A 55,196-nucleotide genomic window follows, 5' to 3' on the forward strand; every position below is an offset into this window, starting at 1 on the left:
GCGGGCGCGGGCGCCGCATCCACCGCCGCAAGGCTGCGCGCCGCGCAGGCGGCGGGCGACACCACCGCGCCGGACACGCCGCCCCCCTCCTCTTCCGAAACATCCCCCCGCCGCTCCCTCGCCGCGCGCGCGGCGCAGGGCTGGCGCGACGCCTCCGCCCGCCGCCGCGCCCGGCTCGATGCGCGCAAGCTGCGCCCTGCCGCCACGGTGCGGGCCACCCGCTGGGTCTGGCGCACGCTCTTCGGCCTCGCCTTCCTCGTGCTTCTGGGCCTCGTCACCGCGGGCGGCATCCTCGTCTGGGCGGTGCGCGACCTGCCATTGGCCGACATGCTGCCGCCGCTCGAAGAGCCGACGCTGACCGTGCAGGACGAGGCGGGCGACACGCTCTTCACCCGCGGCGCCTACCGCGCGGGCTACGTGCCGCTATCGGAGATGCCCGGGCATCTGCCGCAGGCGGTCGCGGCGATCGAGGATCGCCGCTTCTGGGATCATCCGGGCGTCGATCTCGAAGGCATCGGCCGCGCCATGTGGCGCAACATATCGGCGGGCGGCGTGGTCGAGGGCGGCTCGACCATCACCCAGCAGCTGGTCAAGGTGCTCTATCTCGACCCCGAGCGCACCTACAAGCGCAAGCTGCAGGAGATGGTCCTTGCGCTGGGGCTGGAGCGCCAGCTCGGCAAGGAGCGGATCATGGAGCTCTACCTCAACTCCACCTATCTCGGCGCCGGCGCCTGGGGCATGCCCGCCGCGGCGCAGCTTTACTTCGACACGCCCGTGCAGGAGCTGAGCCTCGCGCAATCGGCGGTGCTCGCCGCCTCGATCCGCGCGCCGTCGGTCATCAACCCGGTGGCGAACCTGGAGCGCGCGCGCGAACGCGGCCTCGTGGTGCTGTCGGTGATGCGCGATCTGGGCCGCATCGACGAGGCCGCATACGAGGCCGCAGCGGCCGAGATGGCCAGCCTCGCGCCTTCGCCGCCCCCCGCCCGCGCGGGCAGCTATTTCGCCGATTGGGTGCTGGAGGAGGCGCAGGAACTGTCGGGCGCCGTCGACGGCCCGCTCACCGTCACCGCCACGCTCGACATGGCGCTTCAGGCCCGGGCCGAGACGATCCTGCAAAACGCCATCGCGCAGCGCGGGGCAGAGCTTGGCGCGAGCCAGGGCGCTATCGTCGCCATGACCCCGGACGGGCGCATCCGCGCCATGGTCGGCGGCGTCGATTACGAAGCCAGCCAGTTCAACCGCGCCACCGACGCGCTGCGCCAGCCCGGCTCGACCTTCAAGCTGCCGGTGTTCCTTGCAGCATTGGTGATGGGCGCGGACCCCGACACCCGCCTGCCCGACGAGCCGATCGACATCGACGGCTATTCCCCTGAGAACTTCAGCGGCCGCTACGCCGGCGTGGTCAGCCTGCGCGAGGCCTTCACCCGCTCGCTCAACGCCGCCACCGTGCGGCTGGCGCAGGAGGTGGGCATCGACCAGGTGATCGAGGTGGCGCGCCAGCTCGGCATCGAGGGCGATCTGACGCGCACCCCGAGCCTCGCGCTCGGTACCTCCGAGGTGTCGCTCATCGACATGACCGAGGCCTATGCCGCGATCCTCGCGGGCCGCGCGCCGATCAACGCCACCGGCATCGCCAGCCTCAAGCTCGGCGATACCGGCGTCGCGCTCTCGGTCTCGGGCGCCGATCCCAACGCGGTCGAGCTCAACCGCACCCGCGACCCGATGCTGTCGATGCTGCGCGCGGTGGTGACCGAGGGCACCGGCAGGCGCGCCGCGATCGACGGCTTTGCCGCGGGCAAGACCGGCACCAGCCAGAACAGCCGCGACGCCTGGTTCATCGGCTTCACCGACCGGCTGGTGATCGGCGTCTGGATCGGCAATGACGACAACTCCCCGATGAAGGACGTCACCGGCGGCAGCCTTCCGGCCGAGATCTGGCGCAAGGTGGCGCTCGCCGCGGGCGGCGCGGGGGCCGCGCAGGCGCCTTCGGCCGAAAGCCAGACCCCGGTGCGGGTGCGCCGCGGCACCGAAGTTACCACCAGCACCGCCAACCGGCTGCGCCCGGCCTCGGCGCAGGCCGAGCCCGCCTGCGACGTGCGCGCCTGCTCGCGCGCCTACCGCTCCTTCCGCGCCTCGGACTGCACCTTCCAGCCCTATTCCGGCCCGCGCAAGCTCTGCACCCGCTAGGCGGCTTGCCCGCCCGCCCCCGGCTGCTACAAGCCGGGGGGACCGAGCTGAAGGATGCCCGCATGAAACTCGCCACGTTCAACATCAACGGCGTCAAGGCGCGGATCGGCGCGCTGTCGGACTGGCTGCAGGAAAAACAGCCCGACGTGGCGATGCTGCAGGAGATCAAGTCGGTCGACGAGGCCTTTCCGCGCCAGCATTTCGAGGACATGGGCTACAGCGTCGAGACCCACGGGCAAAAGGGCTTCAACGGCGTCGCCTTCCTGTCGCGCCTGCCGCTCGAGGACGTCAGCCGCGGCCTGCCCGGCGACGACACCGACGAGCAGGCCCGCTACATCGAGGCCACGGTGATGGGCGAGACGCGGCCCGTGCGCATGGGCTGCCTCTACCTGCCCAACGGCAACCCGGCGCCGGGGCCGAAATACGACTACAAGCTCGCCTGGATGGAGCGGCTGCACGCGCGGGCCAAGGCGCTTCTGGCGCTCGAGGAGCCCGCGCTTCTGGCGGGCGACTGGAACGTCATCCCGCAGGCCGAGGACGCCGCCCGGCCCGAGGCGTGGCGCGACGACGCGCTGTTTCGCCCCGAGACCCGCGCCGCCTTCCGCCGGATCGAGACCCTCGGCTTCACCGAGGCCTTCCGCGCGCGGATGCGCGGCCCGGGGCATTATTCCTTCTGGGATTACCAGGCCAACTCATGGGAGCGCGACAACGGCATCCGCATCGACCACCTGCTGCTCTCGCCGCAGGCCGCGGACCTGATGCGCGACGCCTGGATCGACCGCGAGCTGCGCGGCCGCGAAAAGCCCTCGGATCACGTGCCGGTCTGGGTCGAACTCGACGCCTGAGCGACCGGCGACGGCGAGATGACGGGGCGCGCGGCGGGGGCCGCGCGCCCTTTTTGCATGCCCCTCCGATTTATTCATTCGACAACAGTCCCTTGGCGCACAGCATGCCCGCCGGGAGCGCACATAACGCGCTATTTCGTTCCCGAAGTGGCGCGCCTATCTCCCTCTCATCGAAACGACGACCCATAGGACAGCCCGTCACGGGCGCCGCCCGACCCCGTCACCCGGCATTCGCTGGCCCCTTTCTGGCCGGGTTTGCCGCCGGATGTGGCAAGAGGCCGGGCCGCGCAAGGCGGAGCAGCGAGGGGCGTCCCAAATCGATTGCACGAGACGGCCCACCGGCCGCCGAAATCAAGATCCGCGCCCCCACCTCCCCGGGGGCATTTCGAAAGGAAAGACCATGAAGTCCCTCATTCTCGCAGCTCTCGTTGCCGCCACCGCCGCTCCCGCCTTCGCCGCCGCCAACAACTTCGGCACCCAGCGCAGCGTCGAGGCCGCCAGCTTCGTCGAGATCGACACCCTGCGCTCGCAGGATGGCGGCCGCGTCGAGATCCTCGACGGCTCCAGCCTGTCCGATGCGGTTTCGCTCGGCGGCACCGATGTGCGCCCCGGCCTCGTCAGCGACGTGCGCGTGCAGCTGGCCCACAAGCCGTTCCGCAGCAACGTGCTCGCCGTGCTCTACGACGACAATGGCAACGTCACCGCGACCCGCCAGCTGCGCGTGCTCGACTGATCCCGATGCGCGGCGCCCCCCGGGGGGCGCCGCACCGTCCGGCTCAGCTTTCATGCCCGTCGCCAGCCATGGCGGCGGGCATGTCGCGTGTCACGTCATGCGCATGAAGCCAGGCCATGCGCGCGGTAAAGCGCGCAGGCGCAAACCGGCCGATCGCGCCGAGCCCGGCATGGGCGATGCGCCGGGCCGGGCCGGAAAGGTGATAATTGCGCGCATTGGCCTGCGCCGCCGCGATGGCCCGCCGCACCCGCGGCGCGCGCGCCTGCGTGTAGCGCCCCAGCGCCACGCCAAGATCGGGCGCTCCGGCCAGCGCCCGCGCCAGCACCCAGCCATCCTCGATCGCCAGATTGGCCCCTTGCGCGAGAAAGGGCAGCGTCGGATGCGCGGCATCGCCCAGAAGCACCAGCCGCCCGTCATGCCAGTGCCCGGGCACCGGATGGCGGAACAGGCCCCAGAGCCGCACCTCACCGACCCGGTCGAGCAGGCCGCGCAGCGCCGGTGCCGCATCCTCGAACACCGCGCGCAGCCGCGCCGGATCGTCGGCATGGTCCCAGCCCTCGGGCGCCCATTCGGGCTGTTCGCGCACCGCCACGAGATTGAGCCGCCCGCCCGGCAGCGGATAGGTCACGACATGCCGACCCGGCAGCATCCAGATCCGCGCCTCGGGCTCTGCCCCGGGATCGTCGAGCATCGCGCGCCAGGCGACCTGCCCGGTGAAGCCCGCCCCCTCATCGGCGACCAGCGGACGCAGCGCCGAACGCAGCCCGTCCGCCGCGACGATCAGATCGGCGATGATGCTTTCTCCATCCTCGAAATCGAGCCGCCCCGCGGCCGGATCGGCGCCGGTCACCCGCCGCCCGGTGACGATGCGCGCGCCCTGCGCCTGCGCCGCCTCGGCCAGAAGCGCCACCAGCGCGGCGCGATGCATGAACCTGTAGGGATGTGCGCCGCCATCGAGCGCGAAGCGGGCGATGGCGCGGCCCGAGCGCCCGTCGGTGGGACAGACGGCGCGGGCGCGGATCGCCGCCGCGTCGAGCGCGGGGCCGAGGCCCAGCTTCTCCAGCACGGCGGCGCCGTTGGGCGTGATCTGAAGCCCCGCGCCGATCTCGCGCAGCGCGGGTGCCCGCTCGTAGAGGGTGACGTCATGACCGCCGCGCGCAAGGCAGAGCGCGGCGGTCAGCCCGCCGATCCCGGCGCCCGCGACCGCGATCCGCCGGGTCGGTGCCGTCACGGGATCAGTCGTCGCGGTGGACGCGCTCGCGGCGCTCGTGGCGCTCCTGCGCCTCGAGGCTCATCGTGGCGATGGGCCGCGCATCGAGCCGGCGCAGCGAGATCGGCTCGCCGGTGATCTCGCAATAGCCGTATTCGCCCTCCTCGATCCGCCGCAGCGCGGCATCGATCTTGGAGACGAGCTTGCGCTGGCGATCGCGCGTGCGCAGTTCGAGCGCGCGGTCGGTTTCCTCACTGGCGCGGTCGGCGACGTCGGGAATGTTGCGCGTGGCGTCCTTCATGCCCTCGATGGTGTCGCGGCTGTCGGACAGCAGCTCGGTCTTCCACGCCAGCAGCTTGCGGCGGAAATATTCGAGCTGCCGGTCGTTCATGAACGGCTCGTTCTCGGCGGGCCGGTAGTCGTCGGTAAGGAATGACTCGGCTTTCATGTGTGCTCCCGTTGAAGGGCCAGCGCCGGGTCCCCAATTCCACCCCGCGACCGGCGTACCCTTGTATGCCGCTCTCCTACTCCCTGCGTCACCTCCTGTCACCCTGTTTTCTGCACCGTCGTGTCGCTGCGGCAACTGGCGCCGACGGCTTGAAAATCAGGCCTTTCGCCGCGCGGCCGCCCCGATGGCACCGCGCGCCCCTACCCTTGGCCGCACACGCGGCGGTAGTCGGGCCAACCTAGCACGTTTCGCGCGACAATTGAACGTGACGGTGCGTTGCCCGGCCGTGCACAGTGTGGCGCCGCCCGCTGCGGCGCCGCGCCGCAAGCCGCCCGGCTGGACAAGCGCGCGGCCCGCGCGCTAGGGGGAACCGCGCGGCCGGATCGGGCCGCCCCATCTTCGGAGAGCCGCGATGATCCTCCCCCTCACCGGTCTTCTGATCGGCGCGCTCTTGGGCGCCTGGCGCGCCAAGCGGCATGGCGGCGGTACGGCCGACATGGCGCAATGGGGCGCGGCGCATGCGCTCGCGCTCGGAATCCTGGGCCTGTTTCTGCTGTTGCTGCTCAGCCGGCTCGGCGGTTGAGGGCGAGCGGGCTCACCGCGCCCGCTCCCCCTCCCGGTGATCCGCATCCCGCCCATGCGCGGCCAGCTGGTCGAGCAGCTGGCGCAGCCTGTCCGGCGTCTCCCGTTCGACCGGGAAAGCCTTGCGCAGCGCGGAGTCTCGTGTCTGTCGGTCGAACTGATCGAAATTCATGGTTGCCTCATTCAGTTGGACAACCCCCCTGATGACTAGACAATACCAATAACCCGGATTCGGTTCCTGCCCGGTTAATCACACTTGACGCAACCTGTGGCGTGACAGCCGCATGTGACCCCCCAGAGACGGTGGTTGCTCCGCCTCATTCGGGACACCATATTGCCACAATGCTGAAATTCTCCCCGCTGATTCTGGCGCTGCTCTACGGCTTCGCGGTCTACCAGGTCTCGGCCTGGCGCACGCGCCGCGCGCTCGATGCGCAATCGACCGAGCTGGCCGAGCCGCGGCTGCGCGCGGTCTGCGACAAGCTCGCCCAGGCGCTGGATCTGCCGCGGATCAAGGTCCATGTCTACGAGATCGCCCCGGTCAACGGGCTCGCCGCCCCCGACGGGCGGATCTTCTTGACGCGCGGTTTCCTGCAGAAGTTCGCCGCGGGCGAGGTCACGCCGCAGGAGATCGCCAGCGTCGTGGCGCATGAGCTGGGCCATGTCGCGCTGGGCCATTCGCGCCGCCGGATGGTGGATTTCTCGGCCCAGAACGCGCTCAGGACGGCGCTTGCCGCCGTGCTGTCGCGGATCATCCCCGGCTTCGGCGGGCTGATCGCGGGCGGGCTCGCGCGGCTGGTGGCGGCAAGGCTCAGCCGGGTCGATGAATACGAGGCCGACGCCTATGCCTCGGCGCTGATGATCAAGGCGGGCTTCGGCACCGGCCCGCAGAAATCGCTGCTGTCGAAGCTCGACCGGATGGCGGGCGCGGGCGGCGCCACCCCCGCCTGGCTGATGAGCCACCCCAAGACCGAAGCGCGGCTCAAGGCGATCTCGGATAACGAGGCGAAGTGGCTGGGCGCCTAGCCCGCCGCCGACCCCGCCGCCTCCACCGCCTTGCCGAAGCGGTTCAGCCTCGCCTTCTTCATCAGCTTGCGCGCGGTCCAGTCCTCGCCCGAAAGCCGCGACGCCTCGGCCAGCACCGATGCTGTGACCTCGCCCACCGGGCCGGGGCTCGCCTCGAACAAGCCGAGCAGGAAATTGTCGGGATCGGCCCGGCTCAGCCCCTCTTCGGCAAGGATGCCGCGCGGAAAATCCTTGGCGTTCATCGTCACGATCACGTCGCAATGCCCCGCCACCGCGCTGGCCAGCACATGGATGTCGTTCGGATCGGGCAGCCAGAGCCGCCGCTCCAGCTCGGGGTGCGCCGCGATCTCGGCGCGCGGAAACCGCGACGCCAGAAGCGCGATCTCGCCCCGCGCGATCGCCTCGCCCCCGGCCCCCAGCCGTGCCGCCGCCCGCGCCCATTCCTCCGAGATCCGCGCGCTCCAGCGCGGCTCGAACAGCCCCTTCGAAGCGCAGCCCAGAAGCAGCTCGCGCATCACCGTGGGATAAAGGACGCAAGCGTCGAGCAGGACCCTCACAGCCGGAACACGAGCGCCTTGAGATAGCCGCCCTCCGCGAGCTGCGGCAGCACCGGGTGATCGGCCCCGGCAAAGCCGGTGTAGCAGATCGCGCCGCGGCGCCCCGCCTTGCCGATGCCGCGCGCCGAGGCCGCGCGGAACTTGGCGAGATCGGCGGCATGCGAGCAGGAGCACAGCACCAGATAGCCCCCCTCCTCGACAAGCGGCGCCGCCAGCCGCGCGATCCGCTCATAGGCCCGAAGCCCCGGCTCCAGCGCCGGTTTCGACGGCGCGAAGGCGGGCGGATCGCAGACCACCACCTCGAAGCGGCGGCCCTCCTTGTCGAGCGCCGCGAGCGTGTCGAAGGCGTCGCCCTGCCGGGTCTCGAAGCGGTCGGCCACGCCGGAGGCCTCCGCGCCGCGGCGCGCCAGATCCAGCGCCGGGGCCGAGCCGTCGACGGCAAGTGCCGAGGCCGCGCCCCGCGCCAGCGCCGCAAGGCCGAAGCCGCCGACATGGGAGAACACGTCGAGCACGCGCGCGTCCCGCGACAGCCCGGCGGCGAAGGCGTGGTTCGGGCGCTGGTCGTAGAACAGCCCCGTCTTCTGCCCGCCCATCAGGTCGGCCATGTAGACGGCCCCGTTCATCGGCACCTCGACCGGCCCCTCGGGCGCGTCGCCGCGCAGCATCCGCAGCTCCTCGCCAAGCCCCTCCAGCCCGCGCGCGCGGCCCGAGCCGTTGAGCACGACCCGCCGGATGCCGGTGGCGGCAAGAAGCGCGTCGGCGATGGTCTCGGCCCCCGCATCGGCCCATGCGGCGTTGGGCTGCAGCACCGCGATATCGCCGAAGCGGTCGATCACCACGCCGGGCAGCCCGTCGGCCTCGGCATGCACCAGCCGGTAGAAGGGCGCGTCGAACAGCGCCTCGCGGTGGCGCAGCGCCACGCTGAGCCTCGTGGCGATCCAGTCGCCGTCGATCACCGCCTCCGGGTCGCGGTCGAGCACGCGGGCGGCGATCTTCGAGTCCGGGTTGACGGTGACCACCGCCATCGGACGTCGCTCGGCATCCTCAAGCACGGCGAGGCTGCCGGGCGCCAGTTTCCTGGTGCGGCGGTCGAGGACCATCTCGTTGGCGAAGACCCAAGGGAAGCCGTGGCGAACCGCGCGGGCATCGGCCTTGGGCATCAGCCGGACAGTGGGATAGGGCGGGAGGTGCGGGAAGGGTGTCATGCGCCCTCCTACCCCGCCCCGCGCGCCACGAAAAGCCATGTCGCGTGAAACCGCGCCACCTGCCCCCGTGTTTCCCCGCCAAGCGCCGCATTTGCCGCCCCGCCGCCCGGCGCAAAGGTTGTTAGCGCTAACGAAGCGTGCTAACGCCGGGCCGACCCCGATTTACGACAGGAGCTGCCAGATGGCCCTCAACCGCACGCTCGAAGCCGTCACCGACCGGATCCGCGCCCGCAGCGAAGGGCCGCGCCGGACCTATCTCGACCGGATGAGCGCCGCCGCCGCCGAAGGGCCGCGCCGCGCCCATCTGACCTGCGGCAACCAGGCCCATGCCTATGCCGCGACCGGCGAGGACAAGGACGCGCTCGCCACCGGCCGCGCGCCGAACATCGGCATCATCACCGCCTACAACGACATGCTCTCGGCGCATCAGCCCTTCGAGACCTATCCCGCGCTGATCCGCGAGGCCGCGCGCGCGGCGGGGGCCACGGCGCAGGTCGCGGGCGGGGTGCCGGCAATGTGCGACGGCGTGACCCAAGGCCAGACCGGCATGGAGCTGTCGCTGTTTTCGCGCGACGTGATCGCCATGGCCGCCGCCGTCGGCCTGTCGCACAACGTGTTCGACAGCTCGGTCTATCTGGGCGTCTGCGACAAGATCGTGCCCGGCCTCGTCATGGCCGCCGCGACGTTCGGCTATATCCCGGCGGTGTTCCTGCCCGCCGGTCCGATGACCTCCGGCCTGCCCAATGACGAAAAGGCCCGCGTGCGCCAGCAATTCGCGGCAGGCGAAGTGGGCCGCGACGCGCTGATGGCGGCCGAGATGGCCTCCTATCACGGGCCGGGCACCTGCACCTTCTACGGCACCGCCAACTCCAACCAGATGCTGATGGAGTTCATGGGGCTGCATCTGCCCGGCGCGAGCTTCGTCAACCCGAACACCCCGCTGCGCGACGCGCTGACGGTGGCGGGCACCGAGCGGGCGGCGCAGATCACCGCGCTGGGCAACGAGTTCACGCCCGCCTCCGACGTGCTCGACGAGCGCGCCTTCGTCAACGGCATGGTCGGGCTGATGGCGACGGGCGGCTCGACCAACCTCGTGCTGCACCTGCCCGCCATGGCCAAGGCGGCGGGCATCATCCTCGATCTGGAGGATTTCGCGGAGCTGTCGGCGATCACCCCGCTGATGGCCAAGGTCTATCCCAACGGCCTTGCCGACGTGAACCATTTCCACGCCGCGGGCGGCCTCGGCTACATGATCGGAGAGCTGCTGAACGCGGGGCTCCTGCACCCCGACACCCGCACCGTTGCGGGCGAGGGGCTGGAGCTCTACACCCACGAGCCCAAGCTTTCCGAGGGCCGTGTCGCTTATGCCAAGGGCTCCGGCGAGACGCTCAACGACAAGATCCTGCGCCCCGCCACCGACCCGTTCCAGAAGACCGGCGGCCTGCGCCAGCTTTCGGGCAATATCGGCCGGGCGGTGATTAAGATCTCGGCCGTGGCACCCGAGCGCCACGTGATCGAGGCCAAGGCGCGGGTCTTTCACGATCAGGAAGCGGTCAAGACCGCCTTCCGCAACGGCGAGTTCACCGAGGACACGATCGTCATCGTCCGCTACCAGGGGCCAAAGTCGAACGGCATGCCAGAGCTGCACAACCTCACCCCGACGCTGGCGGTGCTGCAGGATCGCGGGCTCAAGGTGGCGCTGGTCACCGACGGGCGCATGTCGGGGGCGAGCGGCAAGGTGCCGGCGGCGATCCATGTCACCCCCGAGGCCGCCGATGGCGGGGCCATCGCGCTGGTGCGCGACGGTGATCTCATGCGGCTCGACGCGACCGCGGGCACGCTTGAGGTGCTTGCCAGCCTCGAGGGTCGCGAGCCCGCCCCCGCCGATCTGGCGGGCAATGGCAACGGCGTCGGGCGCGAGCTGTTCGAGGTGTTCCGCCAGAATGTCGGCGGTGGCGCCTATGGCGCGACCGTGGTGGTCTGATCACTCGGTGGTGGCGTGGAACTGCCCCGTCAGGACATGCGGCTGATCGGTGTAGGGCGCGGTGAGGATCGTGCCCGACACCTCGCCCGCCAGCACCCGCCCGCCTCTTCCGCGCAGCGGGCTCTCGATGGTGATGTCGAGCCGGCGGCTTTCCCCCGCCAGCGGCAGCTCCGCGCCGAAGCCCGCCGCCACCTCGCCGCTGCGCCGCGCGCCGTCGCGGGTCAGCGCCAGCCTGCCCTGCCCGGGCACGAGTGGCAGGCTGTCAATGGCGACCGCCTCGCCGAGAAACGCGCCCGAGATGTCGTGCAGCCGCCCCTCCACGGGCAGCACCGTGCTGGCATTGGCGAAATCGAGATCGAGCGTCAGCCCGCCCTCGATCCGCCCGCTGGGCGTGATGTCGGCCTCGCGGATATCGGCGGCAAAGCCGCCCTCGTAGCGGGCGCTGCCACCGCGCGGCAGGTCGAACGCCGCCGGGCGGTCGAGAAGCCGGCCAAAGGCCGCGCGATCGAAATGCGGCGGCGGCAGGTCCGCCACCTGCCCGCCGCCGCCGCATCCGGCAAGGACCGCCGCGCAGGCAAGACCCATGAAACCCTCGCGCGGCATTGCCTTCCTCCTCCAGCCCGCCCAGATTTGCGCGAAATCGTTAATCTCCCGTTAACGGCGAGCCTCCAAACCCCCTTTCACCCCCAAGACGACAGGACCCTGCGATGACCCCCGAACATGCCTCAGAACTGACCGCCAAGGTCTGCGCCCTCGCCCCGGTGATCCCGGTGCTGGTGGTCGAGGATGCCGCCCATGCCGCCGATCTGGCGCGCGCGCTGGTCGAGGGCGGCCTGCCCGCGCTCGAGGTGACGCTGCGCACGCCTTCGGCGCTCGAGGTGATCCGCGAAATGGCGCGCGTCGAGGGCGGCGTGGTCGGCGCGGGCACGCTTCTGACGCCCGATGATGTCGAGGCCGCCAAGGAGGCGGGGGCCACATTCGGCGTCTGCCCCGGTGCCACGAAGCGCATCCTCGACGCCTGCGAGGCCAACGACCTGCCGCTCCTGCCCGCCGCCGCCACCGCCTCCGAGGTGCTGCGGCTCTATGAGCGCGGCTACACGGTGCAGAAGTTCTTCCCGGCCGAGGTCAATGGCGGCGTGCCCGCGCTGAAGGCGATCGGCGCGCCGATCCCGCAGGTGAAGTTCTGCCCCACCGGCGGCGTCAGCCTCAAGAACGCGCCCGATTATCTCGCGCTCTCCAACACGCTCTGCGTCGGCGGAAGCTGGGTCGCGCCCAGGGAGATGGTGGCTTCGGGCGACTGGGCCGGGATCGCCCGCCTCGCCGCCGAGGCCGCGGCGCTGCCGCGCTGAGACGGCGGCGCGTGGCGGCCTAGACTGCTGCGCGCCCCGCCCGCCCGCCGCGCCGCCGCGCCGCGGCGCCATTGCCCAGCCCCTCGACCAGCACCGCCGTCATCGGATGCCCCTCGGGCGCGGTCGCATGACGCTCGAGCAGCCGCCGGATCGCCGTGGCGGGCTCCAGCCCTTCGGGCAGCGACAGCGCCCAGTCGAGAAAGATCGACCGGCATTCGCCCGGCGTGATCCCCTCGATCCTGTAGGCCTCGCGCACCAGCCCCTTGGGGTCAATCTCGTCGCTCATCCGTTCTCTCCCGGCCGGGCGCCCTGCAAGGCGCGATCGATCACCTCCTCTGCCCGCGCGGCCGCCGCGTCAAGGGCGCGGCGCAGATCGTCCAGCGTCTCGCAGCCGCTCTCGCGCAGCATCACCCGCGCGCCGCCCTCGGCCGGGTCCTCGGGCAGAGGCCCGCCGCCGGTCAGCAGCCGCGCCACGCATTGCACGCCGCGAAACAGCGCCGCCGCGTGATCGAGCGCCCGCGCGCCCGCGTCATCGACGAGCCCCGCCGCGCGCCCCGCCTCGATCTGCGCGGTGATCTCGCGCCCGGCCGAGCCCGCGCGCAGCGCGAGGCTCTGGGCGAAAAGCTCCACATCCTGAAGCCGCCCCGCCCCGTCGCGCAGGTTCCAGCCATGGGAGGCGGGCCGCGCCTCGGCCAGCCGCGCCCGCATCGCTGCCAGATCGGCGAGCACCGTCTCGCCGTCCGCCTTCTGCGCGATGAGGTCGCGGCGGAAATCCTCGATCTCCTCGCCAAGCCCCGGCTCGCCCGCCACCGCGCGCGCGCGGGTCAGCGCCAGGTGCTCCCAGGTCCAGGCCTCGTCCTGCTGATAGGCGCGAAAGGCCGGCAATGCCGTGGCCACCGGCCCCTGCCGCCCCGAGGGGCGCAGCCGCATGTCGACCTCGTAGAGCCGTCCGTCGGGCATCGGCGCGGTCAGCGCGGTGATGAGCCCTTGGGTGAAGCGCGCATACCATGCCCGCGTGGCAAGCGGGCGCGGGCCGTCCGAGGCCTCCACCCCCGCCGCGTCGTAGATCACGATCAGGTCGAGATCCGAGGAGGAGGCCAGCCGCCCCGCCCCGAGCGAACCCATCGCCAGCACCGACAGCCCGCGCCCCGGGGGCGGGCCATGGCGGCGGGCGATCTCGTCGATCACCACCGGCACGAGGGCGGCGACCACCGCCTCGGCCAGCTCGGCATATTCGCGGCCGGCGATGCCTGCGTCGATCAGCCCGCGCAGGTGATGCACCCCGATGCGGAAATGCAGCTCCTTGGCCCAGACCCGCGCCGCGCCGAGCCGCGCCTCGTGATCGGGCTGGCGCGCCAGAAGCCCGGCCAGCTCCGAGCGCAGCGCATCGACGCCGGGCCAGTCGGCGAAAAAGCCGCCGCCGATCACCGCGTCGAGCACGCCCGAATTGCGCGACAGGTATTGCGCCAGCCCCGGCGCGGTGGCGCAGATGTCGACGATGAGCCGGGTGAGCTGCGGGTTGGCCTCGAACAGCGAGAAAAGCTGCACCCCCGCCGGAAGCCCGGCGAGAAAGGCGTCGAACTGCGCCAGCGCCTCCTCGGGGCGCGCGGCCTCCGACAGCGCCTTGAGGATCTCCGGGCGCAACCGGTCGAATATCTCGACCGCGCGGTCCGAGCGCAGCGCCGGATAGCCGGGCCAGCGCGCGGTCACGTCCTCGCCGAACTCGGGCGCCTCGGCGGGCGCATGGCCGGGGGCAAAGAAATCCTCGGTCAGCGCATGCACCTCTTCGAGCCGCGCGGTCAGCTCGGATTTCAGCTCCGCCAGATCGCGCCCCATGAAGGCGGCCAGCCGCTCGAAGCCCTCTTCCGAGGAAGGCAGCTTGTGGGTCTGCTGATCGCCGATCATCTGCACCCGGTGTTCGACCTCGCGATGCGCGCGGTAATGCCGGGTCAGCGCCTCGGCGGTGTCGCGATCGATCCAGCCCGCCTGCGCCAGCCGGTCGAGCCCCTGAACCGTGCCGCGCACGCGCAAGGAGGGATCGCGCCCGCCCGAGATGAGCTGCCGGGTCTGGGTAAAGAACTCGATCTCGCGGATGCCGCCACGGCCGAGCTTCATGTCGTGGCCCGGCAGGCTGAGCGCGCCGCCAAGCCCCTTGTGATCGCGGATCTTGAGCCGCATGTCATGCGCGTCGCGGATCGCGTGGAAATCGAGATGCCTGCGCCAGACGAAGGGGCGCAGCGTCTCGTTGAAGCGGGCCCCGGCGGCGAGATCGCCCGCGCAGGGCCGCGCCTTGATCCAGGCCGCGCGCTCCCATGTGCGGCCGACGCTCTCGTAATACTGCTCGGCCGCGCCCATCGACAGGCAGACCGGCGTGACGGCGGCGTCGGGCCTGAGCCGCAGATCGGTGCGAAACACGTAGCCCTCGCCGGTGATGTCGCCGATCAGCGCGGCGAGCTTGCGCGTCACCCGCACCAGCACGCTGCGCGCCTCATGCTGGTCGAGCCCCTCGTAGCGGGTCTCGTCGTAAAGGCAGATGAGATCGATATCCGACGAATAGTTCAGCTCATGCGCGCCCATCTTGCCCATGGCAAAAAGCACCATGCCCGCGCCGCTCTCGATATCGGCCTCGGTCATGCCGGGCAGCTTGCCGCGCGCGATCTGCGGCGCGATCAGCGTCTCCAGCCCGGCCTGAAGTGCCGCATCGGCCAGCCGGGTGAGGCTGCCCGTCACCTCCTCCAAGGGCCAGGCCCCGCCCAGATCGGCCAGCGCCGCGATCAGCGCCACGCGCCGCTTGGCCTGCCGCAGCCTTGGGCCCAGCGCCGCGAGATCGTGGCCCCCGAGATCCGAAAGCTCGGCGGCGACCGCGCCCTCGGGATCGGCGCAGGCGGCCTCCAGCCAGCCATGCTCGCGGCCGATCAGGCCGGCGAGATAGGGGCTGCACCCGGCGGTGCCGCCGATCAGCTCGGCGGTGGCGGGCTCGGCCCAGCCGCAAAGCTGGCGGGCCTCTGCGGCCTTGTCGGGATCGAGGGGGCGCGGGGCGCGGCGCAGGCGCGAGGCGAGATCGGTCATGACCGGACCGTGGCGCGCCGCGCGTGGGGCGTCAATCGCTCCGCGATGCCGGCGGAACGGGAAAGGGAGAGAAAAATGTTAAAGACATTCACATCACCCCTTGCAGCCCGCCCCGCCGCTTCCCATCTGCTGTAATGTGAAACGCATTCACATCCCACCGGCCCGAAAGACGGGCCCCGCCTGCGAAGGAGTGCCTCGATGACCACGACCGACATGCCCCTGTCCCCCCGCGCCGGCCGGTCCGGGTTCAAGGACTGGCTCACCCGCAGCGAAGCCTGGCTCGACGCCCGCGGCAAACCCGCCTGGATCGCCGCCATGGTGCTGGGCTTCATCGCCTTCTGGCCGATCGGCCTCGCCCTTCTCGCCTACATGATCTGGAGCAAGCGCATGTTCACCAAATCCTGCCGCAACCGGTCCGCCCGCGTCTCGCCCTTCACGACGATGCGTTCCTCGGGCAACAGCGCCTTCGACGCCTACAAGAGCGAGACGCTGCGCCGGCTTGAAGAGGAGCAGCGCGCCTTCGAGAGCTTCCTCGAGCGGCTGCGCGAAGCCAAGGACAAGGCCGAGTTCGACCAGTTCATGGACGACCGCGCCGCCAAGGCCCGCGACGCCAAGAGCGCCGAGACCGAGGATGACAACGGCAAGGACGCCGCCTGATCCGTGATGCCGAACGCGGCCCCCTTTCACCGGGGGGCCGCGCCGCTTGCCCCGACCCCGCCTTGCATGAGAGGATCGCGACATGACCGTGACACCGACCTTCGCCGCCCGGCTGCGCGGCCTGCCCGACCCCGAGACCAGCCCCGACTGCTACGAGGGCGTCGCGCTCAAGCGCGGGATCGCCTGGCTCGTCGACGTCACCGTGATCGCGGTGATCTGCGCGCTTCTGGTGCCGCTGACCGCCTTCGTGGGGCTGTTCTTCTTTCCGATGATGATGATGGTGGTGGGCTTCTTCTACCGCGTCGCCACCATCGCCTCCGGCTCGGCCACATGGGGGATGCGGCTCATGGCGATCGAGCTGCGCGACGGCGAGGATCGCCCGCTCGATACCGGCCAGGCCCTCGCGCATACCGGCGCCTATGCCGTGTCGATGATGATCTTTCCGCTGCAGCTCGTCTCCATGGCGATGATGCTGCTGACCCCGCATGGCCAGGGTCTCGGCGACAGCATCCTCGCCACCACGGCGCTGCGCCGCCGCCGCTGAGCCGGCGGGCTTCGGGCCGGGCCTCGGGCAACCACGACCCCCGGCGGGCGGGCGATCTGCCCCCGGGGGACTTGGCAGCTGCCCGGTCCGGCGCTAGCTTTGCTCGGGACAAGGAGCCCGAGCCCTTTTTATGCGCCATACCCTGCCCCTCGCGCCGCAGTTCTACGTGACGGCCCCGCAGCCCTGTCCCTATCTGGCGGACAGGATGGAGCGGAAGCTGTTCACCGCCCTGCAGGGCGACCAGGCCGAAAGGCTCAACGACGCGCTCTCCAAGCAGGGCTTCCGCCGCAGCCAGAACGTGCTCTACCGCCCCTCCTGCGCCGAATGCACCGCCTGCCTCTCGGCCCGGATCGACGTGGCCCGCTTCGCCCCCTCGCGCAGCCAGAACCGGGTCCTGAAGCGCAACCGCGACCTCGCGCGCCGCGCCACGTCGCCCTGGGCCACCGAGGAGCAATACGCGCTGTTTCGCGATTATCTCGACAGCCGCCACGCCACCGGCGGCATGGCCGACATGGACATGTTCGAATTCGCCGCCATGGTCGAGGAGACGCCGGTGCGCTCGCGGCTGGTCGAATACACCGATCCCTCCGGCATCAACGACGCGCGCCACGGGCTGCGCGCGGTCTGCCTGACCGACATCCTCGATGACGGGCTGTCGATGGTCTATTCCTTCTTCGACCCGGCCGAGGAGCGCCGCTCGCTCGGCACCCATGTCATCCTCGACCATGTGCGCATCGCGCAGGAGATGGGGCTGCCTTACGTCTACTTGGGCTACTGGGTGCCCGGCAGCCCGAAGATGGATTACAAGGCGCGCTTTTCCGCGATCGAGCTCTATCGCGGCGGGCGCTGGCAGCCGATGGGCGACCGCGACGATTACTCGGCCGAGACGCACCCGCTCTCGGTCGCGCCGATCTCCGAGCAGGTGGCGCGCATCACCCTGCCCGACACCCGCGCCGTCACCAGCTAGGCCCGCTCGCCGTCGATCCTGAACCAGCGATAGCCATATTTCGGCAGCGCGATCTCCTCGCCCGGCGCGAGCGGCGCATGGGTGGCCTCGTCCGGCCCGCCCAAGAGCGCCACGAGATGATTGGCCCCGGCGATCTCGGGCGCGCAGGCGACCGGTTCGGCCGAAAGATTGTGCAGCGTCAGCACCCGCGCGCCCCGCCATGAGGAGACCAGCCCCAGCACCGAGGGCGGCAGCCCCTCGATCACCTCGCAATCGCCCCAGCCGATCTCGGGGCAGGCCCTTCGGCAGCGCACCAGCTGCTGCACGCGGGTGAGCAGGCTGTTCGGGCGGCCCCTTTGTGCGGCGACCGAGGTTTCGCGAAAGCCGAAAGGCCCCTCTTCCACCGGCGGACGCACCGGCTCGCAATCGGCGCGCGAGAACCCGCCGCGATGCTCGTCGGCCCATTGCATCGGCGTGCGCACCGCCGAACGCTCGGGCAATGACAGGTCCTCGCCCTGCCCGATCTCGTCGCCATACCACATCACCGGCGTCCCCGGCAGCGCGAAGAGAAGCGACTGCGCCAGCGCCACCCGGTCGGTATCGCCCAGCATCGGCGCGAGGCGGCGGCGCAGGCCCCGCTCGTAAAGCTGCATGTCCTCCTTCGGGCCAAAGGCCGCGAAGACCTCCTCGCGCTCGTTCTCGGGCAGCTTGTCGAGCGACAGCTCGTCGTGGTTGCGCAGGAAAGTCGCCCATTGCGCCTGGTGGGTCGCATCCCGGGGGCGCGAGCCCAGCGCCTCGACGATCGGCGCGGCCTGCTCCCGCGCCAGCGCGAGAAAGATCTTCTGGTTCAGCGGAAAGTCGAGAATGAGATGCATCCGCTCATCCGCGCCGAAATCGCGCCCGCCGAAGTAATCGGGCGCCTTCTCGCGCTCGATATTGGCCTCGGCCAGCATGATCGCCCCCGCCCGCCGCCATGACAGGAAATCGCGCATTTCCGACAAAAGCAGCAGCGGATCGCGGTCGGGCTCCTCGTCGAGCCCCTTGTACTCGATCAGGAAGGGCACCGCGTCGATCCGAAAGCCCCAGACGCCGAGTTCGAGCCAGTAGCCCATGATCTTGAGGATCTCCTCGCGCACCTCGGGGTTGGCGATGTTGAAATCGGCCTGATGGGCGTAGAAGCGGTGCATGTACCACGCGCCCGCCATCTCGTCCCATGTCCAGACCGCCTCCTGCACGCCGGGGAATATGACGCCCTTGGTGATGTCCTCGGGCTTTTCCTTCGACCAGACGAACCAGTCGCGCCAGGGGCTTTCGGGGTCCGAGCGGGCGCTCTGGAACCACGGGTGATCGGTCGAGCAGTGATTGACCACGAGATCGACGATCACCTTGAGCCCGCGATCGGCGGCGGCGCGGGCGAAGGAGACGAAATCGCCCGCATTGCCCAGGCGCGGGTCGATGCCGTAGAAATCGGTGATGTCATAGCCGTTGTCGCGGTTGGGCGTGGGGTAGAACGGGTTGAGCCAGACTGCCGTCGCCCCCAGCCCCTCGATATGGTCGAGCCGGTGGGTCAGCCCCTTGAAATCGCCCACCCCGTCGCCCGAGGCGTCCATGAAGGTCTCGACATCGAGACAGTAGATCACGGCGTTCTTGTACCACAAATCGAGCATGGGCGGTCTCCTTTGCCCCGCTCAGCTAGGCCGCAAAGCCGCGCGGACGAGCCGGCGCCGTGGCGCGCGGGCCGCAATATGCGGATCGGCAGGTTCCCGCGGGAACGGCCCCGGTGTTTTCACGTTGATGTGTCGAAAGACAAAAGCGGAGGCTCGCCATGGCGCATGCGAAGACCCCAGACGCCCATCCGGGCGACATCAACAAGCCGGGCTGGTTCGCCACCCTCAAGCGGGTCTATTCCGAGATCGGCGACGACCATGTCAGCCTGATCGCCGCCGGATGCGCCTTCTACGGCCTGCTTGCCATCTTTCCCGGCATCGTCGCGGCCATGGCCATCGCCGGGCTGTTCTTCGACCCCTCGACCGTGGTGAACCAGCTGCAGTCGCTTTCGGCCTTCCTGCCGCAGCAGGCTGCCGAGATCGTGCTCGGTCAGGCGCAGGAGGTCGCGGGCTCCGAACAGGGCGGGCTCGGCCTCGCCGCGGTCTTCGGCATCCTCGTGGCGATCTACTCGGCCTCCAAGGGCGTGCAGTCGCTGATGGAGGGGCTCAACGTCGCCTTCGAGGCCGAGGAGACGCGCGGCCTCATCGCCTTCAACGTCCAGAAGCTCCTGCTGACGCTGGGCATGATCCTGGGCTTCTTGCTCATCATCGCCGTTGCGGCGCTGCTGCCGGTCGTGCTCGGCATCCTGCCCCTGGGCCAGACGACCGAGCTGATCATCAACATCGTGCGCTGGCCCATCCTTCTGGTCTTCGTGGCGCTGGGCCTTGCCATCCTCTACCGCTACGGCCCCGACCGGGGCGACAAGAAATGGCGCTGGATCACGCCGGGTGCGGGGCTGGCCTGCCTGTTGTGGCTTGTGGGCTCGGTGGCTTTCGCCTTCTATGTGCGCAACTTCGGCGGCTACAACGAGACCTTCGGCGCGCTGGGCGGGGTGATCGTGCTTCTGATGTGGCTGTGGCTCTCGGCCTTCATCGTGCTGATGGGCGCGGAGTTCGACAGCGAGATGGAGCGGCAGGCCAAGCACGACCCGCAGCCCGAAGACGCCAAGGACGACCCGCTGATGGACGATGCCAAATCCGAAGCCGGCAAGCCCGTCGCGCAGTGATCCTTCGCGGATCGGCCCCGCGCGGGGCCGATCCTGATAACTTTGTTACCCTATATCGCGACCGCGCGACATTTTCTCCGCCGTTTGCGGTTGACGCTCCCGCCCGCCCGTGCATATCTGCGCGGGCGGAACGAAAGGACCGGGGAAGATGGATCTCCTTGTGGTAATCGGTGAGGATGGGCGCGTGGGCCGGTGACGGCAGGGACCATGACGGTCGACCATGCGCCCCCGGATCACCGGGGGCTTTTTTGTACGCAAGGCGCGGCAGACAGACAGGACACGGGCACGATGACAGGGCAGACGGAGCAAACGGGCGGGCAGATGACCGGTGCGAAGATGGTCGTCCAGGCACTGAGGGATCAGGGCGTCGACACGGTGTTCGGCTATCCCGGCGGCGCGGTGCTGCCGATCTATGACGAGCTGTTCCAGCAAAACGACATCCGCCACGTGCTGGTGCGCCACGAACAGGGCGCGATCCACGCCGCCGAGGGCTATGCCCGCTCGACCGGCAAGCCCGGCGTCGCCATCGTCACCTCCGGCCCCGGCGCGACCAACGCCGTCACCGGCCTGACCGATGCGCTGCTGGATTCGATCCCGATCGTCGTGCTGTCGGGCCAGGTGCCGACCTTCATGATCGGCTCCGACGCGTTTCAGGAGGCCGACACCGTCGGCATCACCCGCCCCTGCACCAAGCATAACTGGCTGGTCAAGGAGACCGACAGGCTCGGCTCCACCCTGCACGAGGCCTTTCACGTCGCGACCCAAGGCCGCCCCGGCCCGGTGCTCGTCGACATCCCGAAAGACGTGCAGTTCGCCACCGGCAGCTATGGCGGCAAGGAAACCCGCTCGACCCGCTACGCCCCCCCCGTGAAGGGCGACGCGGCGGCGATCGAGGCGCTGGCCCGCGCGATGGAGACGGCCAGGCGCCCGATCTTCTACACCGGCGGCGGCGTCATCAATTCCGGCCCCGAGGCCAGCAAGCTGCTGCGCGATCTGGTCGAGGCCACGGGCTTTCCGATCACCTCGACCCTGATGGGCCTCGGCGCCTATCCCGCGAGCGGCGAGCAATGGCTCGGCATGCTCGGCATGCACGGGCTCTATGAAGCCAACATGGCGATGCATGGCTGCGACCTGATGATCTGCATCGGCGCGCGCTTCGACGACCGGATCACCGGCCGGATCGACGCCTTCTCGCCCAACTCGACCCGCGCGCATATCGACATCGACCCTTCCTCGCTCAACAAGGTGATCCGCACCGACATCCCGATCATCGGCGACGTGGCAGAGGTGCTCAAGGAGCTGCTCGGGGCCTGGTCGGCGCGCGGCCGCAAGACCGACCGCGAGGGGCTGGCGCAGTGGCAGGCGCAGATCAACGAATGGCGCGCCAAGGATTGCCTCGCCTTCCGCAACTCCGACAAGGTGATCAAGCCGCAATACGCGCTGCAAAGGCTCGAGGCGCTGACCAAGGACCGCGACCGCTACATCACCACCGAGGTGGGCCAGCACCAGATGTGGGCGGCGCAATACTTGGGCTTCGAAGCGCCCAACCGCTGGATGACCTCGGGCGGCCTCGGCACCATGGGCTACGGCTTTCCGGCGTCGGTCGGCGTGCAGATGGCGCATCCCGACAGCCTCGTGATCAATGTCGCGGGCGAGGCGTCGTGGCTGATGAACATGCAGGAGATGGGGACGGCGGTGCAGTACCGCCTGCCCGTGAAGCAGTTCATCCTCAACAACGAGCGTCTCGGCATGGTGCGCCAGTGGCAGGAGCTCCTGCATGGCGAGCGTTATTCACAGAGCTGGTCCGAGGCGCTGCCCGATTTCGTCAAGCTCGCGGAGGCCTTCGGCGCCAAGGGGATCATCTGTAAGGACCCGGCCGATCTCGACGACGCGATCATGGAGATGCTCGACCATGACGGACCCGTCATCTTCGATTGCCTCGTCGAGAAGCACGAGAACTGCTTTCCGATGATCCCGAGCGGAAAGGCCCATAACGAGATGCTGATGGGCGAGGTTTCGACCGCCCATGCCATCGAGGCCGGCGGCGCGGTGCTGGTGTGAACAGATCTCTTCGAAGAGATCTGCAAGACATTTCGAAATGTCTCGGGCCCCGCCGCCAGGGCAGGCCCGAGGAAAGGACGACCCCATGCTGAACATCAAGGCCGGCTCGACCAGCCACTCCGCCTACAACCTCCGCTCCGTCTATTCCGACGTGGAGGAGCGCCACACCCTCGCCGTCATCGTCGAGAACGAACCCGGCGTGCTGGCCCGCGTCATCGGCCTCTTTTCGGGGCGCGGCTACAACATCGAAAGCCTCACCGTGGCCGAGATCGACCACACCGGGCACATGTCGCGCATCACCCTCGTCACCTCGGGCACGCCGCAGGTGATCGAGCAGATCAAGGCGCAGCTCGGCCGCATCGTGCCGGTCCACGAGGTGCATGACCTCACCGTCGAGGGCGCCACGGTCGAGCGCGAGCTGGCGCTGTTCAAGGTGCGCGGCGAGGGCGAGCACCGGGTCGAGGCGCTGCGGCTGGCCGACATCTTCCGCGCCAACGTGGTCGATTCGACGCTCGAAAGCTTCGTCTTCGAGATCACCGGCACGCCGGAGAAGATCGACGCCTTCGCCGATCTGATGCGCCCCCTCGGGCTGATCGAGCTGGCGCGCACCGGCGTGGCGGCGCTGTCGCGCGGGCCGGATTCGCGGGTCTGACCGCTCCTGCCGCACTGACGCCGCGCGGGGCTTGCGCCCGCGCGGCCTTCCTGCCTTCCTGTGGCTTCTGAAGAGGAGAGCAGGCCATGAGCGCGCAGAAGATCATCATCGACACCGACCCCGGACAGGACGACGCCGTCGCCATCCTCTTGGCGCTGGCCTCGCCCGAGCTGGAGGTGCTGGGCCTCACCGCCGTGGCGGGCAACGTGCCGCTCGACCTCACCCAGCGCAACGCGCGCCAGATCGTCGAGCTGGCGGGCCGCGACACGCCCGTCTTCGCCGGCTGCGACGCGCCGCTTGCGCGCCCGCTCGTCACCGCCGAGCATGTCCATGGCAAGACCGGGCTCGACGGCATCGCCCTGCCCGACCCGACCCTGCCCTTGCAGGAGAGCCACGGCGTCGATTTCATCATCGAAACCTTGCGCCGCGAGCCCGCCGGTACCGTCACCCTCTGCCCGCTCGGCCCGCTGACCAACATCGCGACAGCCTTCGAGCGCGCGCCCGACATCGTCGAAAAGGTGCAGCGCATCGTGCTGATGGGCGGCGGCTTCTTCGAGGGCGGCAACATCACCCCCGCGGCCGAGTTCAACATCTATGTCGACCCCGAGGCCGCGAAAGCGGTCTTTGCCTGCGGCCGCCCGATCACCGTGCTGCCGCTCGACGCGACCCACAAGGCGCTGACCTCCAAGGCCTGGATCGCCGAGATGCGCTCCATGGGCCGGATCGGCGAGGTGGTGGCCAGCTGGACCGATTTCTTCGAGCGCTTCGACACCGAGAAATACGGCTCCGAGGGCGCGCCGCTGCACGATCCTTGCGTCATCGCATGGCTCCTGCGCCCCGATCTCTTCTCGGGCCGCGAGATCAATGTCGAGATCGAGACGCAATCCGAGCTGACGCTGGGCATGACCGTGGCCGACTGGTGGGGCGTCACCGACCGCGCGCCCAACGCGCTCTTCATCGGCGAGGTGGACCGCGACGGCTTCTTTTCGCTGCTGAGCGAGCGGATCGGCCAACTCTGAGCGGCCCCGCACGCGAGGGAAGGCGAAATTCGTCGCCGCGCCGCTTGGCTTGCGCGCCGCGCGGCATAGGTTGCACGCAATGACCTTGTCCCTTCCCTTCGACAACAGCTATGCCCGCCTGCCCGACCGTCTGTTCACTCGGCAGGCGCCGGTGCCGGTCGCCCGGCCCGGCTGGATCGCGTTCAACGAGGGCCTCGCCCGCGAACTCGGCCTCGACGCCGAGGCGCTGCGCTCGGACGCGGCGCTCGGCATGTTCGCGGGCAACGCCCTGCCCGAGGGCGCCGAGCCGATCGCGCAGCTCTATGCCGGACACCAGTTCGGCAGCTGGAATCCGCAGCTCGGCGACGGGCGGCAGATCCTTCTGGGCGAGGTGGTGGGCAAGGACGGGCTGCGCCGCGACATCGCGCTCAAGGGCTCGGGGCGCACGCCCTATTCCCGCATGGGCGACGGGCGCGCCTGGCTCGGCCCGGTGATCCGCGAATACATCATGAGCGAGGCGATGCACGCCATGGGCGTGCCGACCACCCGCGCGCTCGCCGCCGTCACCACCGGCGAAGAGGTGATCCGCGAGACCGCCCTGCCCGGCGCGATCCTGACCCGCGTCGCCCAAAGCCATATCCGCGTCGGCACATTCCAGGTGCTCGCCGCGCGCGAGGATCACGAAGGCCTGCGCGCGCTGGCCGATTACACCATGGCGCGGCATTACCCCGAGGCCGCGTCGGTGCCCGAGATGCTGGCGCAGATGGTGGCGCGGCAGGCCGACCTCATCGCGCAGTGGATGAGCCTCGGCTTCATCCACGGGGTGATGAACACCGACAACGTCTCCATCGCCGGCGAGACGATAGATTACGGCCCCTGCGCCTTCATGGACGACTACCACCCGGCCCGCGTCTTCTCCTCGATCGACGCGCATGGCCGCTACGCCTATGGCAATCAGCCGCAGGTGGCCTTGTGGAACATCGCGCAATTCGCCACCGCGCTGGTCCCCTTGATGCCCGACCAGCAAAGGGCGGTCGATGACTTCACCGCGATCATCAACCGCTTTGCCGATCTCTACCAGGAAGCCTGGCTCGCGCGCTTCGGCGCCAAGCTGGGGCTGGCCGATCCCGCGCCCGAGGATCGCGCGCTGATCGAGGGGCTGCTCACCGCGATGACCCGCGACGGCACCGATTTCACCAATGGCTTTCGCGCCCTGGCCGAAGACGCGCCCGAGCGGACGGGGGCCGATGCGGGCTGGATCGCCGATTGGCGCGCGCGGGGCCCGAAGCCGGACATCGCCCGCGCGGCGAACCCGGTCGTGGTGCCGCGCCTGCACCGGATCGAGGCGGTGATCGCCGCCGCCGTGGCGGGCGATCTCGCGCCGTTCCACGAAATGCTCGGCGTCGTGACCCGGCCCTTCGACCCCGATCCCGCGCATCTCGCCCCCTATGCGGCGCCGCCCGAAAGCGACGAGAAAGTCGACAAGACCTATTGCGGCACGTAAAAGCGTCCGAAGCTTCGATCCTAGCCGCGATGGGCCGTCAGAGACATGCAATGAGACCGACAGAAGGCGAGCCGGTGAGAGACCACTTCGATCACACGAGCGAACAGCGCGCGGACGCCATCCGGTCGCTCGGCATCATGGACAGCGAGGACGAGGCCGATTTCGACGAGATCACCTCCTACGCCGCCGAGATCTGCGATGCGCCGATCTCGCTGGTCACGCTGGTCAGCACCGATCGCCAATGGGCCAAATCGGCCTTCGGCACCCAGCAGCGCGACTATTCGATGGACGAGTCGATCTGCTCGCATGGCCTGTCCGGCCCCGATTTCCTCGAAATCGAGGACACCGCCACCGATCCGCGCACCCGCGATAACCCGCTCGTCACCGGCGCGGACGCGATCCGCTACTATGGCGGCGCGATCCTCAAGCTGGGCGGCACCACGCCGATCGGTGCCTTGTGCATCCTCGACCGCAGGCCGCGCCGCCTGCCCGATGAGACCAAGCGCCTGCTGGTCATCCTCGCCAAGCAGGTGACCCGCCGGATGGAGCTGCGCCGCGCGCTCGCGACGCAGGAGACCCTCGCCAGCGAAGTCGATCACCGGGTCAAGAATTCGCTGCAGATGGTGACCGCGCTGGTGCGGATCCAGCGGGCGCAGGCGCGCAGCACCGAGACGCGCGAGGCGCTTGGCGAGACGATCGACCGGCTTTCGGCCATCGCCCTGCTGCATGCCGAGCTGCACAAGGTCTCGGCCCGCAACGAGATCGCGCTGCACCAGTTTTTGCCCGACATCATCCGCCATCTCGAACCGACCCTGCCGCCGCATGTGACGATCGAGCACAGCCTCGTGCCGATGCTGGTGCGCTCGGAGATCGCGACCTCGCTGGCGCTTCTGGTCAACGAGGCGGTGACCAATGCCGCCAAGCACGCCTTCCCCGATGGCCGCGCCGGCCGGATCGAGGTGACGCTCGAGGCGAAAGGCCAGCTCGGCCGCCTTGCGATCATCGATGATGGCATGGGCCATGCGGGCCTGGGCACCGAGGATACGGCCAGCGAAAGCACGGGGAGCGCGCTTCTGATGGCCGATCCGGCCGGCGGCGGCGGGCTGGGGCGGCAGATCATCGACGCCTCGGTGGCGCGGATCAATGGCGAGATCAGCCGCAGCAGCGGCGCCGGCGGCACGCTGATCGAGGTGCGCTTTCCCGCGCCGCGCCTCGTGCCCCACGGCTGAGGGGGGCGGTGGCGGCGCGGCCCGCCGGGGGCCGCGCCGATCTGCGTCACTCGGTGACGCGCACTTCGCGCATGACGTCGGGCGCCTCGCCGACGGCGCCGTTCGGCCCCTGCCCGCGCTTGATCGCGTCGAGCACGTCGAGCCCTTCGGTCACCTCGCCCACGACCGTGTACTGGCCGTTGAGGAAATCGCCCGGTGCGAACATGATGAAGAACTGGCTGTTGGCCGAGTTCGGGTCCTGGCTGCGGGCCATGCCGACGGTGCCGCGCTCGAAGGGCAGGTCCGAGAATTCCTGCGCCAGATCGTCGCGCTCGGAGCCGCCCATGCCGGCCATCGACATGTCGCCGCCCTCGCGGCCGAACTCCACGTCGCCGGTCTGCGCCATGAAGCCGTCGATCACGCGGTGGAACACCACGCCGTCATAGGCGCCTTCGGCGGCCAGCGCGGTGATCTGCTCGACATGGGCGGGCGCCACATCCTCGAACAGGTCGATCGCGATCGTGCCCTCGGCCTCGCCCACCACGTCGATCTCGATGCCGGTGGCGGCGGCGGGCGTGGCGGCCAGCGCCATCAGGAAAGCAAGCTTACGCATCGGCGGCCACCTTGACGCTGATCATCCGGTCGGGGTTGGCGGGCGGCTCGCCCTTGGTGATGGCGTCGACATGCTCCATCCCCTCGATCACGCGGCCATAGACCGTGTATTGCTTGTTGAGGAAGTGATTGTCGCCGAAATTGATGAAGAACTGGCTGTTGGCCGAGTTCGGATTGGCCGAGCGCGCCGCGCCCAGCGTGCCGCGGTCATGCGGCACGTTCGAGAATTCGGCCGGAAGGTCGGGCTTGTCCGAGCCGCCGGTGCCGGCGCGGCGCGGGTTGTAGTCCTTTTCCATGTTGGCGTGCTCGACATCGCCGGTCTGCGCCATGAAGCCGTCGATCACCCGGTGGAAGGCGACGTTGTCATAGGCGCCGGCGCGGGCCAGCTCCTTCATCCGCTCGACATGCTTGGGTGCGACGTCGGGGAGAAGCTCGATCGTCACCGGCCCGTCCTTGAGCTCGATGATGATGGTGTTCTCGGGGTCCTTGATCTCGGCCATTGCCGGTCCTCCTTCTGCATTGCCCCCGACATAAGGCCAGCCCGCGCGTAAGCCAATGGCCCCGCGACATGCGCCAATGGCTTGAGGGCCACGGCCCCGGGCGCTACCTATCTGCCAACACGAAACGGAAAGGACGGCTCATGGGCTGGAAGACGATCGACGAGTTGGACCTCGCGGGCAAGCGGGTCCTCGTGAGGGTGGACGTGAACGTGCCCATCGAGGCGGGCCGCGTCACCGACGCGACCCGGATCGAGCGCATCCTGCCCACCGTGACCGACATCGCCGAAAAGGGCGGCCGGGTGATCCTGCTTGCGCATTTCGACCGGCCCAAGGGCAAGGTCGTGCCCGAGATGTCGCTGAAACAGATCCTGCCCGCGCTGGAGGACAAGCTCGGCCGCCGCGTCGCCTTTGCCGAGGATTGCGTGGGCGAGACGGCGCAGAAGGCCGTGGACGCGCTGGGCGATGGCGAGGTGCTGCTTCTGGAAAACACCCGCTTTCACGCGGGCGAAGAGGCCAATGACCCCGATTTCGCCGAAAAGCTCGCGCATCTGGGCGACGCCTACGTCAACGACGCCTTCTCGGCCGCGCACCGCGCGCATGCCTCGACCGAGGCGCTGGCCCGGCTCCTGCCCGCCGCCGCGGGCCGGCTGATGGCCGAGGAGCTTTCCGCGCTCGAGCGTGCGCTGGGCTCGCCCGACCGGCCCGTGGTCGCCGTGGTCGGCGGGGCCAAGGTCTCGACCAAGCTCGACCTTCTGTCGAACCTCGTCGAAAAGGTCGACACGCTGGTGATCGGCGGCGGCATGGCCAACACCTTCCTCGCGGCCCAGGGGCTCGATGTCGGCAAGTCGCTCTGCGAGCATGATCTCGCGGACACCGCGCGACAGATCGCGCAGAAGGCCGCCGACAAGGGCTGCACCATCCTGCTGCCGCGCGACGTCGTCGTGGCGCGCGAGTTCAAGGCCGGTGCGGAGAGCGAAGTCGTGAAGGCCGAGGACACGCCCGCCGACGCGATGATCCTCGATGCCGGGCCCGACAGCGTCGCGCATGTCGAGATGGCGCTCGAAAACGCGAAGACGCTGGTCTGGAACGGCCCCCTGGGCGCCTTCGAGATCGAGCCCTTCGACCGCGGCACCGTGACGGCGGCGAAAAAGGCCGCAAAGCTGACGCAGGCGGGCAAGCTCGTCTCCGTGGCGGGCGGCGGCGACACCGTGGCCGCGCTCAACGCCGCGGGCGTGGCGAATGATTTTTCCTATGTATCCACCGCAGGAGGGGCTTTCTTGGAATGGATGGAAGGCAAGGTGCTGCCGGGCGTGAAGGCGCTGGGCGCATGAGCGGCAACACGCAGATCCGCAAGGGCCATGGCGACCTCGTGCCGCAAAGCCGCGGCTGGACGCTGATCACCGGGGCCTCCTCGGGCTTGGGCGCCGAATTCGCCCGCATCGCCGCGCGCGGCGGCCGCCGGCTGATCCTGTCGGCCCGCTCCGAGGACAGGCTCGAAAAGCTCGCTTCCGAGCTGCGCGAGCGGGTCGAGGTGGTGGTGATCCCCGCCGATCTCGCCCGCCCCGGCGCGGCCGAGAGGCTCTGGCGCGAGGCCTCGGAGGGCCGCCGCATCGAGATCCTCGTCAACAATGCAGGGCTCGGTCTCAATCGCCGCTTCGGCGATGGCGGCGTCGAGGAGGCCGAGAAGCTGGTCGCGGTCAACGTCTCGGCGGCGACCGTTCTGATGCAGGCCGCGGTCGGCCACATGCGCCGCGAGGGCGCGGGCCACATCCTCAACGTGGCCTCGGTCGCGGCCTTCGTGCCCGGCCCCGGCATGGCGGTCTACCACGCGACCAAGGCTTACCTCCTGTCGCTTTCGGACGCGGTCACCGCCGAGCTTCAGGCCGAGGACAGCGACGTGGCGATCACCGCGCTCTGCCCCGGCCCGGTCGAGACCGGCTTCTTCGACGCGGCGGGCATGTCCTCTGACGGCCCCTCGGGCCCGATGCGCCCGGCGCGCGCGCGCGACGTGGCGCAGGCGGGCTGGGAGGCGATGCTGGCGCGGCGCCAGACCGTCGTGCCGGGCGGCATGACGCGGCTTGCGGCCTTTGCGGGCCGGGTGCTGCCGCGCGGGCTGACCGCGCGCATCGCCGGTCGGGCCTATGGCAAGGCCTGATTTTCCAAGCCCCTGAGATCACGGGGCTTTGGTGGCGCTAACAGTGCCGCCCGGTGGCGCTAACAGGATTGTGAGCCGCCGGGCGGGGACTTAGGTTTGCCGCAACGCAAACCGAAAGGCTTCCCATGCAGACCACCGACACCGTCCGCGACATCCTTCGCAACTACGAGGGCGAGACCCCCGGCGTGAAGGCGAACCTCGCCCGGATGCTGATGGCCGGCAAGCTGGGCGGCACCGGCAAGATGATCATCCTGCCGGTCGATCAGGGCTTCGAGCACGGCCCCGCCCGCAGCTTCGCGCCCAACCCCGAGGGCTACGATCCGCATTACCACTACCAGCTCGCCATCGACGCCGGGCTCAACGCCTATGCCGCCCCCTTGGGCATGATCGAGGCGGGCGCCGACACATTCGCCGGCCAGATCCCCACCATCCTGAAATGCAACAGCGCCAACTCGCTGATGTCGGGCACCGCCGGCAAGAACCAGGCCGTGACCGCAAGCGTCGACGACGCGCTGCGCCTTGGCTGCTCGGCCATCGGCTTCACGATCTATCCGGGCTCGGACTGCGCGCTCGACATGTTCGAGGAGATCGTCGAGATGCGCAAAGAGGCCGCCGCCAAGGGCGTGGCCACCGTGATCTGGTCCTATCCGCGCGGCGAGGCGCTCGACAAGGATGGCGAGACGGCGATCGACATCGCGGCCTATGCCGCACAGATCGCGGCGCTGATCGGCGCGCATGTCATCAAGATCAAGCTCTCGACCGACCACCTGTCGCTGCCCGAGGCCAGGAAGGTCTACGAGGCCGAGAAGATCGACATCTCGACCCAGGCCGCGCGGGTGCAGCATTGCGTGCAGTCGGCCTTTGGCGGGCGGCGCATCATGGTCTTCTCGGGCGGCGCCAAGAAGGGCGCGGATTCGGTCTATGACGACGCCCGCGCGATCCGCGATGGCGGCGGCAACGGCTCGATCATCGGCCGCAACTCCTTCCAGCGCCCGCGCGAAGAGGCGCTTGAAATGCTCGGCAAGCTGCAGGACATCTATCTCGGCAAGGGCTGAGCCCGGCCCGGTTCGCCCCGCGCGGCAAACCGGCCACGCTCTTCGGCGACAAGACGCCGCGGCGGCGGAAACAGGATGTTTCCGCCGCCTTTTCATGCCATGCTCGATCCAGCCGCCCGACCCAAGAGGCGGCATACGAGGCACGAGTGATGTTGAAACGCACCCCTTCTCTGGGCCCCGCCCTCTACCTGGTCGGCATGTTGCTGATCGGTCTCTACTTCACCTTCGCCGCCGTGCAGGGCGATTACGGCGTGTTCCGCCGGGCCGAGGTTGAGGCGGAGGCGCGCGGCCTGGAGAAGGAGCTCGCCGGCCTGCGCGAGGAAGTGGCGCGGATGGAGAATCTCACCCGCCGCCTGTCCGACAAATACCTCGATCTCGACCTGCTCGACGCCCGCGCGCGCGAAGTGCTCGGCATGATCCGCGCCGACGAGATCGTCATTCGCTGACCCGGCGTCACCCAAAGCACCTTTTTTCAAGGCGCCGCGTTCCTTTTCCGGGAGCGCGGCGCTCTGCATTCGGCATGTCGAGATTGTCCTGTTGCATCCCGCCCAACTTCTGTAAGAGATAGTTCAAGGCTAAACTATCCGTCACAGCGCGAAGGGAGACGCCATGGCGACCCGGAAGACCTCCGACACAGGCCCAGCCAAGGGTTCCAATCCTGCCCCCAAGGGCTCCAACATTCCTGCCGATGAGCTGAAGCACTACTACCGCGAGATGCTGCTGATCCGCCGCTTCGAGGAGAAGGCCGGCCAGCTTTACGGCATGGGCCTGATCGGCGGCTTCTGCCACCTCTATATCGGCCAGGAGGCCGTGGTGGTCGGGCTCGAGGCAGCGGCGGACGAGGGCGACAAGCGCGTCACCTCCTACCGCGATCACGGCCACATGCTGGCCTGCGGCATGGACCCCAAGGGCGTCATGGCCGAGCTGACGGGCCGCGATGGCGGCTATTCGAAGGGCAAGGGCGGGAGCATGCACATGTTCTCGAAGGAAAAGCACTTCTATGGCGGCCACGGCATCGTCGGCGCGCAGGTGCCGATCGGCGCCGGTCTCGCCTTCGCCGACAAGTACAACGGCACCGACCGCGTCACCTTCACCTATTTCGGCGACGGCGCCGCCAACCAGGGCCAGGTCTACGAGACCTACAACATGGCCCAGCTGTGGGACCTGCCGGTCGTCTTCGTGATCGAGAACAACCAGTACGCCATGGGCACCAGCGTCCAGCGTTCGACCAAGAGCCCCTCCCTGTGGGAGCGCGGTGCCGCCTACGGCATCAAGGGTGAAGAGGTCGACGGCATGGACGTGCTGGCGGTCAAGGAAGCGGGCGAGCGCGCGGTGGCGCACTGCCGCGAGGGCAAGGGCCCCTACATCCTCGAGATCAAGACCTACCGCTACCGCGGCCACTCCATGTCCGACCCCGCGAAATACCGCTCGCGCGAGGAAGTGCAGAAGATGCGCGAGGAGCGCGACCCGATCGAGCAGATCCGGCAGGTGCTGCTCTCGGGCCAGCACGCGACCGAGGAGGATCTCAAGGCGATCGACAAGGAAATCAAGGAGATCGTCAACGAGTCCGCCGAGTTCTCCAAGGAGAGCCCCGAGCCCGCGCTCGATGAGCTCTGGACCGACATCTACGCTAAAGAAGCCCCGCAGGAGGCCTGATCCATGGCGACCGAAATTCTGATGCCCGCCCTCTCGCCGACCATGGAGGAAGGCACGCTCGCCCGCTGGCTCGTCAAGGAGGGCGACACCGTCTCCTCCGGCGACATCCTGGCCGAGATCGAAACCGACAAGGCCACGATGGAGTTCGAGGCCGTCGACGAAGGCACCGTCGGAAAGATCCTCATCGAGGAAGGCTCCGAGGGCGTGAAGGTCAACACGCCGATCGCGGTGCTCCTGGAGGAAGGCGAGGACGCCTCCGCCATCGACAGCGCCGGTGACAACTCGGGCGATGAGGCCAAGACGGAAGTGAAGGAAGAGACCAAGGCCGAGGAGAAGGACACCGTCCCCTCCGACACGCCCGCCGCCTCCTCCCCCGCCGCCGCGGCCCCGAAGCCGCCGCGCACGCCGGACTGGCCCGAGGGCACCGAGACCAAGACCACGACCGTCCGCGAAGCGCTGCGCGACGCCATGGCCGAGGAGATGCGCCGCGAGGACAACGTCTTCCTGATGGGCGAAGAGGTCGGCGAGTACCAGGGCGCCTACAAGATCAGCCAGGGTCTTCTGGACGAGTTCGGGCCCAAGCGCGTGGTCGACACGCCGATCACCGAGCACGGCTTTGCCGGCATCGCGGTCGGCGCGGCCTTTGGCGGGCTGCGCCCGATCGTCGAGTTCATGACCTTCAACTTCGCTCTGCAGGCGATGGACCAGATCATCAACTCCGCCGCCAAGACGCTCTACATGTCCGGCGGCCAGATGGGCGCGCCGATGGTGTTCCGCGGCCCCAACGGCGCCGCCGCCCGCGTCGGCGCGCAGCACTCCCAGGACTTCGCCGCCTGGTTCATGCAGATCCCCGGCCTCAAGGTCGTGATGCCCTACTCCGCCGCCGACGCGAAGGGCCTGATGAAATCCGCGATCCGCGACCCCAACCCGGTGATCTTCCTCGAAAACGAGATCCTCTATGGCCGCTCCTTCGAGGTGCCGGTGATGGATGATTTCACCATCCCGCTCGGCAAGGCCAAGATCGCCCGCGAAGGCACCGACGTCACCATCGTCTCCTTCGGCATCGGCATGACCTATGCGCTCGAAGCGGCGGAAAAGCTCGCCCAGGACGGGATCGAGGCCGAGGTGATCGACCTGCGCACGATCCGCCCCATGGACACCGACGCGATCATCGAGAGCGTCAAGAAGACCAACCGCTGCGTCACCGTGGAAGAGGGTTGGCCGCAGGGCTCCGTCGGCGGCTACATCTCGAACGTGCTGATGCAGGAGGCCTTCGATCATCTCGACGCGCCGGTCATCAACTGCACGGGCAAGGACGTGCCGATGCCCTATGCCGCCAATCTCGAGAAGCACGCGCTGGTCACGACCGACGAGGTCGTCGAGGCGGTGCGCAAAGTGACCTACAAGTAAGGGGCGCGAGACATGCCAACGGAAATCCTGATGCCCGCGCTGTCGCCGACCATGGAGGAAGGCACGCTCGCGAAATGGCTGGTCAAGGAGGGCGACACCGTCTCCTCCGGCGACCTGATCGCCGAGATCGAGACCGACAAGGCGACGATGGAGTTCGAGGCCGTCGACGAGGGCGTCGTCGGCAAGATCCTGGTCGAGGAAGGCTCGGAAGGGGTGAAGGTCAACACCCCCATCGCCGTGCTGCTCGAAGAGGGCGAAAGCGCGGACGACATCGATGCCTCGACCGAGCCCAAGGACCGCGACGCCGACAGCCATGCCGAGCCCGCGACGCCGACATCCGAAACCTCGCCCGCCAAGGGCTATGGCGATGATGGCGGCGCGGCGCAGCAGAAATCCTCGGGCGACGGCGAAGCCGCCGCTTCGGGGGATGACAAGGCCGCCTCCGGCGGCCCTGCACCGAAATCCGAGGATGGCGGCCGCATCTTCGCCTCGCCTCTGGCGCGGCGGATCGCCAAGGACCGCGGTCTCGACCTGAGCGAGATCGAGGGCTCCGGCCCCAATGGCCGCATCGTCAAGGCCGATGTCGAGAACGCCCAGCCCGGCCAGAAGCCGCAGGCCGCATCCTCGACCGAAAAGGCCGCGCAGGAGCCGAAGGCCGAAGCCGGAAAGGCCCCCATGGCCGAGCCCGCCGCCCCCGGCGTGCAGGCGGATGCGATCCGCAAGATGTATGCCGACCGGGAGTTCGAGGAGATCAAGCTCGACGGCATGCGCCGCACCATCGCGGCCCGCCTGACCGAGGCCAAGCAGACCATCCCGCATTTCTACCTGCGCCGCGACATCAAGCTCGACGCGCTGCTGAAATTCCGCTCGCAGCTGAACAAGCAGCTCGAAGGGCGCGGCGTGAAGCTCTCGGTCAACGACTTCATCATCAAGGCCTCGGCCTTGGCGCTGCAATCGGTGCCCGACGCCAACGCCGTCTGGGCCGGTGACCGCGTGCTGAAGCTCAAGCCCTCGGACGTGGCCGTCGCCGTCGCCATCGAGGGCGGGCTCTTCACCCCCGTCCTGCGCGACGCCGAGGCCCGCACCCTCAGCTCGCTTTCGGCGCAGATGAAGGACCTCGCCAAGCGCGCGCGCGAGCGTAAGCTCGCCCCGCACGAATACCAGGGCGGCAGCTTCGCGATCTCCAATCTCGGCATGTTCGGCATCGACAATTTCGACGCCGTCATCAACCCGCCGCATGGCGCGATCCTCGCGGTCGGCGCGGGCGTGAAGAAGCCGGTGGTGAACGACGAGGGCGAGATCGAGGTGGCCACGGTCATGTCGGTGACGCTCTCGGTCGATCACCGGGTGATCGACGGCGCGCTGGGGGCCGAGCTGCTCAAGCACATCGCCGAGGCGCTGGAAAACCCGATGGTGATGCTGGCCTGACCGGCCATATCATCGCCGCGATGCCGCAGGGGCCGCGTTCCGCAAGGAGCGCGGCCCCTGCGCCGTTTGGCCCGCTCTGCCCTCGGGCACCCACGGGCCGCTTGCCCCGGCGGGAACCCGCTCCACGACCTTGCGTTGAGCTGAAGCAATCGTGAGGGAACCCAATGACCTATCGTGACCGGCAGCCCGGCCTCGGACTGACCCTGCTCGCCGCCATCGTCGCCAGCGTGGCGGCGCTGATCGCCTATTTCTGGGATGAGAGCGGCGTGGCCCGGACCACCGGCGCGGCGCTGGCGCTGTTCGGCTGCGTCGCGGTTGCGGTGGCCTCCGGGCTCGTCCTGTTCAAATGGATGCCCCATTGGCTCAACCTCACCTTGAAATGGCTCTGCCTGATCGGATCGGCGCTGACCGCGCTCGCGGCCTATTTCCTGCATCAGGAGGTGATGATGTGGGCGATGATCCTCGCCACCATCGGCGCGATCTGGAACCTCGCCTCGCGCAAGGGCCATGCGCGCCGCAGCTCGACGATCGCGCTGGCGCTGCTCACCCTGCCGCTGCTGCCCGCGCCCGACGCCCATGCGCAGGACTGGCCCGGCTTTCACGGCGACCTTCAGGCCCGCAAATACAGCCCCCTGACCGAGATCACCGCCGCCAATGTCGAATATCTGGAGCCGGTCTGGGAAATCGAGACCGGCGACGTCTCCGACGGCTCGGGCGAGCTGCCGCAGACGGTCTGGTCGGCCACGCCGGTCTATGCCAACGAGACGCTCTATGTCGGCACGCCCTTCTACCGCATCCTCGCGCTCGATCCCGCCACAGGCGAAGAGCGCTGGTCCTATGACAGCCAGGCCCGGCTCGAGGCGCTGACCCAGCCCGCGCTGAAGAACCGCGGCGTCACCTACTGGGAAGAGCCGGGCGCGACCGGCGCCTGCGCGCGCCGCGTCTATATCGGCACGATGGACGCCAAGCTGCACAGCGTCGATGCCGATACCGGCCGGCCTTGCGAGGATTTCGGGCAAGGCGGCGTGCTCGACGTCAACCAGTGGAACGACACCAATGACCGCTGGCCGCTGTCGCTTCTGCAGCCGCCCGTGGCGCATGAAAGCCGCCTCTTCATCGGCTGGGCCGGCAAGGACTGGGAAAGCGCGCAGGCCCCTCCGGGCACCGTCTTCGCCGTGGATGCGAAAACCGGCGAGCTCGACTGGACCGTGAACTTCATCCCCAAGGAGCTGTGGGACCGCACCGGCACCGCCAATGTCTGGACCCACATGACCGTCGATCCAGAGCGCGACATCATCTACATGCCGGTCTCCTCGCCCTCGCCCAACTACTACGGCGGCAACCGCACCGAGGAGCTGCCGCTCGCCACCTCCGTGACGGCGGTCGACACCAATTCGGGCGAGATCATCTGGTCGCGCCAGCTCGTCCATCACGACATCTGGGATTACGACACCGGCGCCGCGCCGACGCTTGTCGATATCGAGCGGAACGGCGAGACCATCCCCGCGCTGATCCAGACCTCCAAGCAGGGCATGCTCTACGTGCTGAACCGCGAGACGGGAGAGCCGGTCTTCGGCATGGAGGAGCGCCCCGTCCCCGCCTCCGACCTGCCGGGCGAGGTGGCCGCACCGACCCAGCCCTTCTACGACATCCCCCAGCCCACCAACACCTCCGACACTTGGCCGGGCATCTGGTGGCTCGCCGATCTCACCAGCTTCGGCCATTGCTCGCGCATGCTCGAAGAGCTGCGCTACGAGGGGCTGTTCACGCCGCCCACCGCCGAAGGCGAGGGCACGCTGATGTATCCCGGCACGGCGGGCGGCATGCAGTGGGGCGGCGGCGCGCTCGACCCGACCACCAACACCTTCTACGTCAACACCCAGAAGATCGCGCAGATTCTCAAGATGATCCCGCGCGAGGAATACGAGGAGGTCGCGGGCGAGAGCGGCGCCGAGCAGGGCTACTACCCGCAAGAGGGCGTGCCCTACGGCTTCAAGCTGGTGAACTTCACCACGCCCCTCGGCCTGCCCTGCTGGAAGCCGCCCTATGGCACCATCCTCGCCTATGATCTCGACACCGGCGAGCAGCTGTGGGAGCGGCCCTTCGGCCAGACCCAGCAATGGGGCTTCTACGCGCCCGAAAGCTGGGGCAGCCCGACGCTGGGCGGCCCGGCGGTCACCGCCGGCGGCGTGATCTTCATCGGCGCCTCGATGGACGCGCATGTCCGCGCGCTCGACGCGGCCTCGGGCGAGGAGCTGTGGAAATGGCGGGTCGAGGCCCCGGCGGTGGCGATCCCGGCGGTCTACGAGCATGAGGGGCGGCAATATGTGAGCTTCGTCGCGGGCGGCAACCCGATCCTGAAGCCGCAGGTCGGCGATCAGCTGATCACCTTCGCCCTGCCCGAAAGCTTCGACTGATAAGCTTCGCCTAAGCCGCGCCGCCCGCATGATGCGTGGGGGGCGCGCCGAGAGGCGCGTCAGGCGGTGCCGTCGCCCTCGAAGGTCTGGTTCATCGACACCGAGGGCTGCGCGCAGCCCGCCTCGCCGACGATGCGCGCAGGCACCCCCGCCACCGTCTTGCAGGCGGGAATGTCGGTCAGCACCACCGACCCGGCGGCGATGCGGCTGCAATCGCCGATGCGTATATTGCCCAGGACCTTCGCGCCCGCGCCGATCAGCACGCCGTTGCCGATCTTGGGGTGGCGGTCCTGCTCTTCCTTGCCGGTGCCGCCAAGCGTCACGGAATGCAGCATGGAGACGTTGTCGCCCACCACCGCCGTCTCGCCGATCACCACCGAATGGGCATGGTCGATCATCACCCCCCGCCCGATCCGGGCCGCCGGGTGGATGTCGACGCCAAAGGTCTCGGAAACGCGCATTTGCACGAAATAGGCCAGATCGATCCGCTCCTCCTCCCACAGCCAATGGCCGAGCCGGTAGGCCTGGATCGCCTGGTAGCCCTTGAAATACATCAAGGGCTGGAGAAAGCGGTGGCAGGCCGGGTCGCGCTCATAGGTCGCCACCAGATCGGCGCGGGCCGAGGCCACGAGCTCGGGCTCGGCGGCATAGGCGCCATCGATGATCTCGCGCAGGATCTGCGCCTGCATCTCGTCGGAGGCGAGCTTGAGCGACATGCGGTAGGCCAGCGCGCTGGCAAAGCTGCGGTGATGCAGCACGCCCGAATGAATCGCCCCGCCCATCAAGGGTTCGGCGGCGATGGCGTCCTGCGCCTCGCTGCGAATACGGCTCCAGACCGGGTCGATCTCGGCCAGCTGCGCCTGTGGTGTCGCCATCGCCATGGCCTCCTGATCCCGCGTCGCCTGTCTGCCCAAGATAGGGCCTCATGGCCCAGATCAAAGCCCGGGCGATCCGTCAAGAGCGTCGAGCAGCTGCCGCAGCGCCGCCCGCGCCTCCGGGCCGAGCGATGGCGGCAGCGGCGCGCGCGGATAGCGCAGCGCCGCCGCCATGAGCGAGCCGTCGCCCCAAAGCGGATGGGCGCGGCCCTGCCGCTTGCGCCACGCATCCGCCACGCGCGCCTCGGCCACGATCCGTGCCGCCAGCCCGGCGCGCGCCCCGGGCGGCACGGCCAGCAGCGCGGCCACGCCCCGGTCGAGACAGCCCGGCAGGATCGGCCTCATGCGCCGATCTCTCTCGCGACCGTGATCGCGGCGAAGGGCCCCGGCCCGAAGGCGTCCGAGATCTGCGCCACCTGCAGCACCAGATCCCCCGCCGCCCCGTCGGCCACCTGCGCGGCGGCGGTGTAGACAAAGGCGGGTCTCTCCACCTCGACCTCGCGCAGCACGACGCCACCATCGAGAATCCGCAGCAGATAGGCCTCGCGCCCCTCGCCCAGCGGCACCTCGCGCCCCTCCCAGCCATCTCCGCCGTGCCGCGCCCGCCTGATCCATGTGATCTCCAGATCGCCGCCCGCCGCGCGCGCGGCGAGATGCGCGGGCGCATGGGGCCTGAGCCCGATGCCTGCAAAGGCGCGCGCCTCGTGCCGCCAGCTCGGATCGGTCAGCGGCCGGCGGGCCGGGCCATAGCGGTAATGCCGCTCCAGCCCCCGCGCCGCCTCCGGCAGCTCGATCTGCCGCGGCACACCGTCGAGCAGGACGACGCGGCTGCCGATGGGCCAGAGATCCGGCATCACCCCGTCCGTGCCCGCCTGCCCCCGAAGCCGCATGGACAGATCATAGACGCCGGGCGCGACCGGCTCGGCGGTTCGGAACTGGAACACCTCCCAATGGTCGCTCGTCCCGTCGCCGATGGCGCAAAGATTGGCGCCGGACAGGATCGCCGCCTCGCTGGCCGAGCCGAGCTGCCCCTGCGCCAGCCGCACCCGAAGCGCCGGGCCGCGATCCCACACCGCGCTCGGCGCCGCCGTCATCGCGGTCAGGCTCGTGCCGATGGTGGCGGGCAGCGATTGGACGAGGTTGAGCCGGTGATCGGCATCCTCCACGCCCGAGACCAGCGCCACGCCCCCCGGCCATGGCCGCGCCGTGGCGGCGAAATGCGGCGCGTGTGGAACCTCCTCGCCGGTCAGCAGCGGCAGGTCGAGAAACACCCCCTCGACCGGGGCGGGCGGGATATATGCCCCCGGCGAGACGGCTTCGGCCTCGGCAGGTTGCGGCAGGTAGAGGCCCGGCGCGGTGCGCACCGCCTCGACCTGCGCGTGGCGCGTCCGCTCCACCCGGTCGATGCGCCAGTTGCCGCCCGGCTCGCCCATGATCTCGACCACGTCGCCCGCGCCCAGCGGATGGGCCGAGGGCGGCAGCGCGAAGGCCGCGGTCTCGCGCGCCAGCCGCATCTCCGCCAGCCAGCGCGCGGCCATCGCCTGCGCCTCGGACCGGGTCAGCGCCATGGGCAGCTCCGCCGCCTCGACATGTATCCCCGCGCGCCCCGGCAGCGCCGCCTCGACGCTGCCCGCCTCTCCCGTGCCGCCCGCCTCGACATAGCCCAGACGCACCCGGTCGGGCAGCGCGCTCGCGCCATCGCGCGCGATCTCGGTTCCGGGCGTCTCGGGCGAGACGCGGACGAAATCTTCGGGGTCGAGCAGCGCATCGGCCCGCCCGTCGCGGCTGCGAAACACCAGACTGCCGCCCCGCTCCACCGCGTCGAAGCCATGCGCCAGCATCAGGGGCTGCAACAGCGCCCGCGCGCTCTGCGCCCCTTGGGCGACATAGCCGCGCACGAGGCCGAAGAGCCGCGAGGTGTCGATGTCGCTCACCCCCGCCTCGGCGCAGATCTCGGCCACGACGGAGGCGAGATCGCGATGCGCCGTGCGCCCGGTGATCCAGTGCCCGCGCGCCCAGTTCGCGCCGTCGGACCAGACCTCCGACAGCCCCGGAAACCACGGGTAGGGCCGCAGGTCCCAGGCCCAGACCAGCATCCGATCCGTGTCGAGCATCGGGCTGCCATAGATCTTCGAGACCGGGTTGGCCCCGGGTGCCGCGAAATGCCGGTGCATGGCGCGCAGATACTGCATCTGGATCAGCTCGTCGCGGTGGCCGCGCGAATGGTAGGGCAGCGAGGATTCCGTGGATTTCGGATCGAGGAACTTGTTGGGCTGGTTGGTGCCCCGGTCCACGGCGGCGCAGCCCAGCTCGGTGAAGCGGATGGGCTTCGAGCCGGGCTGCCACGCGGTGGGCTCGGCTTGCCGCACGCCGCCCAAACGCTCGTGATGCGGATTGCCCCACCAGCCCTTGAGATCCTTGTAGCGCCAGACCCAGGGCTCGCCGTCGCCATCGGTGATCGGCGTGCGGATCTGGGCGGCGCGCGCCTCGGGCGAATGGTAGAACCAGTCATACCCCTCGCCCCCCGCGACATTGCCCGCGAGATAGTCGAGATCGTAGATCGAGCGGTGATCGCGCGCGTCGAGATGGTCATGGCCGTCGCGCCAGTCCGAGAGCGGCATGTAATTGTCGATGCCGATGAAATCGATGTTCGGGTCGGCCCAGAGCGGGTCGAGGTGAAACCGCTTCGTCGCACCGCCCGGCTGGTGGCCGTGATATTCGGTCCAATCGGCGGCGTAGGAGAGCTTCACCTGTGGCCCGAGGATGCCGCGCACCTCCTGAGCCAGATCGCGCAGCGCGGCGACGGCGGGGTAGCTGTCATGCGCGCCCCGGATCGTGGTGAGCGCCACCAGTTCGGAATTGATGCAGAAGGCCTCCACACCCCCCGCCATGGCGCAAAGATGCGCCTGATGCAGCACGAAGCGGCGCAGGCCCCAATCCTCCGCGCCCGCATAGACCGGCCCATCCGGCGTGATGGTGAAATCCTCCGCCTTCGCCGCGCCGAAGAAGGCCGCGACCTCGGCCTCGGCCTGCGCCGTGCGATCGCTCGTCCCGCTCTGCCCCGGCGCGATGGCGGTGGTGATCCGCCCGCGCCATGGCAGCGCCGCCTGCTCGGCTCCGCCATACGGGTCGGGCAGGCCGTTGCCCGCGAGCTGATCCATCAGGATGAAGGGGTAACAGGTCACCTCCAGCCCCCGCGCCGTCATCGCGCGGATCGCCTCGATCACCGACCGGTCCGAAGGCGTGCCGCCGTAAACCGGGCGATCCTCGATCCGCGGCACCTCCATCGCCTCGCCCCGGCCCAGCCCCGAGACGCGCCACGCCATCTCCTCGCCGTCGCTCTGGCGCTGCTCGACCTTGGGCCGGATGCGGCACTGTCCTGCGCGCAGATCATCGCCGAACCACGACACCACGAGAGAGGCGGCGCGGCAGCGCGGCAGCTCCTCGACCAGATCGTCTAGCGCGGCCTCGGCGTCGCTTGGGCCGGACGGCCCGTGCAGGTTGGCGGGGGCGCGCTCGGCAAAGCCCGCCGCCTTGTGCACCGGCGCGCGCGCCAGGGCGTATTCGCCCGTGCCCGGGATCACCGCGACACCGCGCAGCAGCCGCGCGATGTCCCCGGCGCGGGCGGGATCGTCGATATCGGCGGGGTGCAGCACCTCGAAGGACAGCTGCGGCACGCGGTTGCCGAAGCGCGAAAGATCGAGGTCCTCGATCACCACATAGGCCAGCCCGCGATAGGCCGGGGCGCGGCCGATGCCGAGCGCGGCCTCGACCTTCGGGTCGGGCAACTGGTCCTCGCGCCCCTCATAGAGCCGCCACGCGATCTCGTCGCGCCCCAGCTCGACCCCGTCGGCCCAGATCCGCGCCACCCGCGTCACCGGCCCCTCGCACAGCCCCACGGCGAGGCTCACCGCATAGGAGAACTCGGTCACCTCCGGGCGGGGCGCGCCCTTGCCGCCGCCCGACGTGGCGCGGCGCTCCTCGAAATCCGAGGCCCAGATCACCTGCCCGCCGATCCGCATCCGCCCCCAGAGCTTCGCGATCGGCGCGCCCTCGCCCGCGCCGGTGAGGCGAAAGCGATCGACGCGCCCCGTCTCGACCGGATCGGCCCCCGGCCCCAGGAGCCGCGCGTCGATGGCCCGGCCCAGCGTCGCCCCCGTCGCGCGGCCCCAGACCGCGCCGGACAGGCCCAGAAGGCTGCCGCCGACGCTGCCGCCCAGCGCCATGCCAGCGGCTCCGAACATGATGGTCGCCATCAGCCGATCCTTTCCGTCAATGCGAAACACGCGGCGATGCGCCGCGCCCATGGCGGCGTCAGCGGGCTTTCGACCACGCCGTGCCGCTCATAGGCATGGATGAAGCTCGGCCCCGCTTCCCGCAGGGCCAGAAGCCCGAGATGGCGCGCCGGGGCCCCCGCGTGCAGCCGAAACAGCAAAAGATCGCCCGGCACGGCCTGCGCCAGGCCGATCTCGCGCAGATGCCGCGCCGCCGCGTCGCGCAGGATCTCGCCGCCGCGCACCTCGTGCCGCGGATAGGCGGGGACAGGCTCGGGCTCGGCCCCCGCGAGCGCGATCCAGACGCCGCGCACCAGCCCGAGGCAATCGCAGCCCGCGCCGCGCCGCGCGGCCCCGTGGAGATAGGGCGTGCCGATCCAGCCGCGCGCCTCGGTCACGATGCGGCTCATGCGCCCCCCGAGCGCGGCACCGCCATCAGCCAGTCGCTTCCCGGCAGGTCGGGAAAGCCGCGGAAATTTAGGAAGTTGTCGAATTTCAGCCGGCAGGTTTCGGCCCGCTTGTCGCAGCCCGCGACAAGCCGCAGCCGCGTGCCCGGCGCGAGCGTGGCGGCAAGGGGCCGCCACAGCTCGACGATGCGCGCACCCGCCTCCTGCCGGTCCTCTCGGATCGGCGCGAGGAGCCCGGCCCCCGGCCCCTCCAGAACCTCGACATGGCCATGGGCGAACCAGCCCTGCGCCGGACCCTCGGCCCAGTCGAAGCGCAGCCTCGCGCCATCGGCAAAACCGAGGCTGCGCTCGACCGAGACGCCCGGCTGCGCGGTATCGACGCCGCAGCGCGCATCGCCCAGAACCGCGTCGCAGCGCGGCTGGTAGACCCGGCCGAGCGGCCGGTTCAGCGCATCCGACAGCCCGCGCAGCTCGGCGCGAAACACCGTGCCGTCGCGGCGGATCTCGCCCAGATGCCCGCGAAACTCCAGCGCGCGCTCCTCGGGGTCGGCCCAGTTCACCCGCCAGACGCGCAGCTCCGCGCCATCGAGCCGCCCTTGCGCGATCTCGGCCTCGCTCACGCCCGCATCCGAAATCGCGCCCAGCGCCTCGCCCGTATCGGCGGCGAGCCCCGCGCCCTGCACCAGCGCGCTCGCGCTCATGCCGGTCTCTGGGCGAAACGCGATGCCCTCGAAGGCCAGCGGGCGGTCGTGATCGGTGAAGCCGCGCACCAGCCCGTCGGCGCGGCTCAGCGCCCAGGCGCGGCACAGCGTCGTCACCCCGCCTTGCAGATGCGCCTCGAGCCCGCTCATGCCCGGATCTCCACCACCGGGATCTCGGGCAGCGTCCCCGCCTCGAACCCCGCGACCGAGCCGATGAGCGTCTCGGTGTCGAAGCGCGCGGGCACGTCGAATTCGAACCCCGCGGTGACGAGCGCCCCGACCGGGGGGGCCACGTCGAAGCGCAGGACCCCCGTGGCGTGATCCACGACGACGCCCGCGCCCTCCGCCACCGGATCGCCATCGACCGCGATGCGCAGGCTGCCCGGCACGGGCCGCGTGATCGGGCGCAGATAGGGATGCGCGTCCTCGCCATAGCGCTTGACCAGCTGGAAGGCGGTGGTCTCGCCATCGCCGAGGCCGACCTGCTGATCGAGCGCGTCGATGGGGCGGCCGGGCGGGGCCGAGCGCCAGTCGAGCCAGTCCTTCCAGCGAAAACCGTAAAGCGGCCCGCGCCGCGCCTCGAAGAAGGCCAGCACCGCCTGCACGTCCTCGATCGCGCGCAGGCCCAGCCCCGCATCATAGCGCCGCCGGGCATGGGCCCAGGGCGTGTTGCGCTCCTCGTGACCATTGGCGAGGGTGACGATATCGGTGCGCCGCTCCGGCCCGCCCGAAGCGCCGAAGCTCAGCGCCACGGGAAACTGCACGTCGTGGAATGCCTGCGCGGATGCCATGTCTCTCTCCCTCACCTGTCGCGGCGGCCGCGATCGACGGCGCGCGCGATCTGCGCCGCCACCTGCCCGCGCGAGCGCCTGAAGCCTTCGACATCGGGCGTGGTGATGTTGACCGTCACCCGCGCCCCGCCGCCACCGCCGCCCGCGGCGACGCCGAGCCGCCCGTCGGGCCCGCGCTGAAGCGGCAGGATCGCCTCGGGGCCCGCCTCGCCCATCAGCCCCGCGCCGCCGCGCATCGGAAAGGCCACCGGCCCCGAGACCACGCCGCCGCCCGAGAAGACGCCGCCCCGCGCGAAGGGCATCAGCCCCGAGACGAGGCCGTTCACGCCCTGGGCCATGAGCCCGCCGAGCCCGTCGGTCACCGGGCGCATCGCCTTGTCATAGACGGTGGAGGACATCGCCCCCGCCAGCCCCCTGAGCGCCGCGCCGGGCGATGCGCCCTCGAACAATACGCCGTCGATGGCGCGGCGCAGCCCGCCCGAAAAGCCGCGCTCCAGCCTGCCCAGATCGCGCGTCGTCTCCGCCAGCCCGGCGCGCATCCGCGCCAGCTCGCGCGAGAAGCTGTCGGCCATGCTGCCGGTGTCCTCCATAGCGCGTTCCAGCGCCTCGAACTCGTCCTCGGTCATGCTTTCTCCTCATCCGGGTAGTCGCGGCACAGCGCCTCGAAGCGCGCGCGCCCCATCGGTGCGGGGGCCATCGGGCCGAGCATCAGCCGCAGCTCGGCGGGCGTCAGCGCCCAGAACTCGCACGGCCTGAGCCCCAGCCCGCCGATCCCGGCGCGCATCATCGCCGCCCAGTCGAGCCGCATCACGCAAGCTCGCCGAAGGCGCGCGCCACCAGAAGCGCCGCGAGCCGCGCCGCCTCGACCGGGCCGCCCTCGATCTCGGCGGCCACGAGGTCGGCGGCCCGGCCCGGCCAGCCGCCGCCCCGAAGCCCCGCGACGATCAGCGCCATGACGTCGCGCGCCGAAACCGCGCCGCCCTCCAGCCGGGCCAGCAGGGCTGCGATGCTGTCGCAGCCCAGACCCTCCTCAAGCTCGGCCAGGGCGCCCAGCGTCAGCTTCATGACGCGCGGATGCCCGTCGAGCACCAGCGCCACCTCACCGGCCAGGGGGTTGGCCATCAGAGCGCCGCCTCGAAGCGCAGCGGCCCGGCCGAGACCAGCGCGATCTCGAAGCTGGCCTCGTTGTCATGGTTGCCCGCATAGTCGATCGAGGCGATCTGGAAGGCGCCGGTCATGGTGCCGAAATCCGGGATCACCACCTGGAACTCCGGCGTCTCGCCGTCGAAGAAGATCTGCCGCGCGCGGGCGTCGGTATCCGCGTCGCGAAACACGCCCGCGCCCGATATGGCGGCGCTGCGCACGCCCGCGCCGCCCAGCACCTCGCGCCAGCCCGCGCTGCCCAGATGGGTCACGTCGATGCTCTGGGCATTGAGCGACAGCCGCGTCGCGCGCAGCCCCGCCATGGTCTCGAACAGCCCGTCGCCGGTCATGTCGATCTTGAGCAGGAGATCCCTGCCGTTCTGAGCCGCCATTGCTGCGCCCTCCTTGATGATGTTCAGACGTCCTCGCTCAGCGCGCGGAACACGAGATCCACCCGCCGCGCATCGCCGCTGCCCGTCCGCCGCGCCCGCGCGCGCGCGAACCACAGCCCCACCAGCCGCCCGCGCGACAAGGCGGGCGGCGGGCCCGACAGCGCGTCCGAGATCGCCGCCGCCGCCTGCTTGGCGGCGCGAAACCCGGCCGCGTCGCTGACCACGCTCACCGTGAATTCATGCGCCGCCCCCGCCGCCGTGCCGCTCGAGGCGTCGCGCGCCTTTTCCGCGCCCAGCACCGCGTAGAGCGGCGGCAGCGGGCCCGCGGGCAGCGCGTCGTAGATCGCCGCGCCCAGAAGCTCGGTGAGCGGCGCATGCGCGGTCAGGCGGGCATAGATCGCCGCCTGCAGCGCCTCGGCCATCGCATAGCTCATCGCGCCACCTCCTCCTCGGCCTCGCAGACGAGGTATCGCCCCTCGGCATCGAGCTCGCGCACCGCGCGGATCGCGTAGATCCGCCCGCCCTCGCGCAGCCGCTGCTCGGGCGCGGGGCGCATCGTCGATCCCTGCGGCGCGGCGCGGATGGTGATGCGCAAGAGCACCCGGCTCAGCGCCGCGCCCAGACCGTCGAGATCGCGCCCCGAGCGCGCCTCCACCCGCGCCCAGAGCGTGCCCAGCGCGGTCCAGCCCTGCACGAAGCCGCCCGCGCCGTCGGGCGCGCGCAGCGGCGCTTCGAGCACAAGCGCCCGGTTCAGCCGCACCGGCCTCATGCTCCGCGCCCCGACAGCCGCAGGCTGCGGAACCGCTCGGTCAGCGCGGTGACGCCGAAGGGCATGCAGCCCGGGCCCAGCGCGGTGTCGTGGCGGTATTCGTGGTAATGCGCGGCCAGCATCATCGTCGCCTGCGCCAGATCGGCGGGGATGTCGGCCCAGTTCGGGCCGAAGCCCGCCTCGAAGCCGATCCGCGCGATCCCGCCCGCCGGGATCGCGGGCAGCGCGACCGAGAGCGCCTCGATCGCGGGCCGCGCGTCATCGGCCACGGCGCGCCAGCGCCCGGTGGGCACCGGGCTGGTCACGCCCTGCGCGTCGCGCGTCTCGAACGCCGTCACCGCCCGCAGCGGCGCCACGGGGAGCGGCTGGCGCAGCCCGTCGCGCCAGCGCGCGAGCTCCAGCGCGAAGCCGCGCGCCAGGAGCACCTTGCCGGTGCGCGCCTCGATCGCCGCGATGGCGGCGCGCAGGAAGCCCGCCAGCACCGCGTCCTGCAACCCGTCCTCGGCAAAGCCGGTGCCGAGCCGCAGATGCGCGCGAAAGCCCTCGATGGGCAGGGCCGTCTCCGGCACGGCCCCCGTCTCGATCAGTCTCATCACCCGTCCTTTCGCACTCGCGAGCCAAGGGCCGGGCCGCCCCTCATGGCGGCCCGGCGCCGCACCAGGCGATGCCGAACTTCAGAAGCTTGATCGCCGCGAAATCGCTCACCGCGCCGCCGACGCGCTTGGTCGCGTAGAAGATCACATGCGGCTTGGCCGAGAACGGATCGCGCAGCACCCGCAGGTCGGGCCGCTCGGCGATGGTGTAGCCCGCCTCGAAATTGCCGAAGGCCAGCGCGCAGGCATCGGTGCCGATGTCGGGCATGTCCTCGGCGATCAGCACCGGGTAGCCCAGCAGCCGCGCGGGCTCCCCCGCCGACAGGCCGTCGGTCCACAGGAAGCGGCCATCGGCGTCCTTGAGCTTGCGCAAGGCGCCCGCGGTGCGCGAGTTCATCACGAAGCGCGCGCCCGCGCGGTAGGGCGCGCCGAGCCGGTAGACGAGCTCGATCAGCGCATCCACCGGGGCGGCGGGATCGAAGCCGCCATCGGTGCCGGTGGCGACGTAGCCGAGGCTGCCCCAGGACCAGCCGTCATCATCGACCTGCGGATAGCTCAGGATGCCGGTGGGCTTGTCGACGCCGTCACCCGAGACGAAGGCCGCGGCCTCGGAGCGGGCGAAGGTGTCGGCGATGCGCCCCGCGAGCCAGCCCTCGATGTCGAAGGCGCTGTCGTCGAGCAGGCGCTGGCTCGCCTTGGGCAGCGCCGAAAGCTCGTGCAGCGGGATGCTGATCCGGTCGATCTGTGGCGTGCCGGTCTCGGTCCGCGCCGCCGTCTCGCCGGCCCAGCCGGCGCCCGGCTCGGCATGGTCGATCAGCACGTCGTAGGAGCCCGCATCGACCGCCACCACGCTGGCCACGGCGCGCAGAGAGGCGGTGGAGCCCAGCACGCCGCGCACCCGCTCGGCGGTCTGCGGATCGACGAGGTAGCCGCCATCGGCGGCGACGGTCGTGCTCATCGCCTTGCCTTCGAGCCCGAGGCCGCGCAGCCCCTCATCCTCGCCCGAGCGCAGATAGGCGCCGAAGGCGGCGCGGTGCGGCTGGCCCTCGGCCTTGGCTTCGAGGGCGGGGCGCGCGGCGCGCGCGGTCTTGCGGTCCAGTCTGGTCATCCGGTCGTCCTGTGCCTTGAGTTTCGTGCGGATCTCGGCCGAAAACCGGCCCAGCTCGTCCATCAGCCCGCCGATCTCGCGGCCAAGCTCGTCATCGTCACGCATCGCGTTCCCCCTCGTTGCCTCTCAGCATTGCCCGCGCCGCGCGCAGCCGCGCGATCAGCGCATCCTCGTGCTTGGCCCCGACCCGCGCCTCGCGCAGCATCGGAAAGGTCACCAGCGACACCTCCCAAAGCTCCAGCTCGGCGAGGCTGCGGCCCCCGTCCCGCTTCGTCGCGCGCCGGGTGCGGTAGCCGATCGACAGCCCGTCGATCGCCCCCGCCGCCACCAGCGCCGCCGCCTCCCGGCCCTGCGCCACCTCCGTCAGGATGCGGCCCCTGACCCACAGCCCGGTCGCGTCCTCGCGCACCTCGTCCCAGACGCCGATCGGGCGCGACGGGTCGTGCTGCCACAGCATCCGCACCCGCCCCCCCGCGCCCGTCAGCCGGTCGAGCGAGGCGGCATAGGCCCCCGGCTCGACCACGTCGCCGCCCTGGTCGGCCTTGCCGAAAAGCGAGGCATAGCCCGAGATCACCGCGCCCTCCCCGATCTCCAGCGGCCCGGCCCCCTCCGTGCCGCCCGCGCAGAACTTGCGTTCCAGCTCCATCATCCTCTCCCTCAAAGCCCCACGATCCCTTGCGCCGCCTGCGCGCCGATGGCCGCGACGACGCCGTAGACGGCGAGCCAGAGCCGGCGCTCCAGCCGCTCCATCACCGCCTCGATCCGCTCCAGCGTTGCCGCGACTTGCGCGAATTGCAGCGCCACCAGCCGCTCATGCGCCTCGACCCGCATCCCCGGCGCGCAGGCAAAGCCCGGATCGCGCGGATCATCCATCGGAGCCGACCTCTCGCGCCGGAAGGCCCAGGAGCGCCCGCTTTTCCGCATCGGTGAGAAACAAGGCCTCCGAGACGCGCCGCCACTGGCCGTCGCGCTCGGCGGCGAGTGCAGGGACCTGATCGAGATCGACGCGAAGCTCGAACCGCTCCTCCGCGAAATCCGACAGCCATTCGGCCAGGGCCCCCGCGATCCGCGCCATCAAGGGCAGCACGGTCAGCCGGTAGAAGGCGCGGTTCGCCTCCTGGTAATTGGCATAGGTCGCGTCGCCCGGTATCCCGAGGATCATCGGCGGCACGCCGAAGGCCACCGCGATCTCCCGCGCCGCCGCCTCCTTGGTCTTCTGGAACTCCATGTCCGAGGGGCTGAACCCCATCGGCTTCCAGTCGAGCCCGCCTTCGAGCAGCATCGGGCGGCCGGCGTTGCGCGCGCCCTGGTGTTGGCTCTCCATCTCCTCGACCAGCCGGTCGTACTGGTCCGGCGTCAGCCCCGCCTGCCCGTCCGCGCCGCGATAGACGATCGCGCCCGAGGGGCGCGCGGCGTTGTCCAGAAGCGCCTTGGACCAGGCGGAGGCGGCGTTGTGCACGTCGATCGCCGTGGCCGCCGCCGACAGGGCAGACAGGCCGTAATGGTCGTCCTGCGGGTGAAAGCTCTTGATATGGCAGACGGGCGAGATGCCGTCCGCGACCGTGAAGCGATGCCTGGCACCGCCCGCGGCGTAGTCATAGGCGACCGGCCAGCCATCGGCCCCCGGCACCAGCGAAACCCGGTCCGAGCGCAGCACATGCAGCTCGCAAGGCAGCGCTTCGGTGCCGACCGCCTCGACATAGCCATTGCCGGTCAGCAGGATCTGCCCGACCAGCGCCTCGATCAGCTCGGCCCGCCCCTGGCCGGGGTTGGGCCGGGCCAGAAGCGACAGTGCGGGGTGCGCGTCATAGCGGCGGCCCCGGTCCTGAAGCATCAGGGGCAGCGCCGCCGCCGCCTCGGAAATGAGCCGCACCGCGCGAAAGCCCACCGGGTTGCCGACGAAACCCGCGCGGGTGAGCGAAACCGTGTCGCGCGCGCTCCAGGCCGGCCGCCCCGCGCCGGGCCAGGCAAGGCACCGCCCCGCCGCAGAGGCCTTGGCCTCGGGTGCCCCCTTGTCGCGCTTGAAGAACTCGAACATCGCCGCCCCCCGCTGGTCGTCTCATGGCTTGGGGCAGAGAATGGCAGGCCGGGATTGGGAAAGCCGGAACGCGGCGCGCGGTGGTCCGGGGGGCCGCGCAACACCGGCATGGGAGGGGGCTGCCGCCCCCGCCGCGTGCCGCGGCCCCCCGCGCGTATTTGCAGAAAGATGAACAAGGTCAGAGCATCCGAAGACGCGGGCGGCGCCAGCCCTGCGCCGGTACGATCATCAGCTCGTGCAGCGCCCAGACCAGCGCATCGACCCGGTCGGGCGAGCTAGAGCCGAGAAAGCCGCGCGCCGTCATCTGCGCCATCTGGTCCTCCAGCGCGCCGAGGCCCCGCAGGTGATGCACGCGCCCCTGCTCGTAGAGCGCCGCCACCGGCTCGGCCCGAAGCCCCTTCGAGCGCCCGGCATGAAGCGGTTTGAACGGCACCATCGGGTCCACCTGCCGCACCACCGTCTCGACCAGCGCGCCGCCCTGGTTGACCTCGGCCACCATCCGCTCGGCCCCGTGCCGCGCCATCGCGGCGCAGGCCGCGCGCGCCCAGCCCTGCGGCGAGGCCCCCTCGACCGTCGCATCCTCCAGCACGAAGGCGCGCCAGTCCTGCGGCGGGCCTTGCGTCATTGCCCCCGCCACCACGATGCCGCAGGCATCCGAGCCGGCATGCGCGCTTACCGATGGATCGACGGCGACGACGATGCGGTCGAGATCGGGGGCCGCGTCGACCGCGCAATCCGCCAGCATGGCCGCGGTCCACAGCGCGCCCTCGGCATCCGAGAGCAGCACGCCTTCGAGCTCCTGCCGCCCCTGACGCGTGCCCGCGTAGCGGCGCTGCATCTCGTCGAGAAAGCCGCGCGCGAGATTGGCGGCGTTGGCTTGCGTCGCCGCATGGGTGGTCACCGTGCTGTCAGAAGCCAGAAGCTCGCGCAGCACGGCCGTGTTGCGCGGCGTCGTCGTCACGCAGGCGCGCGGATCGCCTAAGCGCAGGCCGAATTGCAGCATGTCCCAGGCCTCGGCCCCGCGCTTCCACTTGGCCAGCTCGTCGGCCCAGGCCGCGTCGAATTGCGGGCCGCGCAACGCCTCGTGATCATGCGCAGAAAAGAGCTGCGCGGTGGCGCCGTTGGGCCATGTCAGCATCCGCCGCGTCGCGCTCCAGTCGGGGCGGCGGTCGGGCGGCGAACAGGCCATGAGCCCGCTTTCGCCGAACACCATCACCTCGCGCGCCTGATCGAGCGTCTCGCCCACCAGCGCCACGCGCCGCGCGCGCCCCGGGTCACCGGGCCGCGCACCCTCGACCTGCGCGCGCACCCATTCGGCCCCGGCGCGGGTCTTGCCCGCGCCGCGCCCGCCAAGGATCACCCATGTCCGCCAATCGCCCGCGGGGGCAAGCTGATGCGGCAGCGCCCAGAGGTCGAACATCCAGGGCAGCGCCGAAAGCTCGGCCTTGGAGAGCGCGGCGAGGAACTCATCCCTCGCGGCAGCAGGCGCGCAGGCGATCCAGCCGGCAAGCGATCCGTCGCCGCGCGGCCTCGATGTCGATCTCGCCATCGGCGAGCCCGCCGGTCTGCTTTCCGAGCCAGTCATTGAACTTCCTCTCCACCTCGAACGCCGTCTTCAGAGCGGCCTCCAACTCGCTGATCTTCTTTTGCAAATCCTTCGGCGCCCCGACCTCCGAACGCAGATCCTCCAGCATGTCGGCCAATGTCGACCGCACCGAGGACAGAAGATGCCACGCATCCTCCCACTCCTTGCGGCGCGCCGCCGCCTGCGCCCCGTCGGGGCCCGTCACCTCGTCCATAAGCTTGCCTGCCTCCATCTTCGAAGCTGGCGTCACGGCACGAAAAAGGCGGCCCCGGATCTCTCCGGGGCCGCCTTGCGCATCTCTGCCAGCTTGCTCTTGACCTTACGTCAAACAGCGCGCCCTGTCAATCCGGGCCGTGTGAGGAACGCCATACAAGCGTCCGTTCCGTTTACGAAAACTTAGTTTCCGGCGGCGCGCTCCGCCTCGATCTCGCGCCACTTGGCGACGTTGCGGTTGTGCTCGGCGAGCGTCTGGGCAAAGGCATGGCCGCCCGTGCCGTCGGCCACGAAGAAGATGTAATCGGTCGAAGCCGGGTTGAGCGCCGCCTCGATCGCGGCGCGGCCGGGATTGGCGATCGGCGTCGGCGGCAGGCCGTTGATCACATAGGTGTTCCAAGGCGTTTCGCGGTCCAGCTCGCTGCGGCGCAGGCCCCGGCCGAGCACGCCTTTCCCCTCGGTGATGCCATAGATCACCGTCGGGTCGGTCTGCAGCGGCATGCCCTGCCGCAGGCGGTTGACGAAGACGCTCGCCACCTGCGGACGCTCGGCGGCAACGCCGGTTTCCTTCTCGACGATCGAGGCGAGGATCAGCGCCTCCTCGGGGGTGTCGAGCGGCAGGTCGCCCGCCCGGTTCTCCCAGGCCTCGGCGAGGATCGCCGATTGCGCGGCTTCCATCCGCTCCAATACCTGCGCGACCTGCGTGCCCGGCGTGATCTCGTAGCTGTCGGGCGCGAGGCTGCCCTCGGCCGGGATCTCCTCGACATCGCCGTCGAGCGTGTCGAGCGCGTTGAGCGCCTGCGTCACCTGCCAGGAGGTGACGCCCTCGGCCACGGCGATGCGGTAGCGGGTGTCGGCCCGCTCGCGCATCTCGGTATATTCGCCCGGCAGCTCCACGGCTTCGGCGGTCGGGTCGAACTCGACCAGTTCGACATAGTCCGAGGTCGCGGGGTCGAGCTCGCGCACTTCCGCCGCGACGGCGTTGACGCCGATCCGGTAGAGGATCTCGGTGCCGCAGGTCGAGGCGCCGCCGCGGGTGACGATGTCGACGATGCGCTCCATCGAGGCGCGCTCGGGGATCAGGTGGCTGCCCGCCTTGAGCTGGCTCGTCTTGTCGGCGTATTCGGCACCGATCCGAAAGATCGAATCCGAGCCGATCGCGCCCTTCTCGGCAAGCCGCTGGCTCACGGCGCGAAAATTGGTCCCCGGCTCGACCTGCAGGCAGATCGCGGTCTCAAGCGGTCCCTCGCCCGAATATTCGTTGACCCCCCAGGCGATCACCCCCGCCGCACCGGCGAGGCCGACGATCAGGAAGGTGATCGTGTTCGAGGCGAGGTGACGCCACATCAGGAGGCGACCTTTCCGAAGACGACGCTCGCATTGGTGCCGCCGAAGCCGAAGCTGTTGGACAGCGCGATGTTGATCTCGCGCTCGCGCTTGTGGTTCGGGGCGAGGTCGACCACGGTCTCGACCGCCGGATCGTCGAGATTGATGGTCGGCGGCGCGACCTGATCGCGGATCGCGAGGATCGAGAAGATCGCCTCGATCGCGCCCGCGGCCCCCAGAAGATGCCCGGTCATCGACTTGGTCGAGGACATGGTGACCTTTTTCGCGGCCTCGCCCATCATCCGCTCCACAGCGCCAAGCTCGATCGTGTCGGCCATGGTCGAGGTGCCATGCGCATTGATGTAGTCGATCTGGGTCGGATCGACCTTCGCATCCTTGAGCGCGGCAAGCATCGCCCGCTCGCCGCCCTCGCCATTCTCGGAGGGCGCGGTGATGTGATAGGCGTCGCCCGAAAGGCCGTAGCCCAGCACCTCGGCATAGATCTTGGCGCCGCGCGCCTTGGCGTGCTCGTAATCCTCGAGCACGACGATGCCCGCGCCCTCGCCCATGACGAAACCGTCGCGGTCGGCGTCATAGGGGCGGCTCGCGGCAGCCGGGTCGTCGCGCCGCTTGGTCGAGAGCGCCTTGCAGGCGTTGAAGCCGGCAATGCCGATCTCGGAGATCGCGGCCTCGGCCCCGCCCGCGATCATCACGTCGGCGGCGCCGTACTTGATGAGACGCGCGGCGTCGCCGATCGCATGCGCGCCCGTGGAGCAGGCGGTGACGACCGAATGGTTCGGCCCCTTGAAGCCGTAGCGGATCGAGACCTGTCCCGAGATCAGGTTGATCAGCGCGCCGGGAATGAAGAAGGGCGAAACGCGGCGCGGGCCCTTTTCCTTGATCAGGAGCGCCGTCTCGGCGATCGAGTTGAGCCCGCCGATGCCGGAGCCGATCATCACGCCGGTGCGCTCGCGGCCCTCGTCATCCTGCGGAGCCCAGCCCGAATCCTCGACCGCCTGCTGCGCGGCGGCGATGCCGTAGAGGATGAAGTCGTCGACCTTCCTCTGCTCTTTCGGCTCCATGTAGGCATTGGCGTCGAACCGGACCGCCGGATCGGCATCGGCGCCGCGCGGCACCTCGCAGGCATAATTCGTCGCCAAATGATCGGCGTCGAAGCGGGTGATGGTCCCCGCGCCGGATTTGCCCGCCA

At 70.1% G+C, this 55,196-nt stretch carries 56 protein-coding genes (1 of these 56 running past the window's edge); 24 read left to right on the forward strand and 32 right to left on the reverse strand.

The window, feature by feature from the left end:
* The 3 genes from CJ301_RS14630 to CJ301_RS14640 all read left to right on the forward strand — a co-directional run.
* A partial coding sequence (locus CJ301_RS14630; protein ID WP_099278123.1) for a PBP1A family penicillin-binding protein occupies window positions 1-2,187 on the forward strand: 2,187 nt, incomplete at its 5' end.
* A 62-nt stretch (window positions 2,188-2,249) separates the two neighbouring features.
* A complete protein-coding gene (gene xth / locus CJ301_RS14635) occupies window positions 2,250-3,032 on the forward strand; it encodes an exodeoxyribonuclease III (protein ID WP_099278124.1) in 783 nt (260 codons plus the stop codon).
* 400 nt (window positions 3,033-3,432) lie between these two features.
* Window positions 3,433-3,765, forward strand: coding sequence for a hypothetical protein (locus CJ301_RS14640; RefSeq protein ID WP_099278125.1), 333 nt, complete (start codon window positions 3,433-3,435; stop codon window positions 3,763-3,765).
* Window positions 3,766-3,808: 43 nt separating this feature from the next.
* Here CJ301_RS14640 and CJ301_RS14645 read toward each other — a convergent pair whose 3' ends face one another.
* The gene (locus tag CJ301_RS14645) at window positions 3,809-4,996 is read right to left on the reverse strand and encodes an FAD-dependent oxidoreductase (RefSeq protein WP_099278126.1); all 1,188 of its coding nucleotides are present in this window, start codon (window positions 4,994-4,996) and stop codon (window positions 3,809-3,811) included.
* A 4-nt stretch (window positions 4,997-5,000) separates the two neighbouring features.
* Entirely contained in the window at window positions 5,001-5,423 is a 423-nt protein-coding gene (dksA, locus tag CJ301_RS14650; protein ID WP_099278127.1) for an RNA polymerase-binding protein DksA, read from the reverse strand.
* A 412-nt stretch (window positions 5,424-5,835) separates the two neighbouring features.
* On the opposite strand from dksA, the gene CJ301_RS18990 reads away from it, so the two are divergent.
* Window positions 5,836-6,006: a hypothetical protein gene (locus CJ301_RS18990; protein WP_099278128.1), complete on the forward strand. Its 171-nt coding sequence runs from the start codon at window positions 5,836-5,838 to the stop codon at window positions 6,004-6,006.
* A 12-nt stretch (window positions 6,007-6,018) separates the two neighbouring features.
* On the opposite strand, the gene CJ301_RS18820 is transcribed toward CJ301_RS18990, so the two are convergent.
* Complete coding sequence (locus CJ301_RS18820) at window positions 6,019-6,177, reverse strand: hypothetical protein (protein WP_162620551.1); 159 nt, start codon at window positions 6,175-6,177, stop codon at window positions 6,019-6,021.
* A 170-nt stretch (window positions 6,178-6,347) separates the two neighbouring features.
* Between CJ301_RS18820 and CJ301_RS14660 the strand changes: the two genes are divergently transcribed.
* Window positions 6,348-7,031 (forward strand): M48 family metallopeptidase, encoded by a 684-nt coding sequence (locus CJ301_RS14660; protein ID WP_099278129.1) that lies wholly within the window; start codon window positions 6,348-6,350, stop codon window positions 7,029-7,031.
* On the opposite strand, the gene CJ301_RS14665 is transcribed toward CJ301_RS14660, so the two are convergent.
* Both CJ301_RS14665 and CJ301_RS14670 read right to left on the reverse strand, forming a co-directional pair.
* Window positions 7,028-7,588, reverse strand: a complete 561-nt coding sequence (locus CJ301_RS14665; protein WP_099278130.1) for an RSP_2648 family PIN domain-containing protein — start codon at window positions 7,586-7,588, stop codon at window positions 7,028-7,030. The two genes, CJ301_RS14660 and CJ301_RS14665, sit on opposite strands and share 4 nt — an antisense overlap.
* Entirely contained in the window at window positions 7,585-8,793 is a 1,209-nt protein-coding gene (locus CJ301_RS14670; RefSeq protein ID WP_099278131.1) for an RSP_2647 family RNA methyltransferase, read from the reverse strand. The genes CJ301_RS14665 and CJ301_RS14670 overlap by 4 nt, the downstream gene beginning before the upstream one ends.
* A gap of 181 nt (window positions 8,794-8,974) precedes the next feature.
* Here CJ301_RS14670 and edd point away from each other — a divergent pair, with 181 nt between their 5' ends.
* Entirely contained in the window at window positions 8,975-10,777 is a 1,803-nt protein-coding gene (gene edd / locus CJ301_RS14675; RefSeq protein ID WP_099278132.1) for a phosphogluconate dehydratase, read from the forward strand.
* Here edd and CJ301_RS14680 read toward each other — a convergent pair whose 3' ends face one another.
* Window positions 10,778-11,380, reverse strand: coding sequence for a hypothetical protein (locus CJ301_RS14680; RefSeq protein WP_099278133.1), 603 nt, complete (start codon window positions 11,378-11,380; stop codon window positions 10,778-10,780).
* A 104-nt stretch (window positions 11,381-11,484) separates the two neighbouring features.
* On the opposite strand from CJ301_RS14680, the gene eda reads away from it, so the two are divergent.
* Window positions 11,485-12,126, forward strand: coding sequence for a bifunctional 4-hydroxy-2-oxoglutarate aldolase/2-dehydro-3-deoxy-phosphogluconate aldolase (eda, locus tag CJ301_RS14685; RefSeq protein ID WP_099278134.1), 642 nt, complete (start codon window positions 11,485-11,487; stop codon window positions 12,124-12,126).
* Window positions 12,127-12,145: 19 nt separating this feature from the next.
* Here the strand turns inward: eda and CJ301_RS14690 are convergent, their stop codons facing one another.
* Both CJ301_RS14690 and CJ301_RS14695 read right to left on the reverse strand, forming a co-directional pair.
* A complete protein-coding gene (locus CJ301_RS14690) occupies window positions 12,146-12,412 on the reverse strand; it encodes a hypothetical protein (protein ID WP_099278135.1) in 267 nt (88 codons plus the stop codon).
* A complete protein-coding gene (locus tag CJ301_RS14695; protein ID WP_099278136.1) occupies window positions 12,409-15,195 on the reverse strand; it encodes a glutamine-synthetase adenylyltransferase in 2,787 nt (928 codons plus the stop codon). The genes CJ301_RS14690 and CJ301_RS14695 overlap by 4 nt, the downstream gene beginning before the upstream one ends.
* Window positions 15,196-15,393: 198 nt before the next feature.
* Between CJ301_RS14695 and CJ301_RS14700 the strand changes: the two genes are divergently transcribed.
* The 3 genes from CJ301_RS14700 to CJ301_RS14710 all read left to right on the forward strand — a co-directional run bounded on the left by CJ301_RS14700 (window position 15,394) and on the right by CJ301_RS14710 (window position 17,363).
* Window positions 15,394-15,852, forward strand: a complete 459-nt coding sequence (locus tag CJ301_RS14700) for a DUF2852 domain-containing protein (protein ID WP_099278137.1) — start codon at window positions 15,394-15,396, stop codon at window positions 15,850-15,852.
* A gap of 82 nt (window positions 15,853-15,934) precedes the next feature.
* Window positions 15,935-16,396 carry an RDD family protein gene (locus CJ301_RS14705; RefSeq protein ID WP_099278138.1) on the forward strand — a complete coding sequence of 154 codons (462 nt, stop codon included), beginning with the start codon at window positions 15,935-15,937 and terminating at the stop codon, window positions 16,394-16,396.
* 130 nt (window positions 16,397-16,526) lie between these two features.
* Window positions 16,527-17,363 carry an arginyltransferase gene (locus CJ301_RS14710; RefSeq protein ID WP_099278139.1) on the forward strand — a complete coding sequence of 279 codons (837 nt, stop codon included), beginning with the start codon at window positions 16,527-16,529 and terminating at the stop codon, window positions 17,361-17,363.
* On the opposite strand, the gene CJ301_RS14715 is transcribed toward CJ301_RS14710, so the two are convergent.
* Complete coding sequence (locus tag CJ301_RS14715; protein ID WP_099278140.1) at window positions 17,360-19,009, reverse strand: alpha-amylase family protein; 1,650 nt, start codon at window positions 19,007-19,009, stop codon at window positions 17,360-17,362. The two genes, CJ301_RS14710 and CJ301_RS14715, sit on opposite strands and share 4 nt — an antisense overlap.
* A 158-nt stretch (window positions 19,010-19,167) precedes the next feature.
* On the opposite strand from CJ301_RS14715, the gene CJ301_RS14720 reads away from it, so the two are divergent.
* From CJ301_RS14720 to CJ301_RS14745, 6 genes are all read left to right on the forward strand, one after another.
* Window positions 19,168-20,115: a YihY/virulence factor BrkB family protein gene (locus CJ301_RS14720; protein ID WP_099278141.1), complete on the forward strand. Its 948-nt coding sequence runs from the start codon at window positions 19,168-19,170 to the stop codon at window positions 20,113-20,115.
* A 288-nt stretch (window positions 20,116-20,403) separates the two neighbouring features.
* Window positions 20,404-22,176, forward strand: a complete 1,773-nt coding sequence (locus CJ301_RS14725; protein ID WP_099278142.1) for an acetolactate synthase 3 large subunit — start codon at window positions 20,404-20,406, stop codon at window positions 22,174-22,176.
* An 85-nt stretch (window positions 22,177-22,261) separates the two neighbouring features.
* The gene (gene ilvN, locus CJ301_RS14730) at window positions 22,262-22,828 is read left to right on the forward strand and encodes an acetolactate synthase small subunit (protein WP_099278143.1); all 567 of its coding nucleotides are present in this window, start codon (window positions 22,262-22,264) and stop codon (window positions 22,826-22,828) included.
* Between the two features lie 86 nt (window positions 22,829-22,914).
* On the forward strand, window positions 22,915-23,847 hold the full coding sequence (locus tag CJ301_RS14735) for a nucleoside hydrolase (protein WP_099278144.1): 933 nt from the start codon (window positions 22,915-22,917) through the stop codon (window positions 23,845-23,847).
* Between the two features lie 79 nt (window positions 23,848-23,926).
* Window positions 23,927-25,330: a protein adenylyltransferase SelO gene (locus tag CJ301_RS14740; protein ID WP_099278145.1), complete on the forward strand. Its 1,404-nt coding sequence runs from the start codon at window positions 23,927-23,929 to the stop codon at window positions 25,328-25,330.
* 50 nt (window positions 25,331-25,380) lie between these two features.
* On the forward strand, window positions 25,381-26,559 hold the full coding sequence (locus tag CJ301_RS14745) for a sensor histidine kinase (protein ID WP_162620552.1): 1,179 nt from the start codon (window positions 25,381-25,383) through the stop codon (window positions 26,557-26,559).
* 46 nt (window positions 26,560-26,605) lie between these two features.
* On the opposite strand, the gene CJ301_RS14750 is transcribed toward CJ301_RS14745, so the two are convergent.
* The gene (locus tag CJ301_RS14750) at window positions 26,606-27,151 is read right to left on the reverse strand and encodes a peptidylprolyl isomerase (protein WP_099278147.1); all 546 of its coding nucleotides are present in this window, start codon (window positions 27,149-27,151) and stop codon (window positions 26,606-26,608) included.
* Entirely contained in the window at window positions 27,144-27,650 is a 507-nt protein-coding gene (locus CJ301_RS14755) for a peptidylprolyl isomerase (RefSeq protein WP_099278148.1), read from the reverse strand. The genes CJ301_RS14750 and CJ301_RS14755 overlap by 8 nt, the downstream gene beginning before the upstream one ends.
* A 140-nt stretch (window positions 27,651-27,790) precedes the next feature.
* Between CJ301_RS14755 and CJ301_RS14760 the strand changes: the two genes are divergently transcribed.
* From CJ301_RS14760 to CJ301_RS14795, 8 genes are all read left to right on the forward strand, one after another.
* Window positions 27,791-28,981: a phosphoglycerate kinase gene (locus CJ301_RS14760; RefSeq protein ID WP_099278149.1), complete on the forward strand. Its 1,191-nt coding sequence runs from the start codon at window positions 27,791-27,793 to the stop codon at window positions 28,979-28,981.
* Window positions 28,978-29,805, forward strand: coding sequence for an SDR family NAD(P)-dependent oxidoreductase (locus CJ301_RS14765; protein ID WP_162620553.1), 828 nt, complete (start codon window positions 28,978-28,980; stop codon window positions 29,803-29,805). The genes CJ301_RS14760 and CJ301_RS14765 overlap by 4 nt, the downstream gene beginning before the upstream one ends.
* Window positions 29,806-29,930: 125 nt before the next feature.
* On the forward strand, window positions 29,931-30,860 hold the full coding sequence (locus CJ301_RS14770; protein WP_099278151.1) for a class I fructose-bisphosphate aldolase: 930 nt from the start codon (window positions 29,931-29,933) through the stop codon (window positions 30,858-30,860).
* Between the two features lie 149 nt (window positions 30,861-31,009).
* Window positions 31,010-31,306, forward strand: coding sequence for an FtsB family cell division protein (locus tag CJ301_RS14775; protein WP_099278152.1), 297 nt, complete (start codon window positions 31,010-31,012; stop codon window positions 31,304-31,306).
* A gap of 163 nt (window positions 31,307-31,469) precedes the next feature.
* Window positions 31,470-32,516, forward strand: a complete 1,047-nt coding sequence (pdhA, locus tag CJ301_RS14780) for a pyruvate dehydrogenase (acetyl-transferring) E1 component subunit alpha (protein ID WP_254050174.1) — start codon at window positions 31,470-31,472, stop codon at window positions 32,514-32,516.
* 3 nt (window positions 32,517-32,519) lie between these two features.
* Window positions 32,520-33,926 carry a pyruvate dehydrogenase complex E1 component subunit beta gene (locus CJ301_RS14785; RefSeq protein WP_099278153.1) on the forward strand — a complete coding sequence of 469 codons (1,407 nt, stop codon included), beginning with the start codon at window positions 32,520-32,522 and terminating at the stop codon, window positions 33,924-33,926.
* Between the two features lie 12 nt (window positions 33,927-33,938).
* Entirely contained in the window at window positions 33,939-35,354 is a 1,416-nt protein-coding gene (locus CJ301_RS14790; protein WP_099278154.1) for a pyruvate dehydrogenase complex dihydrolipoamide acetyltransferase, read from the forward strand.
* Window positions 35,355-35,518: 164 nt separating this feature from the next.
* The gene (locus CJ301_RS14795) at window positions 35,519-37,771 is read left to right on the forward strand and encodes a pyrroloquinoline quinone-dependent dehydrogenase (protein ID WP_099278155.1); all 2,253 of its coding nucleotides are present in this window, start codon (window positions 35,519-35,521) and stop codon (window positions 37,769-37,771) included.
* A 59-nt stretch (window positions 37,772-37,830) separates the two neighbouring features.
* On the opposite strand, the gene cysE is transcribed toward CJ301_RS14795, so the two are convergent.
* The 21 genes from cysE to fabF form a co-directional block, all read right to left on the reverse strand.
* Window positions 37,831-38,646, reverse strand: coding sequence for a serine O-acetyltransferase (cysE, locus tag CJ301_RS14800; RefSeq protein WP_099278176.1), 816 nt, complete (start codon window positions 38,644-38,646; stop codon window positions 37,831-37,833).
* A gap of 60 nt (window positions 38,647-38,706) precedes the next feature.
* Window positions 38,707-38,991, reverse strand: a complete 285-nt coding sequence (locus CJ301_RS14805) for a DUF7742 family protein (RefSeq protein ID WP_099278156.1) — start codon at window positions 38,989-38,991, stop codon at window positions 38,707-38,709.
* The gene (locus CJ301_RS14810) at window positions 38,988-42,902 is read right to left on the reverse strand and encodes a baseplate multidomain protein megatron (protein WP_099278157.1); all 3,915 of its coding nucleotides are present in this window, start codon (window positions 42,900-42,902) and stop codon (window positions 38,988-38,990) included. Before CJ301_RS14810 ends, CJ301_RS14805 begins: the two co-directional genes overlap by 4 nt.
* Complete coding sequence (locus tag CJ301_RS14815; protein WP_099278158.1) at window positions 42,902-43,330, reverse strand: NlpC/P60 family protein; 429 nt, start codon at window positions 43,328-43,330, stop codon at window positions 42,902-42,904. Before CJ301_RS14815 ends, CJ301_RS14810 begins: the two co-directional genes overlap by 1 nt.
* Window positions 43,327-44,178, reverse strand: coding sequence for a DUF2163 domain-containing protein (locus tag CJ301_RS14820; RefSeq protein WP_099278159.1), 852 nt, complete (start codon window positions 44,176-44,178; stop codon window positions 43,327-43,329). Before CJ301_RS14820 ends, CJ301_RS14815 begins: the two co-directional genes overlap by 4 nt.
* Window positions 44,175-44,819 carry a DUF2460 domain-containing protein gene (locus CJ301_RS14825; RefSeq protein WP_099278160.1) on the reverse strand — a complete coding sequence of 215 codons (645 nt, stop codon included), beginning with the start codon at window positions 44,817-44,819 and terminating at the stop codon, window positions 44,175-44,177. Before CJ301_RS14825 ends, CJ301_RS14820 begins: the two co-directional genes overlap by 4 nt.
* A gap of 11 nt (window positions 44,820-44,830) precedes the next feature.
* Window positions 44,831-45,445 carry a phage tail tape measure protein gene (locus tag CJ301_RS14830; RefSeq protein WP_099278161.1) on the reverse strand — a complete coding sequence of 205 codons (615 nt, stop codon included), beginning with the start codon at window positions 45,443-45,445 and terminating at the stop codon, window positions 44,831-44,833.
* On the reverse strand, window positions 45,442-45,627 hold the full coding sequence (locus CJ301_RS14835) for a rcc01693 family protein (protein WP_099278162.1): 186 nt from the start codon (window positions 45,625-45,627) through the stop codon (window positions 45,442-45,444). The genes CJ301_RS14830 and CJ301_RS14835 overlap by 4 nt, the downstream gene beginning before the upstream one ends.
* Entirely contained in the window at window positions 45,627-45,941 is a 315-nt protein-coding gene (locus CJ301_RS14840) for a gene transfer agent family protein (RefSeq protein ID WP_099278163.1), read from the reverse strand. The genes CJ301_RS14835 and CJ301_RS14840 overlap by 1 nt, the downstream gene beginning before the upstream one ends.
* Window positions 45,941-46,354 (reverse strand): phage major tail protein, TP901-1 family, encoded by a 414-nt coding sequence (locus tag CJ301_RS14845; RefSeq protein WP_099278164.1) that lies wholly within the window; start codon window positions 46,352-46,354, stop codon window positions 45,941-45,943. Before CJ301_RS14845 ends, CJ301_RS14840 begins: the two co-directional genes overlap by 1 nt.
* Window positions 46,355-46,377: 23 nt before the next feature.
* Window positions 46,378-46,788, reverse strand: a complete 411-nt coding sequence (locus CJ301_RS14850) for a DUF3168 domain-containing protein (RefSeq protein WP_099278165.1) — start codon at window positions 46,786-46,788, stop codon at window positions 46,378-46,380.
* Window positions 46,785-47,123, reverse strand: a complete 339-nt coding sequence (locus tag CJ301_RS14855) for a head-tail adaptor protein (protein ID WP_110522085.1) — start codon at window positions 47,121-47,123, stop codon at window positions 46,785-46,787. Before CJ301_RS14855 ends, CJ301_RS14850 begins: the two co-directional genes overlap by 4 nt.
* A complete protein-coding gene (locus CJ301_RS14860; RefSeq protein WP_099278166.1) occupies window positions 47,120-47,716 on the reverse strand; it encodes a head-tail connector protein in 597 nt (198 codons plus the stop codon). Before CJ301_RS14860 ends, CJ301_RS14855 begins: the two co-directional genes overlap by 4 nt.
* 43 nt (window positions 47,717-47,759) lie before the next feature.
* Complete coding sequence (locus CJ301_RS14865; protein ID WP_099278167.1) at window positions 47,760-48,929, reverse strand: phage major capsid protein; 1,170 nt, start codon at window positions 48,927-48,929, stop codon at window positions 47,760-47,762.
* Entirely contained in the window at window positions 48,922-49,470 is a 549-nt protein-coding gene (locus CJ301_RS14870; protein WP_099278168.1) for an HK97 family phage prohead protease, read from the reverse strand. The genes CJ301_RS14865 and CJ301_RS14870 overlap by 8 nt, the downstream gene beginning before the upstream one ends.
* A gap of 11 nt (window positions 49,471-49,481) precedes the next feature.
* Window positions 49,482-49,697 carry a GTA head formation protein, RCAP_rcc01685 family gene (locus tag CJ301_RS14875; RefSeq protein ID WP_099278169.1) on the reverse strand — a complete coding sequence of 72 codons (216 nt, stop codon included), beginning with the start codon at window positions 49,695-49,697 and terminating at the stop codon, window positions 49,482-49,484.
* Window positions 49,690-50,862 carry a phage portal protein gene (locus tag CJ301_RS14880; RefSeq protein ID WP_099278170.1) on the reverse strand — a complete coding sequence of 391 codons (1,173 nt, stop codon included), beginning with the start codon at window positions 50,860-50,862 and terminating at the stop codon, window positions 49,690-49,692. The genes CJ301_RS14875 and CJ301_RS14880 overlap by 8 nt, the downstream gene beginning before the upstream one ends.
* Window positions 50,863-51,040: 178 nt before the next feature.
* Window positions 51,041-52,411, reverse strand: a complete 1,371-nt coding sequence (locus CJ301_RS14885; protein ID WP_173812373.1) for a DNA-packaging protein — start codon at window positions 52,409-52,411, stop codon at window positions 51,041-51,043.
* Window positions 52,329-52,661, reverse strand: coding sequence for a hypothetical protein (locus tag CJ301_RS14890; protein WP_099278172.1), 333 nt, complete (start codon window positions 52,659-52,661; stop codon window positions 52,329-52,331). Before CJ301_RS14890 ends, CJ301_RS14885 begins: the two co-directional genes overlap by 83 nt.
* 182 nt (window positions 52,662-52,843) lie before the next feature.
* Window positions 52,844-54,007 (reverse strand): endolytic transglycosylase MltG, encoded by a 1,164-nt coding sequence (gene mltG / locus CJ301_RS14895; protein ID WP_099278173.1) that lies wholly within the window; start codon window positions 54,005-54,007, stop codon window positions 52,844-52,846.
* Window positions 54,007-55,196: the 3' portion of a beta-ketoacyl-ACP synthase II gene (gene fabF / locus CJ301_RS14900; protein WP_099278174.1), read on the reverse strand. Its footprint extends 79 nt past the window's final position; the window shows 1,190 of its 1,269 coding nt (coding positions 80-1,269); its start codon lies beyond the right edge, outside the window — the gene reads right to left on this strand; the stop codon is at window positions 54,007-54,009. Before fabF ends, mltG begins: the two co-directional genes overlap by 1 nt.

This window comes from Limimaricola cinnabarinus (genome assembly GCF_002723615.1).
Taxonomy (GTDB): domain Bacteria; phylum Pseudomonadota; class Alphaproteobacteria; order Rhodobacterales; family Rhodobacteraceae; genus Limimaricola; species Limimaricola cinnabarinus_B.

Coding starts and splice junctions, on each gene's coding strand:
- xth (WP_099278124.1), top strand. CDS start 2,250: ATGAAACTCGCCACGTTCAACATCAACGGCGTCAAGGCGCGGATCGGC.
- CJ301_RS14640 (WP_099278125.1), top strand. CDS start 3,433: ATGAAGTCCCTCATTCTCGCAGCTCTCGTTGCCGCCACCGCCGCTCCC.
- dksA (WP_099278127.1), bottom strand. CDS start 5,423: ATGAAAGCCGAGTCATTCCTTACCGACGACTACCGGCCCGCCGAGAAC.
- CJ301_RS18990 (WP_099278128.1), top strand. CDS start 5,836: ATGATCCTCCCCCTCACCGGTCTTCTGATCGGCGCGCTCTTGGGCGCC.
- CJ301_RS18820 (WP_162620551.1), bottom strand. CDS start 6,177: ATGAATTTCGATCAGTTCGACCGACAGACACGAGACTCCGCGCTGCGC.
- CJ301_RS14660 (WP_099278129.1), top strand. CDS start 6,348: ATGCTGAAATTCTCCCCGCTGATTCTGGCGCTGCTCTACGGCTTCGCG.
- CJ301_RS14670 (WP_099278131.1), bottom strand. CDS start 8,793: ATGACACCCTTCCCGCACCTCCCGCCCTATCCCACTGTCCGGCTGATG.
- edd (WP_099278132.1), top strand. CDS start 8,975: ATGGCCCTCAACCGCACGCTCGAAGCCGTCACCGACCGGATCCGCGCC.
- CJ301_RS14680 (WP_099278133.1), bottom strand. CDS start 11,380: ATGCCGCGCGAGGGTTTCATGGGTCTTGCCTGCGCGGCGGTCCTTGCC.
- eda (WP_099278134.1), top strand. CDS start 11,485: ATGACCCCCGAACATGCCTCAGAACTGACCGCCAAGGTCTGCGCCCTC.
- CJ301_RS14690 (WP_099278135.1), bottom strand. CDS start 12,412: ATGAGCGACGAGATTGACCCCAAGGGGCTGGTGCGCGAGGCCTACAGG.
- CJ301_RS14695 (WP_099278136.1), bottom strand. CDS start 15,195: ATGACCGATCTCGCCTCGCGCCTGCGCCGCGCCCCGCGCCCCCTCGAT.
- CJ301_RS14700 (WP_099278137.1), top strand. CDS start 15,394: ATGACCACGACCGACATGCCCCTGTCCCCCCGCGCCGGCCGGTCCGGG.
- CJ301_RS14705 (WP_099278138.1), top strand. CDS start 15,935: ATGACCGTGACACCGACCTTCGCCGCCCGGCTGCGCGGCCTGCCCGAC.
- CJ301_RS14710 (WP_099278139.1), top strand. CDS start 16,527: ATGCGCCATACCCTGCCCCTCGCGCCGCAGTTCTACGTGACGGCCCCG.
- CJ301_RS14715 (WP_099278140.1), bottom strand. CDS start 19,009: ATGCTCGATTTGTGGTACAAGAACGCCGTGATCTACTGTCTCGATGTC.
- CJ301_RS14720 (WP_099278141.1), top strand. CDS start 19,168: ATGGCGCATGCGAAGACCCCAGACGCCCATCCGGGCGACATCAACAAG.
- CJ301_RS14725 (WP_099278142.1), top strand. CDS start 20,404: ATGACAGGGCAGACGGAGCAAACGGGCGGGCAGATGACCGGTGCGAAG.
- ilvN (WP_099278143.1), top strand. CDS start 22,262: ATGCTGAACATCAAGGCCGGCTCGACCAGCCACTCCGCCTACAACCTC.
- CJ301_RS14735 (WP_099278144.1), top strand. CDS start 22,915: ATGAGCGCGCAGAAGATCATCATCGACACCGACCCCGGACAGGACGAC.
- CJ301_RS14740 (WP_099278145.1), top strand. CDS start 23,927: ATGACCTTGTCCCTTCCCTTCGACAACAGCTATGCCCGCCTGCCCGAC.
- CJ301_RS14745 (WP_162620552.1), top strand. CDS start 25,381: ATGAGACCGACAGAAGGCGAGCCGGTGAGAGACCACTTCGATCACACG.
- CJ301_RS14750 (WP_099278147.1), bottom strand. CDS start 27,151: ATGCGTAAGCTTGCTTTCCTGATGGCGCTGGCCGCCACGCCCGCCGCC.
- CJ301_RS14755 (WP_099278148.1), bottom strand. CDS start 27,650: ATGGCCGAGATCAAGGACCCCGAGAACACCATCATCATCGAGCTCAAG.
- CJ301_RS14760 (WP_099278149.1), top strand. CDS start 27,791: ATGGGCTGGAAGACGATCGACGAGTTGGACCTCGCGGGCAAGCGGGTC.
- CJ301_RS14765 (WP_162620553.1), top strand. CDS start 28,978: ATGAGCGGCAACACGCAGATCCGCAAGGGCCATGGCGACCTCGTGCCG.
- CJ301_RS14770 (WP_099278151.1), top strand. CDS start 29,931: ATGCAGACCACCGACACCGTCCGCGACATCCTTCGCAACTACGAGGGC.
- CJ301_RS14775 (WP_099278152.1), top strand. CDS start 31,010: ATGTTGAAACGCACCCCTTCTCTGGGCCCCGCCCTCTACCTGGTCGGC.
- pdhA (WP_254050174.1), top strand. CDS start 31,470: ATGGCGACCCGGAAGACCTCCGACACAGGCCCAGCCAAGGGTTCCAAT.
- CJ301_RS14785 (WP_099278153.1), top strand. CDS start 32,520: ATGGCGACCGAAATTCTGATGCCCGCCCTCTCGCCGACCATGGAGGAA.
- CJ301_RS14790 (WP_099278154.1), top strand. CDS start 33,939: ATGCCAACGGAAATCCTGATGCCCGCGCTGTCGCCGACCATGGAGGAA.
- CJ301_RS14795 (WP_099278155.1), top strand. CDS start 35,519: ATGACCTATCGTGACCGGCAGCCCGGCCTCGGACTGACCCTGCTCGCC.
- cysE (WP_099278176.1), bottom strand. CDS start 38,646: ATGGCGACACCACAGGCGCAGCTGGCCGAGATCGACCCGGTCTGGAGC.
- CJ301_RS14805 (WP_099278156.1), bottom strand. CDS start 38,991: ATGAGGCCGATCCTGCCGGGCTGTCTCGACCGGGGCGTGGCCGCGCTG.
- CJ301_RS14810 (WP_099278157.1), bottom strand. CDS start 42,902: ATGGCGACCATCATGTTCGGAGCCGCTGGCATGGCGCTGGGCGGCAGC.
- CJ301_RS14815 (WP_099278158.1), bottom strand. CDS start 43,330: ATGAGCCGCATCGTGACCGAGGCGCGCGGCTGGATCGGCACGCCCTAT.
- CJ301_RS14820 (WP_099278159.1), bottom strand. CDS start 44,178: ATGAGCGGGCTCGAGGCGCATCTGCAAGGCGGGGTGACGACGCTGTGC.
- CJ301_RS14825 (WP_099278160.1), bottom strand. CDS start 44,819: ATGGCATCCGCGCAGGCATTCCACGACGTGCAGTTTCCCGTGGCGCTG.
- CJ301_RS14830 (WP_099278161.1), bottom strand. CDS start 45,445: ATGACCGAGGACGAGTTCGAGGCGCTGGAACGCGCTATGGAGGACACC.
- CJ301_RS14835 (WP_099278162.1), bottom strand. CDS start 45,627: ATGCGGCTCGACTGGGCGGCGATGATGCGCGCCGGGATCGGCGGGCTG.
- CJ301_RS14840 (WP_099278163.1), bottom strand. CDS start 45,941: ATGGCCAACCCCCTGGCCGGTGAGGTGGCGCTGGTGCTCGACGGGCAT.
- CJ301_RS14845 (WP_099278164.1), bottom strand. CDS start 46,354: ATGGCGGCTCAGAACGGCAGGGATCTCCTGCTCAAGATCGACATGACC.
- CJ301_RS14850 (WP_099278165.1), bottom strand. CDS start 46,788: ATGAGCTATGCGATGGCCGAGGCGCTGCAGGCGGCGATCTATGCCCGC.
- CJ301_RS14855 (WP_110522085.1), bottom strand. CDS start 47,123: ATGAGGCCGGTGCGGCTGAACCGGGCGCTTGTGCTCGAAGCGCCGCTG.
- CJ301_RS14860 (WP_099278166.1), bottom strand. CDS start 47,716: ATGAGACTGATCGAGACGGGGGCCGTGCCGGAGACGGCCCTGCCCATC.
- CJ301_RS14865 (WP_099278167.1), bottom strand. CDS start 48,929: ATGCGTGACGATGACGAGCTTGGCCGCGAGATCGGCGGGCTGATGGAC.
- CJ301_RS14870 (WP_099278168.1), bottom strand. CDS start 49,470: ATGGAGCTGGAACGCAAGTTCTGCGCGGGCGGCACGGAGGGGGCCGGG.
- CJ301_RS14875 (WP_099278169.1), bottom strand. CDS start 49,697: ATGGATGATCCGCGCGATCCGGGCTTTGCCTGCGCGCCGGGGATGCGG.
- CJ301_RS14880 (WP_099278170.1), bottom strand. CDS start 50,862: ATGTTCGAGTTCTTCAAGCGCGACAAGGGGGCACCCGAGGCCAAGGCC.
- CJ301_RS14885 (WP_173812373.1), bottom strand. CDS start 52,411: ATGGCGAGATCGACATCGAGGCCGCGCGGCGACGGATCGCTTGCCGGC.
- CJ301_RS14890 (WP_099278172.1), bottom strand. CDS start 52,661: ATGGACGAGGTGACGGGCCCCGACGGGGCGCAGGCGGCGGCGCGCCGC.
- mltG (WP_099278173.1), bottom strand. CDS start 54,007: ATGTGGCGTCACCTCGCCTCGAACACGATCACCTTCCTGATCGTCGGC.